This is a genomic window from Bacteroidales bacterium (assembly GCA_035353855.1).
In the GTDB taxonomy this organism is placed as follows: domain Bacteria; phylum Bacteroidota; class Bacteroidia; order Bacteroidales; family CG2-30-32-10; genus DAOQAK01.
The window spans coordinates 1-54,006 of the sequence record DAOQAK010000025.1 but is presented as its reverse complement, the minus strand read 5'-3'; the positions used below and the strand labels follow the sequence as shown (position 1 = coordinate 54,006).

At 33.0% G+C, this 54,006-nt stretch carries 41 protein-coding genes; 17 read left to right on the top strand and 24 right to left on the bottom strand.

The annotated features are described in order from the left end of the window. Positions 1-785: 785 nt before the first annotated feature. Entirely contained in the window at positions 786-1,901 is a 1,116-nt protein-coding gene (locus PKK00_07945) for a hypothetical protein (GenBank protein HNW98325.1), read from the bottom strand. A gap of 229 nt (positions 1,902-2,130) precedes the next feature. Between PKK00_07945 and PKK00_07940 the strand changes: the two genes are divergently transcribed. Continuing rightward, positions 2,131-3,123, top strand: coding sequence for a helix-turn-helix transcriptional regulator (locus PKK00_07940; protein ID HNW98324.1), 993 nt, complete (start codon positions 2,131-2,133; stop codon positions 3,121-3,123). A 72-nt stretch (positions 3,124-3,195) separates the two neighbouring features. Here PKK00_07940 and PKK00_07935 read toward each other — a convergent pair whose 3' ends face one another. The 3 genes from PKK00_07935 to PKK00_07925 form a co-directional block, all read right to left on the bottom strand. Next, complete coding sequence (locus tag PKK00_07935; GenBank protein ID HNW98323.1) at positions 3,196-5,343, bottom strand: S46 family peptidase; 2,148 nt, start codon at positions 5,341-5,343, stop codon at positions 3,196-3,198. 445 nt (positions 5,344-5,788) lie between these two features. Further along, on the bottom strand, positions 5,789-7,060 hold the full coding sequence (locus PKK00_07930) for a M28 family peptidase (GenBank protein ID HNW98322.1): 1,272 nt from the start codon (positions 7,058-7,060) through the stop codon (positions 5,789-5,791). Between the two features lie 10 nt (positions 7,061-7,070). Continuing rightward, the gene (locus PKK00_07925) at positions 7,071-7,850 is read right to left on the bottom strand and encodes a hypothetical protein (GenBank protein HNW98321.1); all 780 of its coding nucleotides are present in this window, start codon (positions 7,848-7,850) and stop codon (positions 7,071-7,073) included. An 88-nt stretch (positions 7,851-7,938) separates the two neighbouring features. Here PKK00_07925 and PKK00_07920 point away from each other — a divergent pair, with 88 nt between their 5' ends. After that, positions 7,939-8,526 (top strand): thymidine kinase, encoded by a 588-nt coding sequence (locus tag PKK00_07920; protein ID HNW98320.1) that lies wholly within the window; start codon positions 7,939-7,941, stop codon positions 8,524-8,526. Positions 8,527-8,581: 55 nt separating this feature from the next. Here PKK00_07920 and PKK00_07915 read toward each other — a convergent pair whose 3' ends face one another. Continuing rightward, positions 8,582-8,926, bottom strand: coding sequence for a hypothetical protein (locus PKK00_07915; protein ID HNW98319.1), 345 nt, complete (start codon positions 8,924-8,926; stop codon positions 8,582-8,584). A 155-nt stretch (positions 8,927-9,081) separates the two neighbouring features. Here PKK00_07915 and PKK00_07910 point away from each other — a divergent pair, with 155 nt between their 5' ends. Together PKK00_07910 and pheS are read left to right on the top strand one after the other, a co-directional pair. Then, complete coding sequence (locus tag PKK00_07910) at positions 9,082-9,708, top strand: peptidylprolyl isomerase (GenBank protein ID HNW98318.1); 627 nt, start codon at positions 9,082-9,084, stop codon at positions 9,706-9,708. 10 nt (positions 9,709-9,718) lie between these two features. Then, on the top strand, positions 9,719-10,741 hold the full coding sequence (gene pheS / locus PKK00_07905) for a phenylalanine--tRNA ligase subunit alpha (protein ID HNW98317.1): 1,023 nt from the start codon (positions 9,719-9,721) through the stop codon (positions 10,739-10,741). 5 nt (positions 10,742-10,746) lie between these two features. On the opposite strand, the gene PKK00_07900 is transcribed toward pheS, so the two are convergent. The 10 genes from PKK00_07900 to PKK00_07855 all read right to left on the bottom strand — a co-directional run bounded on the left by PKK00_07900 (position 10,747) and on the right by PKK00_07855 (position 28,460). Beyond that, the gene (locus PKK00_07900; protein HNW98316.1) at positions 10,747-11,418 is read right to left on the bottom strand and encodes a zinc ribbon domain-containing protein; all 672 of its coding nucleotides are present in this window, start codon (positions 11,416-11,418) and stop codon (positions 10,747-10,749) included. Between the two features lie 165 nt (positions 11,419-11,583). Next, positions 11,584-11,979, bottom strand: a complete 396-nt coding sequence (locus tag PKK00_07895) for an HIT family protein (protein HNW98315.1) — start codon at positions 11,977-11,979, stop codon at positions 11,584-11,586. A 1-nt stretch (position 11,980) separates the two neighbouring features. Beyond that, positions 11,981-12,454: a transcription elongation factor GreA gene (greA, locus tag PKK00_07890; GenBank protein ID HNW98314.1), complete on the bottom strand. Its 474-nt coding sequence runs from the start codon at positions 12,452-12,454 to the stop codon at positions 11,981-11,983. A 108-nt stretch (positions 12,455-12,562) separates the two neighbouring features. After that, positions 12,563-13,618, bottom strand: a complete 1,056-nt coding sequence (locus PKK00_07885; protein ID HNW98313.1) for a PorV/PorQ family protein — start codon at positions 13,616-13,618, stop codon at positions 12,563-12,565. A gap of 42 nt (positions 13,619-13,660) precedes the next feature. Continuing rightward, the gene (locus PKK00_07880; GenBank protein HNW98312.1) at positions 13,661-17,824 is read right to left on the bottom strand and encodes a hypothetical protein; all 4,164 of its coding nucleotides are present in this window, start codon (positions 17,822-17,824) and stop codon (positions 13,661-13,663) included. A 41-nt stretch (positions 17,825-17,865) separates the two neighbouring features. Further along, entirely contained in the window at positions 17,866-21,522 is a 3,657-nt protein-coding gene (locus tag PKK00_07875; GenBank protein HNW98311.1) for a TonB-dependent receptor, read from the bottom strand. A gap of 388 nt (positions 21,523-21,910) precedes the next feature. Beyond that, a complete protein-coding gene (locus PKK00_07870) occupies positions 21,911-22,666 on the bottom strand; it encodes a LytTR family DNA-binding domain-containing protein (GenBank protein ID HNW98310.1) in 756 nt (251 codons plus the stop codon). 52 nt (positions 22,667-22,718) lie between these two features. After that, the gene (locus PKK00_07865) at positions 22,719-25,889 is read right to left on the bottom strand and encodes a two-component regulator propeller domain-containing protein (protein HNW98309.1); all 3,171 of its coding nucleotides are present in this window, start codon (positions 25,887-25,889) and stop codon (positions 22,719-22,721) included. Between the two features lie 18 nt (positions 25,890-25,907). Then, positions 25,908-26,192, bottom strand: coding sequence for a hypothetical protein (locus tag PKK00_07860; GenBank protein HNW98308.1), 285 nt, complete (start codon positions 26,190-26,192; stop codon positions 25,908-25,910). 51 nt (positions 26,193-26,243) lie between these two features. Continuing rightward, complete coding sequence (locus tag PKK00_07855; protein HNW98307.1) at positions 26,244-28,460, bottom strand: hypothetical protein; 2,217 nt, start codon at positions 28,458-28,460, stop codon at positions 26,244-26,246. Between the two features lie 136 nt (positions 28,461-28,596). On the opposite strand from PKK00_07855, the gene PKK00_07850 reads away from it, so the two are divergent. Next, on the top strand, positions 28,597-29,040 hold the full coding sequence (locus tag PKK00_07850) for a hypothetical protein (protein HNW98306.1): 444 nt from the start codon (positions 28,597-28,599) through the stop codon (positions 29,038-29,040). A 5-nt stretch (positions 29,041-29,045) separates the two neighbouring features. Next, positions 29,046-30,932 (top strand): tetratricopeptide repeat protein, encoded by a 1,887-nt coding sequence (locus PKK00_07845; GenBank protein ID HNW98305.1) that lies wholly within the window; start codon positions 29,046-29,048, stop codon positions 30,930-30,932. A 195-nt stretch (positions 30,933-31,127) separates the two neighbouring features. On the opposite strand, the gene ahcY is transcribed toward PKK00_07845, so the two are convergent. Continuing rightward, positions 31,128-32,555 carry an adenosylhomocysteinase gene (ahcY, locus tag PKK00_07840; GenBank protein ID HNW98304.1) on the bottom strand — a complete coding sequence of 476 codons (1,428 nt, stop codon included), beginning with the start codon at positions 32,553-32,555 and terminating at the stop codon, positions 31,128-31,130. A 34-nt stretch (positions 32,556-32,589) separates the two neighbouring features. After that, positions 32,590-34,794, bottom strand: a complete 2,205-nt coding sequence (locus tag PKK00_07835) for a T9SS type A sorting domain-containing protein (protein HNW98303.1) — start codon at positions 34,792-34,794, stop codon at positions 32,590-32,592. A gap of 427 nt (positions 34,795-35,221) precedes the next feature. On the opposite strand from PKK00_07835, the gene PKK00_07830 reads away from it, so the two are divergent. The 4 genes from PKK00_07830 to PKK00_07815 are packed head-to-tail and all read left to right on the top strand — an operon-like array spanning position 35,222 to position 38,333. Further along, positions 35,222-35,860, top strand: coding sequence for a 4'-phosphopantetheinyl transferase superfamily protein (locus PKK00_07830; GenBank protein ID HNW98302.1), 639 nt, complete (start codon positions 35,222-35,224; stop codon positions 35,858-35,860). Positions 35,861-35,900: 40 nt separating this feature from the next. Then, positions 35,901-36,638, top strand: coding sequence for a geranylgeranylglyceryl/heptaprenylglyceryl phosphate synthase (locus PKK00_07825; GenBank protein ID HNW98301.1), 738 nt, complete (start codon positions 35,901-35,903; stop codon positions 36,636-36,638). A 26-nt stretch (positions 36,639-36,664) separates the two neighbouring features. Further along, the gene (locus PKK00_07820; protein ID HNW98300.1) at positions 36,665-37,711 is read left to right on the top strand and encodes an ATP-binding protein; all 1,047 of its coding nucleotides are present in this window, start codon (positions 36,665-36,667) and stop codon (positions 37,709-37,711) included. A 52-nt stretch (positions 37,712-37,763) separates the two neighbouring features. After that, positions 37,764-38,333 (top strand): isoprenylcysteine carboxylmethyltransferase family protein, encoded by a 570-nt coding sequence (locus PKK00_07815; GenBank protein ID HNW98299.1) that lies wholly within the window; start codon positions 37,764-37,766, stop codon positions 38,331-38,333. A gap of 5 nt (positions 38,334-38,338) precedes the next feature. On the opposite strand, the gene PKK00_07810 is transcribed toward PKK00_07815, so the two are convergent. The 4 genes from PKK00_07810 to PKK00_07795 all read right to left on the bottom strand — a co-directional run bounded on the left by PKK00_07810 (position 38,339) and on the right by PKK00_07795 (position 42,983). Then, positions 38,339-39,157 (bottom strand): universal stress protein, encoded by an 819-nt coding sequence (locus PKK00_07810; protein HNW98298.1) that lies wholly within the window; start codon positions 39,155-39,157, stop codon positions 38,339-38,341. A gap of 113 nt (positions 39,158-39,270) precedes the next feature. Beyond that, positions 39,271-40,665 carry an MFS transporter gene (locus tag PKK00_07805; protein ID HNW98297.1) on the bottom strand — a complete coding sequence of 465 codons (1,395 nt, stop codon included), beginning with the start codon at positions 40,663-40,665 and terminating at the stop codon, positions 39,271-39,273. An 18-nt stretch (positions 40,666-40,683) separates the two neighbouring features. Continuing rightward, the gene (locus PKK00_07800; GenBank protein HNW98296.1) at positions 40,684-42,000 is read right to left on the bottom strand and encodes a hypothetical protein; all 1,317 of its coding nucleotides are present in this window, start codon (positions 41,998-42,000) and stop codon (positions 40,684-40,686) included. A 5-nt stretch (positions 42,001-42,005) separates the two neighbouring features. After that, positions 42,006-42,983: a polyprenyl synthetase family protein gene (locus PKK00_07795; GenBank protein ID HNW98295.1), complete on the bottom strand. Its 978-nt coding sequence runs from the start codon at positions 42,981-42,983 to the stop codon at positions 42,006-42,008. Positions 42,984-43,353: 370 nt separating this feature from the next. On the opposite strand from PKK00_07795, the gene PKK00_07790 reads away from it, so the two are divergent. From PKK00_07790 to PKK00_07770, 5 genes are all read left to right on the top strand, one after another. Further along, positions 43,354-44,133: a radical SAM protein gene (locus PKK00_07790; GenBank protein HNW98294.1), complete on the top strand. Its 780-nt coding sequence runs from the start codon at positions 43,354-43,356 to the stop codon at positions 44,131-44,133. A 147-nt stretch (positions 44,134-44,280) separates the two neighbouring features. Beyond that, the gene (locus PKK00_07785) at positions 44,281-44,688 is read left to right on the top strand and encodes a hypothetical protein (protein HNW98293.1); all 408 of its coding nucleotides are present in this window, start codon (positions 44,281-44,283) and stop codon (positions 44,686-44,688) included. A 366-nt stretch (positions 44,689-45,054) separates the two neighbouring features. Then, positions 45,055-47,550 (top strand): SNF2-related protein, encoded by a 2,496-nt coding sequence (locus tag PKK00_07780; GenBank protein ID HNW98292.1) that lies wholly within the window; start codon positions 45,055-45,057, stop codon positions 47,548-47,550. Positions 47,551-47,633: 83 nt separating this feature from the next. Further along, complete coding sequence (locus PKK00_07775) at positions 47,634-48,239, top strand: hypothetical protein (GenBank protein HNW98291.1); 606 nt, start codon at positions 47,634-47,636, stop codon at positions 48,237-48,239. Between the two features lie 159 nt (positions 48,240-48,398). Next, on the top strand, positions 48,399-49,925 hold the full coding sequence (locus PKK00_07770; protein ID HNW98290.1) for a glycine--tRNA ligase: 1,527 nt from the start codon (positions 48,399-48,401) through the stop codon (positions 49,923-49,925). Positions 49,926-49,928: 3 nt separating this feature from the next. Here the strand turns inward: PKK00_07770 and PKK00_07765 are convergent, their stop codons facing one another. The 3 genes from PKK00_07765 to PKK00_07755 are packed head-to-tail and all read right to left on the bottom strand — an operon-like array spanning position 49,929 to position 52,105. Continuing rightward, positions 49,929-50,855: a hypothetical protein gene (locus PKK00_07765; protein ID HNW98289.1), complete on the bottom strand. Its 927-nt coding sequence runs from the start codon at positions 50,853-50,855 to the stop codon at positions 49,929-49,931. A 7-nt stretch (positions 50,856-50,862) separates the two neighbouring features. Then, complete coding sequence (locus PKK00_07760) at positions 50,863-51,786, bottom strand: hypothetical protein (GenBank protein ID HNW98288.1); 924 nt, start codon at positions 51,784-51,786, stop codon at positions 50,863-50,865. A gap of 55 nt (positions 51,787-51,841) precedes the next feature. Beyond that, on the bottom strand, positions 51,842-52,105 hold the full coding sequence (locus PKK00_07755) for a DUF1844 domain-containing protein (protein HNW98287.1): 264 nt from the start codon (positions 52,103-52,105) through the stop codon (positions 51,842-51,844). A gap of 89 nt (positions 52,106-52,194) precedes the next feature. On the opposite strand from PKK00_07755, the gene PKK00_07750 reads away from it, so the two are divergent. Both PKK00_07750 and PKK00_07745 read left to right on the top strand, forming a co-directional pair. Further along, a complete protein-coding gene (locus tag PKK00_07750) occupies positions 52,195-52,896 on the top strand; it encodes a phosphoribosyltransferase family protein (GenBank protein ID HNW98286.1) in 702 nt (233 codons plus the stop codon). Positions 52,897-53,136: 240 nt separating this feature from the next. Beyond that, positions 53,137-53,856 (top strand): carboxypeptidase-like regulatory domain-containing protein, encoded by a 720-nt coding sequence (locus PKK00_07745; protein ID HNW98285.1) that lies wholly within the window; start codon positions 53,137-53,139, stop codon positions 53,854-53,856. The last annotated feature ends 150 nt before the right edge of the window (positions 53,857-54,006 follow it).

The window sequence follows — 54,006 nt, the reverse complement described above, 5'->3', positions numbered from 1 at the left end:
TGGCTTGGTAAAATTGCTTGTTAAAACGTATAAAAAAATTAACGAACTATTGATATGAATTTGATAACAAAATCGAATAGGTAGCACTATCACAAGAATAAATGCTGAACAAATTAGTATTCGTATCAGCATATATTTTACTTTCTGTTTTAATTAAGGTTTTCTCTTCATCATTAACTTTACCTTTTAATGCAAACAAGTCAATCTGAATCATGTATATTAATAAGAGTGAAAAAATACACTTAATAAGAAAGCTGACGCCTGCAGGTAAAGTAATTATTGGGTTATTATTTTTTGTTCTCATCATATTTGAATTAAAATGTTTGACAGAAAAGTATTTTTTCTTTTTTATTATTTTCCAAAAATGATTATTCAACACAAAACCAAAATCCGGGTGTTTGTAAATGTTATACCGATACGGGAATGATTTATTCATAACTTATTTTATACCGATTGTATAGATGTAATAGTCCAATAAATTGTACTATAACATCTATGTCATCGGCATAACCATTGTAAAATTTAAAATATCCTTTGGACTATTTTAAATTAACAATTGGTATTATTTTAAAGGTATTCATGAGCTCACAAGTTCGGTTGCAATAAATTCCTATCCGCGACAAGTCGGGATAAATCGGTATAACAGAATCTAAGCACATTTTGTTTTACAAATTTGCTAAGATTCTGTATAATATACAATTCTATAATAAATTAAATTATCATAAAATTTATAATTTTTTTTATTCATGGCGAAGCCTGCAATTGCAGGCTTCGCCATGAATAATTTATTTTTTCTTTGCATTATATCCGAACGATATTCCAAAACGTAACCCATCTTTATTAGGATTAATAAAAATATTTACCGGCAGATTAAGACTTCCCGATTTGATTGTTTTTCCGAAAGCAAATACCAAACCTGATGTTACCCTGATATTTCCCCTGCTATCCATACGCCTTACCAAATCCAAATGATTTGGATTATAAGTAGAATCATTTTCCCAATTGTAAATTTTCCAATCACCATTTTCTTCATAATACCCTTTTCCCATTTTGTTGATTGTAAAGGTTGGACCAAAAGCAAACTCCCATCCGTTTTTATTATCCCTCAACCCATTTAGTACCGAGAAACTTGGAACAAACATTCCCTGCTCAAGTCCGGTTATTATAGGGATAAATTCGAATAAAGCCTGGAAATTTCCTTCGTTCAGATATTGCTGTTCCCACTGGTAACCAAACTGAAACATTACCGGGTATGAGTCAAATCCTCCTTGTGATTTTGGAGCCTTCATAATTTTGGATGCTGTTCCCGTGATAAATGCCACTCCCATTCTTGGACCACTGCAATTTAATTTTTCTGCCTGGGGATTGTTAATTGCATTATCATAATTGTATTTTTTTGAAAGAGTTGTTTTCATTGTTTCATCAACTGTTTGTCCAAACATTTCACTTACAGAAATTTTCAACATGTTTTTTATTTCTACAGGCAGGTTAAGAAATTCATTTACCTGCGTTTTTTCAACAGAACCCGTTGCAACATCAATCAATCTTAAAGTAATTGTAATTTGATCATTAATAAGTTCAACACTGCCTGAGAACATTTTATCAGCATTGATGATCTTACCAATTTCGTTCAGACATAATTTATTGTAGCAATCCGCTTCAATACTTTTTTGTTTTAAAAGGTAATCAATATCAAATTTGTCAATCACTTCAAAAGTGTCGAGTTTTTCAACTTCGCTGCGAAGTAAATTGCCCATTTGTGCATTAGTTATGCTCAATCCGCTTGAGTATATATTTAAAATACCCACTGTTGATTTTTGCGATTGTGCATTAATGTTTATACCGAATATTATTATAAGGCATAACATCATTTTTCTGATTTTTTCGATTTTTGTTTTCATGGTTTTTATATTTTTATGTTTAACTTTCTGATGTAAAATTACCATGGTTGTCAAGCCTATCAAAACGGGATACCGCACAAGATGCTAGATAATTAAGGTTTATAGCAAATTTTGATTTCATCTGACCAGTGAAAAGAACTATTTTTGCATTTTTTGCAAATGAGTATATTTTTTTGTTATAAATTGCAAATGTTTTTGTGTTGATTGGCAATAAAATCTAAAAATATTTATGGTAAAAAAACCCGATTCACTTCAGCAAAATTTTATCGATAGTATTAAACATTCTTTGTCTGCAAATCTTTCGCTGGTTGATGAATTAGCGGAACTGTTAGGCTTAAGCACCGATAGTGTTTATCGTCGAATCCGTGGCGAAACCACTTTTACATTTGATGAAATCATCAAAATATGCAATGCTTATCATATCTCTTTTGATTCATTTTGCAAACAGGAAAATGATATCGTAAGTTTCACATACTCCCATTTAACAAATGATGTATCATTCATTATCGAATACCTTCAGCGAATATTAAATGATATGAAAATCATTGATAATGCTAAAGAGAAAGAGATCATCTATACAGCTGAAGACATTCCACTTTTTCATCTTTTCAAATTTCCCGAATTAGCGTCATTTAAAATTTTCTATTGGATGAAATCGGTGATGAATGTTCCTTCTTTTGAAGGAAAGAAATATGATCCGTTATTATTGCCTAAAGAAGTTTCTGAAATAGGAAAAAAAATTATAGAAATATATAAACGCAATCCCAGTACTGAAATTTGGAATGACCGCACGATAAGCAGCATTATAAAGCAAATTGATTTTTATTATGAAGCAGGAATATTTCACGAAAATGAAATGGCTGTACATTTATGTGATGTACTGTCAGCGGCACTAAATGACATTCAGCAACAGGCCGAAAAAGCTACGAAGGCCGATGTTGCAGGTTTTGAAGGTAATTTTGCATTATATAACAGCGATATTGAATTAGGGAATAATTACATACTGGTTAATATCCCAACTTTCAGGCGTGTATATATACGCTATCATACTTTTAATAATATGATTTCTATCAATAATTCTTTTTGTAACGAAACCGAATTGTGGCTTAAGGGAATCATGAAAAAATCAACACTGATTAGCGGAGTTTCCGAAAAGCAACGGAACCTTTATTTCATGAAAGCCCAGGAACAAGTAGCCCAGCTTAAAAACAAAATAAAATAATATTATCACCTTGAATCAAAACGAAAAAAAGAAGCAGGTTAAATTAAACCTGCTTCTTTTTTTTATTCAAGATTACTCTTTTAATGAAAGTTCTTTAATAATATTACTAGCTCCTGCATATTTGTCAATGATAAATAAAACAAATCGAATATCAACACAAATTGCTCTTTGAGTTTCGGCATTGTAATCATAATCATTTGCTACCGATTCCCAGTTCCCATCAAAAAGAATACCTGTAAGCTCGCCATCACCGTTTATTATTGGGCTTCCTGAATTTCCGCCTGTACAATCATTATTGGTTATAAAACAAACTTTCATGACGCCATTATCTGCATATTTTCCATAATCTTTACTTTCGTAAAGTGATTTTAATTTGGGTGGTATTGTAAATTCAGGATTAGAAGTATCTCCTTTGGCTATCATTTCATCAAGGGTAGTATAGTAATTATATTTCTTACCTGTTGAAAGAGTAAGATCTGTTACTTTACCATAATTAAGCCTCAATGTATGATTAGCGTCAGGATAATTTTTTTTATCTTTATTCATTTCCATAATTCCTGCTACATATAATCGATTACTTTTTGCAAGTTCTGATTTGGCTTTATTGTATGAAGTCCTAATTTCCTGAGCTTTATTATTAAATGATAACATAGTGATATATCCAATATCCTTTTCTAGTTTCTTATAATCCGGGGTAATTAAAAATTCAAGGATTTTATCTTTACTTGCAAATATCGATTTATCGTACATTTCATTTACATATGCAGAAATATCGCCCTTATATTTTTTTTCAATGGTTGTAAAAACGTCAGGATAAAATTCTTTAGAAACATTATCATAATACATTTTTAACATGGCCAGGCAAATCTTTTTATCTGTACTCAAATTATATTCCCTGAAAAATTGCTTGGCAGCATAAGTAAGACTTTGTGTTCGTTTATTTATAGAATCAGTATTAGAACCATTTTTTAACTGTGTGTTAAGTTCTGTAAATGTCTTTGCATATGATAAAATTTTAATTCCATTCCGAATTCCTTCTCCAGATAATATTAGCGGGTATACATATTTCCCTATTGTATCATTTTTATCTTTAATCTCATTTAATACATTTCCATATTTTGCTTTTAAAACCGGGTTGCTGCTATACCAGGTTGTAAAAGTTTTTTCGAACGCAACTTTTTTATCGTAAACTTTTAACTTTTGAAGTTGATCCAATAGACCATTAAAAAATTTGTAATAATTGGATACAACTAAAAATTCCGAGGAATATTGAATATTAACTTCTTCGCTGGCTTTCATGTCTTCACCTATTATGGAGAGTCGTTTTTCGCGATTCTTTATAATTGCTGCACAATACCTATCTGTCAGAATTTTTATTCCATAAGATGTAATATATCTTTCTGATTCGTCAGGATACCCCAGTACCATTTCAAAATCGTCTTTTTTAACTCCTTTTAATGATATGGGCAAATAATGTTTAGGCATATAAGGGATATTTTTTTTAGAATACCCCGCAGGCTTTTTATCTGGAGACATGTAAATACGGAATAATGAAAAGTCGACTGTATGACGAGGCCACATCCAGTTATCGGTTTCTCCACCAAACAAACCTAATGATTCGGGTGGTGCACCAACAAGGCGAACATCTTTATAGGTTTCTGTAACAAATAAATAATATTCATTCCCATTATAAAATGATTCCACTTTTGCATCATATGTGGTTCCCTTTATCTTAGCATTTTCGAGAATTGCACTCAATGAATCCACAACTGCATTTCTTTTAGTTTCGGTCATTTTATCGTTAAGATAAGGTAAAATTTTACCGGTAACATCTTCAATACTGATTAAGAAAGTAGCGGTAAGCTTATCATTACGCTGTTCTTCAGCATTACTTGCTGCCCAAAAACCATCTTTAAGGTAATCCTTTTCAAGGGTACTGTGATTCTGTATATAATAAATACCGCAATGATGAGCCGTCATTAAAAGTCCTTCGGGGGAAACCATTTCTCCTGTGCAATCTCCATAGTTAACACTAACTATCGCATCTTTAATGCTTGAATGATTTACACTGTAAATTTCTTCGGCTGTTAAATGGCAACCCATTTTTTGCATATCCACATAATTCAATCGCTGAATAAACATAGGCAGCCACATGCCTTCATCAGCTTTCAGAAAATTATTACAGCTAAGCAACGCAACTATCAAAAAAAGTTTTTTCATATCATATAATTATTAATTACCAGATATAGTTTTGTTTTGGGAACAACAAATATAATAAAATTAAAAGCTTTAATCAATTTTCTTTCATTTAAAACCTATTGAATTATTGAGAAAAAATAAAAAAAAGTGGACGTCTCAAAATTAATAATACCTCGCTGAGATTTTCTTATACGGATTTCAACTCAGATACGTGGTCGAATAAAAAAGGCTGCCTTAATATGACAGCCTTTTTTTAATTATTTTTTCTTTGAACCGCAGCCGCAACCGCATTTTTTAGCCGATTTTTTTGCAACAGTTTTTTTAGCAGCAACTTTTTTTGCCGGAGCTTTCTTTTTTGTAGTAGCCATTTGAGTAAGTTTTAAAATTATATTTCAAAATTATGAATTTGATAATCTAGTTATACTGTTTTTTGAAAAGAGTTATTAAAAATTTTGTTAACCGTTTTTTATTTAATTGCTTCAACAAAATCAGTAATTAATTCAAACACTTCATTAAACTTTGTAAGCGGAAGGGTTTCGGCTTTATCATACACATTATGATATGCGCTTATACCACCTAATGTGTAAATATAAAACGATCTCACACCTTTTGCATAAAAAGGATAATGATCGCTAATGGCTGCTTCGCCACGTTTACCAACAGTTTTTAGGTATTTATTTTCATCATTTATTTGAGTAAGTATATCAAATTCTTTTTGAAAAATACTTCCGTTCACTACTTTTATTCCATCATCGCCGGTGCCTTCCAAATCAAGGTTTATCAGAAAACGTACATTTGACAAGGGAAACAAAGGATGCTGTACAAAATAAAATGAACCCTTTAATCCAAGTTCTTCGCCTGTAGTAGCTATAAACACTATTGAGTACGCAGGTTTATTTTCGGAATAATATTTTGCTAAATTCAGCATCATGGCTACGCCACTTGCATTATCGTTGGCTCCCGGAAAATATACATCCTTACCCATTTGTCCCAGGTGGTCGTAATGCGCTGTAAAAACAATAAATGAATCGGGGTTTACAATTCCTTTGATATAACCCACAACATTTTTCATTTCGTAAGCGGATTCAATAAAGCGATCTATTTTAATCGAAATTTTTTTAATCTTACTTTTTATCAAAGAATCCTGAATGCTTACTTTTGTTGGTATTGCAGAATATATTGCATCCTCAACTCCCCATACCAATTTCTCTTCAGGAACCATCATTCCTTTTGCATTAAAAGCATTATAATCGATAATTGAATCGATCATTTTTTTTCTATTCTTATCACGGAAACCGCTTTTATCAATGAAAACAAACTTTTTCGAAAAATCATTATTAAAAAATTTCTCTGAAGCATCTTTATTCTCAAGCAATAAGCTATCGAATATAAGTACGCTATATTTTCCTTTGATTGACGCACCCGCTGATGTTACCATGAAGTCAACCCCGGGCTTGAATTGTTTTTTGCCAATTTTTAATTCAACAGCACCCGGAAGTGTAGAAATGGATAAATTAAATTTCTGAAAATAATTTTCTCCAAAAAATATCAAATTACTTTTTGCAAATTCTTTTGCAATAAAATCGGCAGCTATTCCTTGTCCATTATTAACATAACCGCGCCCATGCATTTGTGGCGAACACAAGGAATCGATTATATTCCGGGCATAATTTATATCCTGTGCAAAATTGAAGAAGAAGGAAAAAAGAAAAACAAAAAGAAAAAAATATTTTTTCATCAGAACCGGGTTACAAATATTTCCTGGAAACCAAATCCGTAATCATAATATATGCTTCACTATTTTCTTTCCATGAAAATTCTTTCTTCAACCCTTCAACGAATTTCATAGCTTCCGCCTTATCAGTAAAGGAATTAAGCGAATTAATATTTTCATTATATTTTTGTAAACTGCCTTCAAAAAGTTCATTGATAAGCATAAATTTTTCATTGATACCTATTGCCGATTTCAGGTCTTTTATTTGGTTTTTCTGAAGCCTTGAAGCAAGACTTATATCTGAAGTTTTATCCGAAAGAACTTCATTTAAAGATTTTTTTTCGTCTTTAAATTTATCAGCAATAGTGTTATCGTCCGAAAAAAGATCGGGCGAAGATTTTTTTTGCTGTTTAATTTTTTTCTGTGGGAATTCTATTTCTTCTGTTTTTTCTGATTTTTTTTCTTCGGTAATTGATTCTGAAAGCATGGTGTATTGTGCCATTGAATCAATCAACATGTTCTTTTCAAATTCTGCAATTTCTTTTTCAGTAACGGGAGGTTGTTCTTCAATGACCGGTTTTACTATTTTTTCTTTTGTTACCTGAATTTGTTTTTCATTTTTTTCTATGATAATTCCAGGTTTATTTGTTTTATTTATCTCGTAAAACTTTTCGTATAAACTTCGTATATTGGAAAGAATAATATCAATCTCAATTTGAGGAATGGAATCATTATAATTTATAATAGTTTCGGTCTGTTCGGCAATGGTTTCCTGAAGTGATACAATTTCGTTCAAAATTATTTTCCTGTCCATAATATCATTTATTTGTATAAAAAACTTTATTTTTACTTACTTTTAAAAAAACGAATAAAGATAAAAAAGATTATCATTCACAGAAAAAATGTTTTTAGAAAACCCGATAGATTCTTCCAAAAAGCGTGGCTGGATTGAAGTTGTATGTGGTTCTATGTTTTCAGGAAAAACGGAAGAACTGATAAGACGATTAAAAAGAGCAAAGATTGCGAAACAGAAAGTTGAAATTTTCAAACCAGCTATCGATATAAGATATGATGAAGAACAAGTTGTGTCGCATGATAAAAATGCAATCATGTCTACACCGGTACCATCGTCTTCCAATATTCTGCTTTTAGCTAATGATGTTGATGTTATTGGAATTGACGAGGCCCAGTTCTTTGATGATGAACTTCCCAATGTATGCAATCAATTGGCAAATAGGGGAATTCGAGTTATAGTTGCCGGGCTTGATATGGATTTCATGGGCAAACCTTTTGGTCCTATTCCTGCATTACTGGCAACTGCTGAATATGTTACCAAAGTACATGCTGTTTGTATGAAATGTGGCAACCTTGCTCATATATCGCATCGCACGATTGCCAGTAATAAACTGGTTCTTCTGGGCGAAAAAGACAGCTACGAACCCCTTTGCAGAGATTGTTATAATGAAAAAATGAATATTTCCGATAAATAAAAAAATCCTTATCATAGATTGACAAGGATTCAGAAAATTTCTTTAATTATTGATATTACTTTATAAAAACTGTTTTATAAACCGTTTCACCAGGTTTTAAACGAATAACTGTTGCACCCGATAATGTATCAGGAGTTCCATTTAAAGTAGCAGCAACATCAAGAATAGCATCCAATTTGAAAGTATGCCTGAACTGTCCGGCAGCATCGCTTATCCCCTGAATGTAAACATCGTGTTTCTTTAATTCCACTAAAGCCCCCGGAACAACCGATGTGGTATCGCTTTCCAGCTTTACTGTTATTACTGCATCACATTCTGTATCTTTCTTGCAGGTAGAAAATGAGAAAACAATAAAAGATAAAATGAATATTATGAAAATGGATTTAAATATTGCTTTCATAGTTCACGAATATTTGTAATTTTGTTGTTTTAACATGCAAACATAATAAATTTATTTATACTAAGCAAATCAACTCTAATATGAAAAAGATCGTATCATTTTTTGCTGGTTTATTTATCATAACAATTTTCTATTCTTACACAGGAGCATCTTTTATGAGCACACATCAAAATCTTTCTGACGATTCGTTAAAAAAAGTTTGTATCAGTACAAGTTTTGGCGATATTAAAATTAAACTGTACAATGGCACACCACAGCACCGCGATAATTTTATTAAACTTGCTAAAGAAGGTTATTTTAATGGTACTATTTTTCACCGGGTTATTCAAAATTTTATGATACAAGGTGGCGACCCCGATTCAAAAAATGCCGATTCAACAGCAATTCTTGGAAACGGTGGTCCCGAATATACCATTCCTGCTGAAATAGATGCTTCAAAGTATTTTCATAAAAAAGGCGCATTAGCTGCCGCCAGAACCGGTGATGATGTAAACCCGCTAAAGGCTTCGTCAGGTTCGCAATTCTACATTGTTCAGGGTAAAAAATTCTCTGACGAAGAATTAAACTTCTTTGAACAGCGTGTAGGAAAACCTTACACCAAAGAACAACGCGAAGTATATAAAACTATTGGAGGAACTCCACACCTTGATGGTAATTATACGGTTTTTGGTGAGGTTTATGAAGGATTAGATGTAGTTGATAAGATTGCTGCTGTTAAAGTGGACCCAAAATTTAACAGGCCAAAACAAGATGTAAAAATGACAGTTAAAGTAATTGAATAATTTTATTTTCATGCATAGTAAAATTCAGGAAATATTAAAAGAAATTGAAAAATTCTCAGCCAAAAATATTGAAGATGCTGAACAATTCCGTATAAAATATCTTTCTAAGAAAGGCTTGGTTACAGGACTTTTCAATGATTTAAAAAATGTTGCAGCTGAAGAAAAAAAAGAAGTAGGTAAACTACTGAACGATCTGAAAAATTCCGCGCAAGAGAAATTTGATAAATTTAAAAATGATTTTGAATCAACTGTGCATTCTGATAAAAATGACAACGACCTTTCGCTTCCTACTGATTTCATTGATGTTGGAGCACGTCATCCCTTATCAATCATCAGGAATAAAATAAATGAAATATTTTCACGTATTGGTTTTACCGTTTCGGAAGGAAGGGAAATTGAAGACGACTGGCATAATTTCAGTGCATTGAATTTTCCCGAAGAGCATCCAGCACGCGATATGCAGGATACTTTCTTTATTAAAAAGAATCCGGATATTGCTTTGCGTACCCATACTTCTTCAGTGCAAATCCGTGTAATGGAAAGCGAAAAGCCACCCATTCGAAAATTATTTCCGGGAAGAGTATATCGCAATGAAGCTATTTCTTCGCGCGCTCACTGCTTCTTCCATCAAGTTGAAGGATTATATGTTGATAAAAATATTTCCTTTGCTGACCTTCGACAGGTATTATTTTATTTTGCAAAAGAAATGTTTGGCGAAGACACAAAAACAAGATTACGTCCATCCTATTTCCCTTTTACTGAGCCTTCAGCTGAAATGGATATATCCTGTTTTTTATGCGGCGGTAAAGGTTGTGCATTTTGCAAACACACCGGATGGGTTGAAATATTAGGCTGTGGTATGGTTGACCCGAACGTACTAAAAAATTGTAACATCGATCCCGAAATTTATTCAGGCTATGCTTTTGGAATGGGCATTGAACGCATCACTAATCTTAAATATAGAGTAAAAGATATTCGTATGTTCTCAGAAAATGATTTACGTTTTCTGAAACAGTTCAAATCTGCATACTAGTCCTTCTATTGCTTGGGTAATTGAATAGATGCGCCACATTGTGTGCAAAATTTTCCCTGGTAATTTTCAGGAAATTTATTTCCGCATTTTGTACAAAATTTTGGTCTTAATGGTGGTGTTGGTTTTTGCAGCTGTGGGTTATATTGTGCCTGTGAATATTGTTGTGTCGGATTTTGCTGTTGCGGATTATATTGTGGTTGCTGCTGATATGGCTGCTGAGTAAATGGTTGATTATATAAAGGTTTTTTCTCTGTTGAATTTTTAATAAAACTTATTACAGCAATAGCAATATAGGTTAGCATTGCCAGGTAAGCTCCAATTTTCATCTCCATCATTTGCATCCCGTCTTTGCTTTTAGCAAGAAAATAAGCTGCCAGAAATGCAATCAACCCTGAAAGTGAAACAATAATAAATTGAATCGGTTTATTAAAAAATAATATTGCTACACCACACAAAACTGATATTATAAAAAATATTAAAAACACACTTAGTTCTTTCGCTTTAAAAATAATATCATATCCATTAACATTATAGTTACTGTAACCTTCGCAACCAGCAACAGGAAGGAACATTAAAAACACCACAGCTAATGCTCCGCATATTTTTAATATAATATTAGTAGAAAGCCCACCCTGATTTTGCGAATTGTTTTGATTAGAGTTATTATACGTTTCCATAATTTATTATTTTCTAGTAAATATAGAAAATATTCCGTAAACAAAAAAACTGGTTTATACTCGTTCTTTTCAGGTTTACAAAAGCAAAACTGTTTAGAACGAGTTATACCGTACAGAAAACAAAAAATATTTTTACAAACCTCTTTTCTGTCGGTATAAAATAACCTAAAAAATTGAAGATGATATTTTTAAAGCTATTTCTTTTAATTCTTCTTCTTTAAGTTTAAGTTTAGGCTTACTGAAATCTATATCGAAAATACCGTTTATGGGAATAAGATGAATATGTGCATGAGGAACTTCCAAACCAACAACAGCTACTCCAACTTTTTTACATGGTATATTTTTTTTAATAGCTATTGCTATTTTCTTTGCAAGCAGACAAAGTTCGCTGTATGTGCTATCATCTAAATCAAACAAATTATCCGTTTCTTTCTTTGGAATAACAAGAGTATGCCCTTTGGCAAGCGGATTAATATCTAAGAATGCAAAGCAATTTTCTGTTTCTGCAATTTTATAACAAGGGATTTCTCCTTTTACAATTTTTGAAAAAATTGAAGCCATTTTATTGTCTTTTTATTTCTAGTATTTCAAGTGTTAATGAACCTGCCGGAATTTTTATTTCCGATTTTTCACCAACGCTTTTCCCGAGTAATCCTTGAGCTATAGGTGATGTTACCGATATTTTTCCTTCTTTTAAATTTGCTTCATTTTCAGGAACCAGCGTATAAGTCATGATCGTATTATTCTTCAGATTTTTTATTTTAACCGTTGAAAGTATCAATACTTTAGAACTATCCAATTTTGATTCATCAATAATTTTTGCATTGCTGACAAGTTCTTCCATTTTTGAAATTTTAAGCTCAAGCATTGACTGTGCATTTTTTGCTGCATCATATTCAGCATTTTCCGACAAGTCGCCTTTATCCCTGGCTTCAGCAATTTGTTGTGATATCAATGGTCGCTCAACTGTTTTAAGTCTGTTTAATTCTTCCTTAATTTTATCAAGACCTTCTTTGGTATAATACATTTGTTCCATTAATAAAATATTTTTTATTCGTTCCCTATATATATAAGATAAAGAATCCCGCAAATCCGATAATTATCGGAACGGGATTCTTTATACAAAGATAATATTATTTATTAATTACAAGCTGATACGAACACCAATACTGTGTGTTCCTTCAAAAGGATTTGTATCTCTATATGAATAATCTATACCGAATGTAGAGCCCTTTTCTTTGTTTAATGGAATATCAACTGTAAATCCACCGCAAGGTCCTGTATAAGCTGTAGTTCTTTCAGCTGCTTCGGTAATTCCTTTTTCATATGCGTAACCACCTCTTATCATTAAGTAGTTTTTAAAATTATATTCCAAGCCAAAAATATATTGGTCTTTTGTAAAAGAATTTGAAGTAAAGTTTGCTGCTGCAGTAAGTTTATTGCTTTCATTAAAATTAAAATCATAAGCAGCACCAATGTTAATCAATGAAGGTAATTCGTACTGGGCAGAACGTTGTTCAACTGTAAATTGGTTTACATTACCGGGTATATAACCCCTGAAAGATAAGCCATCACCTTTAAACATCATGCGTGGACCAACATTTTTCATGGCTATACCGAATTTAATATTTTCAGTTTCACCAGTTACATATTGGATACCTGCATCTATAGCAATACCTTGTGCTGAAACATCGGAAATCGATTCAGAAATAATTTTAAAAGCAATTCCACCGTAAATGCTATTAGAAAATGTTTTTGCATAAGAAATGGAAATGTTCATTAAGTTCGGTGAAAATGTTCCAATTCCTCCTTCAGGAAGATCAACAGTAGTGATCAACAATTCTCCAAAAGACATTGACATTATAGAAAAGCTAAGCACTCCTGTTTCGCTAAGCCTTTGAGAAAGACCAAAATTATTAATTTTAACTCCCGACCCTTGAAGCCAATTGGTACGCGAGAAAATCAATTCTGTTTTTTTAGTGAATGCTGTTCCTGCAACATTCATATAAATTGCTTCCAGTCCATGAACTGTAGCCGAGTTAGCTCCACCCCATCCTGAACTTCTTGCCCAGGGGTTGATTAATAGCTCTGAAGCTCCCGCCTGTCCTGACCTGTCTTCATTCCCAGCCTGTATTTTCACAACAGGAAATAATGTAATGATTAATATTACAATTGTTGAAATTTTATATAATCTTTTCATATTAATTATTTTATTATCGTTAACACTAATTATATTACATTATTAGAATGAGTTTAGGTCGATTGGTCTCATTGTTCCAAACCATTTAATAACTTTCTCACCTATACCTTCTGCCTTAACATGTATCAGATAAATACCTCCTGATATAGGAATTCCTGCAAAATTTTTCAAATCCCAATCTAAAGAAGTTTTTATCTCATCTTTTGTAAATTGCCTTATAAGAACTCCGTCAACAGTGTATATTGTTACAGTACAAACTTCAGGAAGGTTGGTAATTTTTATCCTATTATCAAGTTGGTTTTCTTCGTATCCACAATATCCATAATAAGGATTAGGAACAACATTGATAAGGTCAAGAGCTGTTTTTGCTGCATCTACATTTTGGGTTTCTGTAAAAATATCACCGGTAGAGAAAGTATACATAGGATAATTATTATTTACAGGTATACTTGAACCTGTTGTAGAATAATTAATAGTATAAGGTTTTGCAACTCTAAATCTAATTTTTACATCATTTGATAACCAGGATGCATTAGCTGAAGCCATTGGAACACCTGCATATAATATGTCTTTAAAAACAGCTTTTTTATTATTTGCATAAGTACCAGGATCTGTTTCCTGGAATAAGTCATAAATTCTCTGACAACCATCATATGCAGGAACATCTTTAGCATCATCTCCATTATGTCCACAAATGTATACGAAATGCTCTCCTCCCCATAAGGGAGTTCCTATTTCTGTTTCATAATTTGAAGTCGGATTAAATTGCATATCTCTGCCATGTTCCCCAACTAACCATGAATTTTCCCCAAACATTATATTCAAACGTTCACCAGTTTCAATATTTATAGCATAACCAGGGAACCATCCCATTCCTGTTGTACCTGAATTATCCGGGTTACCGCTTTTATCAACAGAAGGTGCTGCCCTAAGATCGAATTTTTTAACATTACCTTGGCATAATGCAGAATTAGCATCCTCGCATGTTTCAAGTACCACACATCTTGACCACTTATCTTTATCGGAAGTAAGAACTAAATCAACACTTGCTAAATTATACATTCTGTTTTGTGGAAAAGTATTGACATTATAGGAAACTCCATAACCTGCTTCGCCAGTACCTAAATCATTACTGATTTTTGCACATAATCTATAAGGAGCCCATGTACCACCTGTTCCAATATCGCTTATAGCAATCATTTTTTCAAAATTCTCACCATTATCCTGATTTGTATAATCACTATTATTAGGGTAATTATCATCAACAGATGTTCCTGAACGAATCCAGTTCCAAAATCCGCCACCGTCAATATCAGGTACCCCTGAAAGCCATCGCTGAGAGCTGTCAGCATATTCAATTGTTGCTTCTAAAAATCCGTTATCTGGAGCTAATGAAGCATATACATCATCTGTTTTCCCATTTGATGTAAGTGCACCTACTTTATAATAACCAGGTTTCCATACCTGGCCTATTTCAACAGAAATACCAAGGTCAAGAAACAATTGTTCATTTGCTACCTGTATAGATTTATCTGAATGAAAAACTTCTCCGGAATTATTGTCTTTTAAATTCCATACAAAAACTTGCATAGTTGCAGTATCTCCACCTGTATTAACGGTAGCACCTGATACCTGATGAACTTTAACTCCCACTAAACTGTCGAAAGATATGGTATAAGAAGAATTTCTTACATTTAACGGATCAATAACTTTTACATTAACCGGACCTTTTGTATTTTTATATTCTGGTTCAGCAAAGAATCCATTTTCAAGAATTTTATCAACAGAAGCCTGAGTTAAATCAAGTACGTTTCCACCGTTACCCTGACCTTCAATTCTTGTAATTTTCGGACCAGAACCATAACCTGAATTTAAAATAGTACCACTAGTTTCAGGAGCAGGATTATGAGGTATCGCAGTATATACTTTTATATTTTTACGACCAGCCAGGTAAGGTTTTTTCTGACCAGTTAAACCACTAATTCCAGGTATTTGAGAGTTAGGTTCCTGTGAAAATTTCATATATTCATTATATCCGTATGCAAGAGCAACATAATAATATTGTTTATGATTAACCAAACGACTATCTCCTGAAGCAAACATATCATTTACTAAGCGGAAAGAATGAACAACTCCTTTATTTTCTCCATATACTTCCTCTACAGGAGTATTTCCTCCAACAGCTTCATCATAATAATAATTTACAAGCTGTGCAACCGGATTACCATTTTTATCAAAATCCTTAACATCACACTGTGCTACAAGACGAGCTTTATCAGGATCATGTATTTCAGATACGGATACTGTTGCATCTTTCAATTGGAAAACCTGGTAGCCCTGGAAACGATATAATGAGTCATAACGCTGTGAAGATGGTAAAGAATCAGGAGAAACAATTGATGGATCCCATTCAACATATGATTCATTATAATTATTTGAAGTTTTATTATTTGTTATATAAAGAATAATTTCTTTATCAAGTTCCTGGATAGTTAAATTTGGAGCATCTGGTCCATCAACTACTTTAAAACAATTATCAAATAATCGCTGGCATTTGTCATCGGTAACTCTTAAAAGTTCTACTGAAGCCCAAGCTCCACCTGATGTTGCTCTTGCCCAGGGAATACCTACGGTAATATAATTTACTGCTCCGGCTTCCAAAGTAAAAGGACCGGCTGATTGCATAAAACGACGGTCAGCAGGAGTATTCCCTACGGTTTTTTCTGTCCAAAATGGAGTACAACTTGGAACTTGTCCGGCAGTTCCCCAATTACAAGGATCAGTATCACCGGGGAACATAAAATCACATTCCGGACCACAAACACCTGTACCGGGAGCATGTGCATTGCCGCCCCATTGCATTTTGGTTCCGTCTTTCCAAATACCTCTTAGATAGTTATAATAATCAATTGCGATAACTGGATCGCCCATTACTCCTACTGCATTAATATGATAAACAAATCTTCTCATTCCGAAACGTTCATCATCTACAATACCATTACCGAAGTTTACACCATTAATACTTACATCACAAAGCTGTGTACCTGTGGCATCAGTTTTAGGATTATCAATACCGTCAGGATCCATGTAAGGTCCCTGGAAAAAATCGGCCCCAACAGCTGGTGGTTGTTCGCCATAATCCTTAGGTTTTCCTGTTCCGTCAACATCATCACCATTGTAACAATACCCCAAACCTCTTCCAACATCACAACCAACATAGTCATCAGTAGCATCACCAAGGTCGGTATCAACCCATTGACTAAAGTATGTATCAGTTAAACGATATGTTGAACGGTTAATAATTTCATAACTATAAAAAGTCATGTTATTTATTTCATCATTGGTAGCAAATGCAAAAGCCTGTGCTCTAATTTCTAATCCAATTGGTGCGCCTAATGATTCTGTATGAAGGTTTCCTTTATCGTTAAAAACCCACCATAAAGTCTGGTCGCCTTTAAGTACCTGGTCAACTAAAATACCATTACCTTCTGCTGTATGAGCTGCTTGATTTCCTAAATTCTCAGGATTTGTAGGGCAAAGATCATTGTTTATATCATAGTATGGATAATCTCCAAAATTAGGATCATATTCACCATTTCCATCATTATCAAAGAATGGAGCTAAATAATGACTTTGTTTATTTGTATTTTGTCCTTCAGGATGAGCAGGCCATTCTGTAATAGATTTAGGAGGAACATAGTCGGGATAACTTGGTTTATCATTCCACCATGCAATAAAATCATCCACTTCAGCACGGGTAATTACAAAATGTTTATCATATAATTCACAAGTTGAAGCGTCAACAGAAGCTGTACCGTCATTAGTAAGCGGGCCAGGCCAATAGTCGTTTCCGCTCTGACGATAACGAAGTGCAGCAACTTTAAGCTGTCCGTTCACGTCAACACCACCAATCCATAAAGCAGCAGAGAAAAGAGATGTTTTTCCGGAACCTTTAGGAACTTCGTATTTGGCTGTACCTAATAAATCCCACCACATATCACCACCAGTATTTATTCTGGCTTTTACATTATTTATATTCAAATCCGTACTACCGGTAGCAGGAGAGCAAGACTCGGCATTCAGTTTATTAACACTTTGTTGCTCTTTGCCAACAGAACCATAATGGTATTTCTCAGCAAATGTAAATTCAGCAAAAATTAACGAACCGAATGTTACTAATAAAAACAAACGAATATTATTTTTCATAACCATAGATTTTTCATTTATAATTTATATACATGCCATAATTAAAAGTCAAAAACAACTCCTAAACGTATTCTTCTTGGAAGACTATAATTATATGGGCTGTTAACATAAGTCGAATACATATCGCGATATGCATAAGGATCAAGCTGTGTATTAATACTTGACTGGAATTCAGCTGCAGCAAGGTATCCGTCATCATCAGCATTACCAGTAGCAGCATAAACATTCAATATATTTTTAGTATCCAGAACATTTAACACTTGTAAGTATATATTAAGGTATGCTTCTTTTCCTTTCTTGGAATCTTTTTTTCCGAATTTTAAAGTTATATCTTTATCAATACGAGCATCCATTCTAAAAGACCAAGGTAACCTTGAACCATTCATAGAACCTTGCAGAACTGTAGCGCCACCACCTGTAAGACCTACTACTTTACTAGAACGAGAGTATGGTGTACCTGAGCCACCAGAGAATGTGAAGTTTACACCTGTATTCTGGAATATTGGTACAGATTTTACTTTATCCGTTCCTTTTATTTTTTTTGTCCATACCGGACCATTATACAATTTACCTTCTGAATAACGATAATCAATAACACAAGTAAGTGTATGACGACGGTCATTATCCAAAGGCATAGTAGTACGTAAATTAGGTTGTCCGGAACTAACCAGGTTAAAACCAGATGTAGCATCAGAACCTGTACCATCAGCAAACTGTAATGTATAGCTGGCTTTCATCCATACATTACTTGTTCTTCTTAAGTCATAACTAATGGTTAATCCTTTTACTGTACCAAAGTCTATATTATTATATGAGGTGTAAGTTCTTGGATAAGCATCTACATATTTATAAATCTGAACAAGATTTCTCATTTCACGATAATATGCAGAAAGTTTTAATGATGATGAATTATTAAGTTTTTGTTGGAAACCTAATTCATAGTCAATCGTTTTATCCGGTTTTAAATCAGGGTTTGCGATAGTATTTTTAACATTTTCAAAGAAAAGATAATCAGTTGGGTTAAAACGATTTCCATCGGTAGGACGTTTAGTTAATACATCATAGTGTGCGAAAAATAACGCTACGTCGGAAATTGGAAATGAGAATGAAATACGAGGCATGTAGCTTGTCTGCGGTACGTAATCTTTAAAAGCTGAAACTTTAAGTTCTTTACTATTAGGATTAACAAGACAAGGTGCAATACCTGAAGGTGTTTCTAAAACAGTAGGGTCAGAAATTTCTGTACCTTCGGCATTATACCATGTGCTTCCATCCCTGTAACCAACAACAGCAGTAGGGCTTTTTAAATCATTAACATATACAACATAATCAGAACCCATGTTTGAAGGATGTGTAATCTCGTTTCCACCAAGATTTTTTACCTCAGAAACCGAAAGAGTTTCATAAAGAGAATATGGATCTTTAAGTACCTTTTGATTTGCATCATAACGGTCGATACGTAAACCTACGTTAAATATCAAATCGTTGAATGAAAACTTATCCTGAATATATCCTGCCATATAAATAGGTTCAAAAGCACCTATTTCTCTTTTATAATTACCATAATCATCTTTTGAATAAAAGAAATCTTCGAATGTAGGTTTATTTTTAAGTTTTTTACCTGTATAATCGTAACCATAATAAGATGCAAAAACATTACCTTCATTTAATAATTCATCTGCGCTAAACATATCAACAGAGAATGTAGAAGGATCAAGGTTGTCTACATCAATCCAATCAAGACCATTAGGATCAAGACCAAGTTTTTTACGTAAATTATAATCAAAATATGATTGTGATGAAAGGTCAAGTAATCTGTCATACCATACAGTATCCTGAAAAACTCCCATATCATCATATACAGGATGTGGATTTTTTGTATCCAGCTGTTCGATATGCTTATTAACCAACTGGCGCATTACTGTCCAAAAACCAATCGGGGTATAAGCATAATATGCATCAACGCGTTGCTCGTATTGCAAACCAAACTGAATAGCATGATTCCCAATATCAGCAGAACCGGCAGCATTTATTCCGATTTGTTGTTCGTCCTCTACACGATATAAATCATATTTTGTTCCAGTATTTGCCCATAAACCATAAACAGGATCGGGTTGTTGTCCATTAAGCAAACCACCACCTGCTTGAACATCAACGGAATTTTGATAGAAACCTGAACTTAGTGGATACAAGCTATAATATAATTCCGTATAATTTGCAAGTCCCGGATTAACTTCAGCGCGTTCAAATTCATATAAGGTATCAGCAAAGCCATTATGAACCCATATATTATTATAATTTAATGTAGTATCTGAACCAAATTCAAAAGATTTCTTTTTATGTGTAGTGAATTTACCAACATAACCATAATCGAATAAATTATCTTTATGTTCAGCATCTTCAGTTACTGCATAGTATTTTGAAAAGTCAGCCTGTAAAGAATAATAAACATTTTTTATTAACGATTTACTGTCTTTATCCGTTGGAAAACGTTGTGTAAAACGACCATAAACACGCCATGTATTACTTGTAGTTAAAGGATTGTTCTTATTATTGAACAATGAATAACTGTAAATCCATGCATTACCACTGCTATAATCCATAGAACCGCCAAAAGTTAAATTTGTATTTGCTGTTGTTCTAACATCTATTTTTCCTGAAAGATTTGCTCCCTGTGATAAAGCATTCTGTTTAGCCTTCATTTTTACAAGGTCATCTTTAGTGATAAATTCTGAATTGAGGAATGCTCCAAAACCTGTACCTGAAGGACGAAGCGGTGTAAGTTCAAGTTCTGCTAATTTTTCATCATTCACTTTATAAGAACCAATACTCGAAGGATTCTCATCTTTTATTGATGATAATTCACCTGAAATAAAATAACCAAGTAATGAAGATTCCTTTGTTGAATCCCTTCCCATGATCAATGGACCTTGTAAATTAAATCCAACCAGATTATAACCATATGCATCTAAATACTGAGAAGTTACAAGTTCAACTCCTGCTCCGAATTCACGGGAAGGACCTTTTGTTGTAATATTAACAATACCACCGGTAGCATCACCATACTGTGCAGGTAAACCTCCGGTAACAACCGTTACTTCTTCAATAGCAGCTTGTGGCAAACTTGAAGAACCTCGTACTCTAACACCATCAATATACATAACGGTACCTTCTGAACGTTGTCCCCTGATGCTTCCCATTTCACCATCCTGAGAGAATACACCACCAACCGTAACTGCAACAGAAGTAGCAGAACGCCCGGGCATTTTCGACATTTCTTCAGAAGTCATTGTACCTCCGGTTTGTGTCTGGTCTTTGGAAATAAGTGGAACAGCATATTCCTTTACTTCAAATGTAGTAAGGGTTTGAACTGACTGTTCCATATCAATATCAAGGAATGTGATTTTATCATTATTAATAATAACATCTTTTATAAGCAATGGTTTATAACCAACATAAACTGCTTTAACATCATATTTTCCAGGAGGAATAGGTTTAATAGTATAGTTTCCGTCAATATCGGTATTGACACCGCCGTACTGTTTACCTCCAGATTCGATAACAACACTGGCAAACGGGATTGCTTCTTTTGTAGTTTTATCAATCAGTTTGCCCTTCAATGTACCTGACGACTGGGCAAGTACCATGGTATTTGCAACCAGAACCAGTGCAGTAAAAACAAGTAACTTACGTAGCATATGCATTAATTTATGTTAGAATAATAATGTGTTATAAAAGGCGGTAAAGTTAAAAATAAAAAAAAATATAATCCAAATATTTTCTTTAACGAATATAAAAAAGTTCATATATGCTTAAATATTAGACCTTTTAATTTTATAATTATCGCACGGAAGGCATTTATGCAGATTTCAATATAAATCTCCCGGAATGGAGAATATGTATTTGGAATGTTAAGCGTATAAATGTTTCATGCAATAAATATTTTATTAACAATTTATTATAAAATTGATGTAAAGTTAGTTATATGACTTATAAATAAAAAAGATTAACCAGTTAACGGTATGAATAAAAAAGTTAACGGTAAAAAAATAACAGATAAAGGCAAAATGAATTTCCTTTATAAAACTACAAGTGGTTGATGATATCCAATATTTGTTCTCTCTTTCTGCGGGAAACAGGCACATAGCTTCCATCTGTCATTACAATAGAACCGCCATCAATTTTTAGAAAACTTTTTACATATTTCAAATTTATAAGATGTGATTTATGTGGACGTATAAAATTAAATTCACTTAACAATTCTTCATTTTCTTTAAGAGTACGCGAAACCATTATGGTTTTACCATCTTTAAAAAAGAACTTTGTATAATAATCTTCCGACTCGCAGCGAATGATATTATCAATGTCAACAATATGCATACCTTCTGAAGTTGAAAGAACAATTTTCTTTGTATTTAAATTTGGTGATTTTACAGTATCAATAAGAAATTTAACATTAGTATTGTCTTTCCCTTTTGTAAGTTTTGTTTCCAGCTTTTCTATAGAATTTATAAGATCTTCCGGGTTTATGGGTTTCAGCAAATAATCAAGAGCGCTATATTTTATTGCTTTGATAGCAAACTGATCATAAGCCGTTGAAAATATCACTTCAAAATTTATTTCTCCAATGTCTTCGAGCATTTTAAATCCACTGCCATCGGGCATCTGAATATCAAGAAAAACCACATCGGGTTTAAACTTATGAATAACTTCAATACCGTTGCGGTATCCGTCAGCCTCGGCAACCACTTCAACGTTCTTACAATAACGCTTCAGTAATCCTAACAATGTTTCACGTGAGGTTTTCTCATCATCTATTATTATTGTTCTAATTTTATCCATGGTTTTAAAACTTACGATTAACAAATATATAAAATCATATTCAATTACTTTTCTACATTTCGATAAAAGGAATAAAAATTTCCACTCTTGTTCCTATTGCTTCATTATTCTCATTCATTAAATCAATAACATTTAGTAAAATTTTTCCTTTTAACTGCTTATTGATAATTTCCAGGCGTTCCCTTGTAATAATCATTCCACTTGATTTATGATGTAAGCCTGACATGCTTTTTATATTTTCTGCTTTTGCCCGCCCCACTCCATCATCTTCAATAATACAAAAGATATAATCATCTTTTAATGATAAGTTTATTGAAATTTTTCCCCGTCCTTGTTTATTTACTATTCCATGTAAAATAGCATTTTCCACATATGGCTGAATAATCATGGGCGGTATTCCTATAAAATCATCATCAACTTCTGGATCAATATTAATATTATAATCGAATTTGTTATCGAATCGAAGATTTTCAATATCCATATAATATTTCAATGACTTTAATTCATCTTTTACGGGGACATAGGATTCGCGGGAATTTGCAAGTATCAGCCTCATCAGTTGAGCAAATTTTGCAAGATATAAAGTAGCTTTATCGGAATCATTATTTATAATAAAACTTTGAATAGAATTCAATGAATTAAAAATAAAATGAGGATTCATCTGAAGTCGTAAGGATTTCTGTTCAAGTTCAAAAAGTTGTTTTTCAATTTCAATAACTTTTTTTTCTATCTCGTGCTTCTTACGAATTTGCTGAAAACGTCTTCCAAGAATGTACCAGGTAATTGCAATAACCGATATTATAAATAATATTCTGAAAGTCCATGTGGCCCACCAGGGAGGATTAACAATAATAGTAATTGAAATGCCTTTATCATTCCATACACCATCGCTGTTAGTTCCCCTAATCAATAATTTATAAGTACCCGGGTTTACCTTGGTATATTCGGCAAACCGACGATTGGCATCGCAAAATATCCATCCTTTATCAAAGTTTTCAAGTTTGTATTTATACCTGTTTTTTATAGGATTGGAATAATCAAGTGCTGAAAATTCAAAAGAAAAGAAATTATCATTATGAGAAAGGGTAATGGTATTTCCGTCCTGAATTTCGCTCTTTTGAATTTCATTAAATATTTTAAAGCTTGTAATAACTATAGGAGGTATAAATTTATTTCGTTTTATTTCGTTGGGATAAAAAGCATTAAATCCATTCATGCCTCCAAAATAAAATTCACCATCCTTTGTTTTTAGAAAAGCATTCCCGTTAAATTCACTGCTCTGCACACCATCTTTCACATCGTAATTAACAAAGGTTTCCGTTTTATTGAATTTTGAAATCCCACTATTGGTGCTAATCCAAAGGTTACTGTTATTATCTTCAAGAACGCCATATACAACATTATTAGCTAATCCATCTTTTTCTGTATAATATTTGAACGTTCCGGTAGTTTTATCAAATCGGTTCAGTCCTCCACCAAAAGTGCCTATCCACATTATTCCGTTTTTATCTTCAAAAATGCTATAAATAGTATTTGTACTTGGACTCTGTGAATTATTTGGAATATGTTTATATGCATAAAATTTGTCATTTTTCTTATAATATCTATCCAGTCCATTATATGTACAAAACCAAAGAACACCCTCGGTATCTTCATATATATAATATATAATATTGCTACTAATACTATAAGGATTATACGAATAATATTTAAATGATTTTAATTCATTATTTTTTTTATTAAACCTATATAGCCCGTTATTTGTGGCAATCCAGATATTTTTATTTTTATCCTGGTGTAAACACCATATTGTTTTATCTATTTTATAATTAAAATCTTTAAACAGATCTACTTCGCTATAATTTTCGCTTCCGTTCATCTGCAAAACTTTAACACCGGCATCACCTGTACCTATCCATATATACCCATCTTCATCTTTAATTACAGCTGATATTTTGCTTTCTGATTTTATATTTCCATTAGCGGAACTGTTTTTTAATTTTTTAATTTTTCCTGTTTTTCTATTATAAACATTCAATCCACCATCAGTACATATAAAAATATTATTATCGTCATCTTCATAAAAATCCCAAACCGAGTTATTGCTTAAACTGTTTTCAATATTTTCTATATGCTGGTAATGCCTGAATTTATTGGAATTCTTATCAATTTTATTAACACCTTTTTCTGTTGCAACCCATATAATTCCAGATCTGTCCTCCATAATATAAGAAATACTATTACTGCTAATACTATTAACATCATCTAATGAGTTTTCATATTTCCCGAATGTATTATTTACTTCATCATAAGTGATCAATCCTTTATCGGATGTACCAATCCAAAACAAGCCTTTGCTGTCCTGAAAAATTTTACTTATTTTATTACTGGTAATACTATTTGAATTTTTTGATTCCTGTTTATAGCAGGTGAATTTTTGGTTTTCATATTTGCATAACCCATTTGCTGTACCAATCCAAATATCTCCATTTTTACTTTCTATAATTGAATTAATGGTATCATTACAAATGCTGTTTTTATTTTGATTATTGTAAAAAAAATGAGTTACTTTTTTATTGGGGAAATCAAGTTTATTAAGCCCTTTTTGTGTAGCAAACCATATATACCCTGACCTATCCTGGATAATATCGGTAATTGTATTATTGCTTAAACTATTGTTATCTGTAGGATTTGAGTAAAATTGAAAAAAATTTCCTGTTTGTTTATCAAAAACATTCAGACCGTTTTGCGTACCAATCCAAAGGATTCCAAAAGAGTCTTCAAATATTACTCTTACGGTATCATTACTCAGGCTATACTTATCAATTACATTGTGCTTGTATTGAAAGAATTTTTTTGTCCTTATATCAAGCTTATTAAGTCCGCCTTCCGTGCCAATCCAAATATTCCCGTTTTTATCCTTATATAATGAACGTACTGTTTGATTGCATAGTTCGTTGTTGCCTTCCAGTTCATTTGCTTTGTAAACTGTAAATTTATATCCATCAAATTTATTTAAACCATCCCATGTTCCGAACCACATATACCCTTTGTCATCTTGTAATATACAATGTACGGTATTTACTGAAAGACCTTTTTCGATTTTAATATTTTCGGAAGTGATTTTATCGAAGCGGAAATTGCTTTGCTGTGTGTAGGACATCAATGGCAGCACAATTACCGCTAAAATTAATAAAGCAAGCCGAAGGTAAAATAATTTCATTTTGTAAATAAGCACTTATTATTTATCCTTTGAAAACCACCGTTTCAGGAAAAAGGTTTTTTTAGTACTACCCGGACCACGCTTCATTTCTTTAACGGATTGTTTCATTCTTTTTCTTGTGGGTTTATCCTGATTTTTTTGATGGGATTTTATCGCTTTCTGGTAGCTCCTCAATGCTTCTGCATCTTTTTTCGCATTTTGTTGTTCAAGCTTACGTTCTCTTTTTTTTGCATTACCTTGCGACATTGCAAAAAAAGGCAGCATACAAATAAGAAGAACCAATATTTTTTTACCAATTTTCATATTCATTTCTTTCCTATAGCTATTCAAAAGTAAAACTATTTTAAATACTTTTTATTGTTTATTTTTCTTTTTTACGATAATGCATTTCTTACCTTTTTTCAATACTGCTCCTTCTTTAATTTTTATATCTCCTCCATTACGCAGAATTATTTTATTATTTTTTGTCATCTGAAGCATGCTGCCTGCTTCTAAAATTAACCGGCTTCCATTATCAATAATTATCTCAGAACCTGCATTCATTAATAGAAATGAGTTTTCCAAACATGTAAAAACTGTTGAATCGGTAAAAATATAACGACCATTAATATCCTTTTCTATTGCCGAGATTTTGGTAGGACTATAACCCCTGTCGAGAAGAATTGTTTTATTCTTTTCTAAAATCAGTGAAGGTTTTAATGTATCGAAATCATTAGGGCTAAGCGCAATATTACCACACCATCTTACATTTTGAGAAACATTGTAGTCGTCCCAGCGAATTTTTATTTTCATTTCTCCATTACCGAAAACATTTTCATCGAGTATTTCAGCAGAAAGTCCGTTAAGCCAAATGGTGCGGTTTTCGAACGATGCAGGTTTTCCTTTTTCCAGGTAACAATTTTTTGCTTCATAATTTGTTGTTTGTGTATAAACCGTTACCGGAGCAGGATTCGATGATAATGATAATTTTATATTTCCTGTTTCTTTACAAAAAGCATCCTGCCAGTCGCCACTTGAATAAAAATAATGGATAACCGTGTCGCCAACAACTTCGCTAAGTCCGGATTGTAAGTCATCACCTGAATAAAGTTTACCATCATTATTCGAATCCACATATTCATATAAATCAGAAAAACCGGTAAAAGGATTGGGTTTACTCTTTGCTTTATCTATGGGCAAATTCCTGTTGCCCCAGTTACCGCATGTTCCGGAAGGTTCCTGTATTTTATCCCAGGCATAACTAAAATCATAACTTCCTTCAGCAGTAAGCGGGAATAAAAAACTTCCAAGACTGTTAGGCATTGGATACCCGGCATTGAATATTTCTTCGCCTCCTTGTTTTAAATCTTTTCCAACCTGGACATAAACATAAATACCGGGTGTACCGTTTGGAAATTTCCCATTATTATTATCTGCACAATCTTCGGTATAATAATTTTCATATTCAGGATTCATTCTTCTATTCTCAATCCATAGATATTGATTTTTCACATCACCTTTTTTTTCCCAGTTGATATGAGGAAGTTTAACGCGTAATGCATCACCGGTAGTCATAAAGTCGCGCAAGATAAAGGTTCCGCCATTCGGAATACTATCAATAGTTATTAGTTCAGTATTTACTTCTTCGTTGTTTTCATTTAATGCGCTTATAAGAAATTTTTTATCGGGATTTTTCCAGTTCATCATCCATCTATCCCAACCGCAGGCAGATAGCATAGTTGACGGAGCCTGACCTGTAACGCTATATGAATCTGATGTAGCAAGAAAAGTGTGTTCTCCTCTTCCATTGGCTGTATGCCAATTATTCCCGCCAAAAATTGCATGAAGGTGTTCGGCAATAGTAATGAAATATCCATGCGAACCACTTGTACCGGCATTATATGAAGAAACATTATTTACGCCTTTCATATTTTTAAATGGCTTTCCTGATGTAGAATGAACACCAAACCCTGAAATATCTTTAGTGTTCACTCCATAAAGAAAACGATTGTTTCGCCAAATGATATACAATAAATCTATTTTCCCGTCGGGTTTTTTTATTTTCGGAAGCCCTGATTTGGTAATGGTCCATTTGTCAAATGCATTTAACGGAAGACCATGAACTGTATAAATTGTAGTATCCCCTGAATTTCTTTTATTTAATGAATCAAGCACCCAATTCAATCCTTCATCACTAACAATTATTTTATTACAGGGAATTGTTAATACTTCAGGATAATAATCACCGAGAAGCACATAATTACCGAATGACGCCTGATGATAAAACTTGGTAATATATTCTTTGGGTTTTTCATAAGGAGGAATACTGAAATCGAAATAACTATCTGCATCTGCGGGAGGTAGTCTTTTACCTAAAGAGTCTTCGGGCCAGCTGCCATTAATATTATCAGGAAGATTTGACGGGCAGCCACCAGTTGAAAAATCGACCTGCACAAAAACTATTAATGCACGAACAGTGTCGCTTGCCGGAAGGCTTACTCCATTTGAAATGGAATATTGTGCAAAAATATTTTTATTCCATACTGATACTAAAATCAGAATAATTAGAATTATATATTTTTTGATTTTCATCGGTATAACAAATATAAATAAAAACTGCATCCAATCAATTAAAGCTTTACACTAATGTTTAATAAGATTTTTTATTACAATAAATAATAAACTACAATTCACGTTTATTATTTAACTTTGCAATTCATTCCATCTTATGAAATTAAGAACTTATAAACCGTTTATATTTTTTTCTTTCCTTACATTATTTATTTTACTTACACCCCGATGTAAAAAAGATAAGGATGAAATACCATATGTTTATGTAAATTTTTACGTTGATATCAACTCCACGCAATATATAGGATTGAATAGTGTTGGTGGGTATATTTATGTTACCGGAGGAGTTCGCGGTATCATTATTTATCACAAATCGGTTGATGAATTTGTTGCATTTGAAAGAGATTGCCCTTACCAGCCATCCAATTCATGCGCACTTGTTGAGGTAGACCAATCGGCAGTAATGGCTGTAGATTCATGCTGCGGTTCAAAATTTTTACTGCTTGATGGTTCTATTATTGAAGGACCTGCCACAATAATGCTTAAACAATATCAGACCTCTTTTGACGGGAACATTAACATTCTTCATGTTTTTAATTAATATTCATGGAACAGGAAATTATTCTGAAGAAATCAAAATTTAATTTTATTGAATACAAATGGTTATTTCTTATTTTGATTTTTTCAATATTCGCTTTCTTACCAACATTCAATAATAGTTTCACGAATTGGGATGATATTGACCAGGTTACCGGAAACCCTGATATAACAAGCCTTTCATTACATAATTTAAAATTTATCTTTTCTTCTTTTTATGTAGGAATGTATCAACCTTTTTCCACTTTTTGTTTTGCTGTAATAAATAGTTTATTCGGAATAAAAGCTCCGGCATTTCATTCATTCAGTTTGCTTTTGCATTTAATAAATATTGTTTTGGTTTTTTGTATGATGAAAAAGCTTACGAATATTAAAGAAATAATTTTAGGAATTACTTTTTTATTCGCATTAACACCTTTACAAACTGAAGCAGTGGCATGGGTTTCGGCAACAAGCACTTTATTGTTTTCATTGTTTTATTTTTTGTCTGCAAATATTTATCTGGATTTTATAAAAGACAAAAATCGAAAAGGGAAATATTTTTTATCGTTGACTTTCTTTGTTTTTTCACTTTTATCAAAATCAGCAGCAATGACACTTCCACTGATATTACTGCTTTTTGATTATTTTCTGAATTCTAAAATTTCAAGAAAAGATTTAGTAACTAAAATCCCGTTTTTCATTTTATCAATTATTTTCGGGGTTATTACAATTATAGCCCGGCAGAAATCAGGACATATCGTTGACATCACAAAATATTATAATTTTTTCGACAGGATAATTTTCATTCTCTATTCATTATCGTTCTATGTTATCAGTGTTTTCTTGCCTTTCAAGATGTCGGCATTTCATCCTTATCCTGTTAAAACAGGAAATATTTTACCGATATTTTTTTATATAATTCCATTTTTATTAATTGCAATAATTTATTTTTTGATAAAAATTAAAAAAAACAAAAAAGAAATTTTATTCGGATTTTTATTTTTTCTTTTAACCATCATTGTCATGATAGAGCTTATCCCCGTAGGCACTCAGGTTGTTAAAGAACGTTATGTATACATTTCCTGCATTGGAATATATTTTTCATTTTTTACTTTTATTCATCCCTTTTTCGAAAAAAATAAAAAAATATTTCTTCCCGGAATTATAGTAATTTCAATAGTTTTTGGTGCATTAACTTTTATCAGAACAGGTACATGGAAAAACAGTTTTTCGCTGTGGAATGATGTTATAAAGAAATATCCAAAATGTTCTGCAGCATATATTAATCGCGGAAATGCTTATGTGTTAAGCAACAATTACGAACAAGCCATTAATGATTTTGATAATGCCATTAAATTTGAACCTAATGCTGCTGATGCATATACGAATCGCGCTGTTGCAAAAAGCAAATCAGGAAAAATAGAAGAAGCTATAATGGATTATGATAAAGCTATAGCTATTAGCCCTTCAGATGATAAAATGTACTCCGAACGTGCTTTATTAAAGCTTGGAATTATGGATCTGACGGGAGCTTTGGAAGATTTGAATAAAGCCATTGAAAAGAGTTCAAACAATGAAAAATATTTTAATCAGCGTGGAATACTTTATGGAATGGCCGGAAAATTTGATGCAGCAGTTTCTGATTTTTCAAAAGCTATTTCATTAAATCCTGAATTTGCTGATGCATACAGCAATCGTGGTTATGCAAAAATCAACCTCAATAAAGTCTCCGAAGCAATAAATGATTTTGATTTATCTGTTTCAAAAAATCCTAACGAAGCCCGCACTTATTATCTTCGAGGAATGGCTTATGCTCAGATAGAAAAGAAAAATGAAGCTTGCGCCGATTTTCAAAAAGCCTATGATTTAGGAATGGCAGATGCTTCAGCAGCAATGGAAAAAGTTTGCAAATAAAACCTAAGACTCAAATTCAAAATTCCAAGCCCAAAGAATTTATTCGTAGATCAAAAAATGCTTGCATTATTTAGACAGGATAAACTCAGCCTGACTGTGAAACGAGTAGATTTGAAATTGTAATTCATAAATCGCTTGCCTAACCTTCGATAAACTCAGGTTGACAGCAAGGAAAGTATATTTAAAATCCTGATTTTAGTACCTGTAATGCTCAGCTTTATAAGGACCTTCGACAGGTACACCAATATAATCAGCCTGCATTTTTGAAAGTTTTGTAAGTTTCACACCAATTTTTTCAAGGTGTAAACGTGCAACTTCTTCATCGAGATATTTTGGTAAGCGATAAACTTTCTTTTCGTACTTCCCGCGGTTCTTCCATAAATCGAGTTGAGCCAGGGTTTGATTTGTAAATGAATTGCTCATTACAAATGAAGGATGACCAGTAGCACAGCCAAGGTTTACAAGGCGACCTTCAGCTAATAAAAATATTTCATGACCATCGGGGAAAATATATTTATCAACCTGTGGTTTGATAGTTACTTTTTTAATTCCCGGATATTTTTCAAGTTTGTCAACCTGAATCTCATTATCGAAATGGCCGATGTTACATACAATAGCCTGATCTTTCATTTTAGCTATATGGTCAATGGTTATAACATCTTTATTTCCTGTGGTAGTAACATAAATATTTCCTTCAGGTAATGCCTCTTCAACAGTAGTAATTTCAAAACCTTCCATAGCTGCCTGAAGTGCACAAATAGGATCAATTTCAGTAATGATAACACGAGCGCCATACGAACGCATTGATTTGGCGCAACCTTTACCAACATCGCCATAACCAAGCACCACAACCACTTTTCCGGCAATCATCACATCGGTTGCTCTTTTTATGCCGTCGGCCAATGATTCGCGACAACCGTAAAGGTTATCGAATTTTGATTTTGTAACGGAATCGTTAACATTGATAGCAGGTACAAGCAATTCACCTTTATCCATCATCTGGTATAAACGATGAACACCTGTTGTTGTTTCTTCCGAAACCCCTTGCCATTCCTCAACTGTACGATGCCATTTTTTAGGGTCTTCGGCCAAAGTTTCTTTTAACACATGGAGAATAACTGCTTCTTCGTGGCTTGAAGGTTTTACATTCAGAATGGATGAATCTTTCTCAGCCTGGTATCCTTTATGAATAAGCAATGTTGCATCACCACCATCGTCAACAATAAGCTGAGGACCTTTATTTCCGGGGAAAGTCAAAGCCATTTTTGTACACCACCAATATTCTTCCAGCGATTCGCCTTTCCATGCAAACACCGGAATGCCACGCTGTGCAATGGCTGCAGCAGCATGATCTTGTGTGGAAAAAATATTGCAACTTGCCCAGCGAACATCAGCACCAAGCTCTGTAAGGGTTTCAATCAATACAGCTGTTTGAATGGTCATGTGTAATGAACCTGAAATACGAACGCCTTTCAATGGTTTTTCTTTCCCGAATTTTTCACGTAATGACATTAAGCCCGGCATTTCTTTTTCGGCTATTTCAATTTCTTTACGTCCCCAATCAGCAAGAGCAATGTCGGCAACTTTATACTTAAGTTCTTTTTCCATAACAGCTTTTTCCATATATTAAATTTTAGGAATGCAAAGATAAATAAAATCATTTGCCAACGATAAATTTTCTTGTACAAATAATTTCATTGTTTTCATATAAATTCAAAAAATACATCCCGTTTTGAAATTCAGAAATATTAATATTTTCTGATGATGATTCAATGAATGAATGATGTAATAATACACCTGTAATAGAATATATTCTTATTTCTTTTGGGTTTTCAAGCATTTCAGAGCCAAAGGAAATATTTATTGAACTGTTGGAAGGATTGGGATAAACCATAATTTTATCCTCAATATTATTTAAAACCGGTATTGATGTATACGTGCTATCGTTAGTAAGAATAGAAGTTTGCGCAAAATACTCCACAAAAAATATTTTATCATTTTTACAAAATAAATCTCTTACACCATATTGGTCAGAAAGCTTCCGATAATCAAGTCCTCCGCGATAGAAGCCGGTTTGCACAAAAGTTTGCTTATTCAATGCATACAAACCTTTGAGCCGGTATGCAAGATACAATCCAAATGAATCGGTTGCCATATAGTTAGGTGCACCATTTGCAAGTGTTGAATAAAATTCTTCATTCAATGAATATCCAGGATTATTAAAAACAAGCTTGTAGCGCGTTAATCCTTTATTTGTAATGTAAACAAAAGTTTCATCGCTATATGCCGCTATCATTTGCGCATCCTGGTTTGAAGCCAACGCAACGCTTGCAATTTTTTCAAATTTATTTCCCGAAACATCAAAAGCAAAAATGCTGTCGCTCGTTGAAACTAAAAGTTTTCCATTTGCCAATGCCATATCATTAAACGTAATATTCACCGTTGAATCAACAAAAGGAATAGCAGGATTGCCAACATTAATAATTACAATACTATTATCGAGTTTTGAAAAAATACGATGCTGATAAACTATAAATCTTCCGTTACAAACCGCTTGCTGAATAAAACTTATTTGTTGTAGCGGGTTTCGCGTGTACACGCGAAACCCTTGATATGACGAGTTTGTAGTAAAAATATAATTCCCATCATCACTAAAATTAGAATGAAAGCAAAAACCGGGATCATTATTCACATCAGTAAGAACTGGATTATGAACATCGGAAATATCATACAGTTTGAAACCATAACCCTCATTGGATACCGCCATATAATTTCCCCACGAATCAGATGAAAGATTCCATCCGCCGGTCAACGTATTTCCTTCATCAACAGGATTCAAAATATCAGTGATATCAACGGTTTTAATACCATACCATTCCGAAGCAACATACAATTTCGGATAATGAACGGTCATGTCAAAATGCCACAAACCTGCATTGATGTAAGTGAGCAAATGTATATTGGAAGGATTGGTTGCATCGTAAACACGGATAAAACAATTGCTGGTATTGCCCGGTTTTAGTCCACCCCAGTTGGCAACATAAATCGTATCATTAATATTTTCGGCATTGTATGGAAGCGCCATCGCAATTCCAAGCGATATTCCAAGTACTGTATCGCCAAAAACTTTTTGCGGCGAAAGAGGGTTTGTTACATCGAGTGTGAAAAAATATCCGTTGGTTGAATTCGTTCCTCCCATTACATGCAAGAGGTTATTATTTTTCCCGAAGATTACATTCTCGGTATAAAATCCTCCAAGCTGATGAAATGATACGAAAGAAAAATTATTCGCATTGTAAATATAAACTCCATTCTGTCCGCCAAACTGCGAAACGGTATATGCCAATAAATTATTTTTCACAGCAACACCAGTAAGATGACCGCCAAATGGCACATTTCCAAAACTCCCGATTTTAGAATAAGAACTTCCAAAATCTTTATATGCTAAAACTTTAGCATATTGTGCTAAAAAAATTGTATCTCCTTTTATAGCAATACCCTGTGTTGACATGTTCACACTATCGACAGGTATATCAAATAGTTTAACCGGAGCCACAGGATTCGAAATGTCCCATTTACTCATTCCATCATAGTTAGCTGCAACATAAAGATAATGGTCATGAATAATCATCCGAATAATTTCAGATGTATAGCGATATTCAAAAACAGAATTATAAGGAACTGTAGCTCCACTCCCGGCATAATACGAACGCAGCGTTGAACCTGTTCCAGTAAACACATATCCGTTATAATATTTTATCGACTGGCAAGCTGCACCTGTATTAGCAGAAAGAAATTGTAAAGTATTCTGCGCTTTGCCAATAATAGTGAATAAAAGAAATATCAATAAAAGTTTTTTCATGCTTTCATTTTTTTGTAAAAATAATTAAATAAAAAATTATGTTTAACAGGTATTAATACTTGAATTATAAAAATGAATTTTATTTATTTGCTTAACAGAAATATATTTTATACTCGTTCTTATTAAGAATGCAAAAGTAAATTTAATTAGAACGAGTTATACCGATAGGAACAAAATAAGAAAAATGCAAATCTGTTCCGTATCGGTATAAATATCTCGTACCTAAAGGCACTTTATTTTCTTTAATTAATTTTTCTACCAACCTATCGTCCCTAACGGGACGAAATCATTTGTAAATGCCTCCGACTCCGTTAGGAGTCGAATATTGGTAAAAAACCAATCCCACAAAAATAGAAACCCTGTAGGGGTTTAATATTTTCTTTCTATCATTATTAATAATTGTAACTTTGTTTTATAAAAAATTTAAATGGGAATTCTTTTTACAAGAAATATTAATAACGCAACCGTTGGACTGTGGGAGATTACAGAAAGCGTAGATGTTTTATTTTCGAAAATAAAATTGAATAACGAAGAAAATGAATTATATAACAGCTTTAAAAATGATACCCGGAAACTTCATTGGCTTAGTTATCGAAACCTTTTAATGGAACTTATTACTCCCGAAGAATATTCGCATGTAATTTATGATGATAATGGAAAGCCTTATTTGGCTGACAATTCGCATCATCTTTCTGTTTCCCATTCCGGAAAATTTTCAGCGGCAGTTATTAGTAAAACAAAATCTGTGGGCATCGATATTGAAATCATTCATCCGAAAATTGAAAAGGTGATACACAAATATCTTTCCGATGAAGAAATAAAAAATATTGGAACCACATCACGCTTTGAAAAGCTTTATATTTACTGGAGCGCTAAAGAATCATTATATAAACTTTACGGGAAAAGAAATTTATTATTCCAGGAAAATATCCTGATAAAGCCATTTATATATTCTGAAAAAGGAGAAATAACAGGTAGTATAATAACTGAAAAAATGAATCAGGATTTTAAATTATTCTATGAAAAAATACATGATTATATATTGGTTTATACTTTAGCTGACTGATAATTTTTATATTTGCCTAAACCAAACACTTCAACTTGTTATGAATATTTATTCAAACATCGTTAAAAAAGGAAAGAAAACAAAAAAATTTGCTGTACTTATCGATCCCGATAAAATTAGCAGTAAAAAACTTACGGAAATTGCTGAAATCGCTTCGAAAAATTATGTTGATTTTTTCTTTGTCGGCGGTAGTCTGCTCACCAACGATAACCTTGATAATACGATAAGAACATTAAAGGACAACTGTAATGTTCCTGTAGTTATTTTTCCAGGAAGTAATATGCAAATAAATAAAAATGCCGATGCTATTCTTCTGCTTTCGCTTATTAGTAGCCGTAACCCGGAAATGCTTATCGGGAAACATGTGATAGCTGCACCTTACCTTAAAGCCAGCGGACTTGAAATTATCTCTACAGGCTATATGCTTATCGAAAGCGGGAAACCAACAGCTGTGCTTTATATGAGTAACTCCGTACCGATTCCTGCCGACAAACCCGATATTGCAACATGTACAGCCATGGCAGGAGAAATGCTCGGACTTAAAATGATTTTTATGGATGCCGGAAGCGGAGCCATATTAACGGTTTCAGAAAAAATGATTGCCAAAGTAAAGCAAAATATTTCTGTTCCGCTGATTGTTGGCGGAGGAATTCGTACACCCGCAAAAGCTCATGATTTATGCTGTGCAGGAGCTGATATTATTGTTGTTGGTAACGCTATTGAAGAAAACACCCGGTTGATTGAAAACATTGCCGATGCTATAAATCTTGCATGTTAATATCAATTATCAAAAAAAACTGATTTATGAAATTCTCAAAACCTAATTTTATTTCAGTTTTTATTTCTTCAATCATCACAATAATTTTTATCGTAATTTTTGTCATCACCAGTATTTCCGCATATAACCAAATACTATGGTGGGTTTTATTCACTTCATCAATCGGAATTTTTATTGCAACATTTTTCTTTGTGAAATATGCTGTAGAAAAATTTATTTACGAAAAAATACGCCCGATTTATAAAACCATTTACCATGAAAAATCACCGAAAGGAAAAAAAATAAAACAATCGGAAATCAATGATAATATTATTTCTTCCGTTAATCAGCAAGTGATCAAATGGGCAGAAAACAACAAGGAGGAAATTGAAAACCTCAGGAAAATGGAGGCATACAGAAGAGAATTCCTCGGGAATGTTTCGCACGAATTAAAAACTCCAATCTTTAACATCCAGGGATATATACTCACTTTGCTCGACGGAGGAATGGACGACCCCAGCATAAATAAAGAATATCTTTTACGTACCGAGAAGAGCATCAACAGGATGATAAATATTGTTCAGGATCTTGAAACGATTTCGCATCTCGAAACAGGTGAACTAAAACTTAAATTGACCCGATTTGATATAGTATCACTGGTGAAAGAAGTTTTTGAATTCCTGGAGATTATCGCAAAAAAAAGAAATATTACTTTTCATTTTGATAAAGATTATGATAAACCTGTTTTAGTATTAGCTGATAAAGAAAAAATCCGCCAGGTGTTAACCAACTTAATTGACAACTCCCTGAAATACGGTAACGACGGGGGAAAAACAAAGGTCAGCTTTTTTGATATGGATGAAAATATTCTTATCGAAGTTACCGATAACGGTATTGGGGTTGCACAAAATGACATCCCACGATTGTTTGAACGTTTTTTCCGCACCGATAAAAGTCGTTCGCGTGAACAAGGCGGAACAGGACTGGGGTTATCTATTGTTAAACATATTATAGAAGCTCACGAACAAACCGTGAATGTTCGCAGTACACTTGGCTTTGGGACTACATTTGCATTTACTTTAAAAAAGGGATAATTATTTTATATCAAATTGATGATGTAAAATTGAAAATGTAAAATTTAATTTTATGACAACAATTTCAAATTCAAATCTTGAACTAATTATTTTTATTGTACTAAGTATTTTTATAATCTTCTTTTCTAGCCATGTGATTTTAAAACCTAAAAGTCATGGATTCTTTCGTTTCCTTGGATGGGAAGGCATTGCGTGGTTGCTTGCAAACAATTATAAATACTGGTTTGTAAATCCATTTTCTTTATTACAAATCATTTCATGGATTTGCCTGTTATATGGCGCATACCTTGTTCTTGCAGGAGTAATATTGATGAAAACAAAAGGCAAATCAAATAAAGACCGCAACGACAACACACTTTACAGCTTTGAAAAAACCACACAGCTTATTGATACCGGGCTTTTTAAATATGTGAGACATCCGTTATATGGTTCATTGGTTTTTTTAACGTGGGGAATATTTTTCAAGAATTTCGATTGGCTTCTTCTGATAATTTCTGTGCTTTCAACTTTTTTCTTCTTCATTACCATGATTGTTGAAGAAAAAGAAAACATCATGTTCTTTGGTGAAGAATACCAAGCTTACACAAAACGCAGCAAAATGATTATTCCTTTTATCATTTAGCAAAATCACATAATTTTTTTCTTTGACTTTTTATTTAATGCCAATATCGGAAATGAACTTGATTTTATCACTGAAGTTGTTGCGCCCTTATCGAGTGATAGCTTATCAAACAAACCTCTTGGTTTATGCGACATCACTAGTAAGTCGGGTTTGTTCGTATTTAAATATTTCATTATTCCTTTAACCGGTTCATTATCGAATCCTGTTTTTATAAAATGCAGGCTTATTTTTTCGTAATCATTTTCCTTTTTTATCTGGGTCAGCACTTTTTCAACATTAAATGTTTCAATATCCACCACCTTGGGATATACGGGATAAACATGGAATACTTCAATGTTTGCATCGAACAATTTTGCAAACGGGATAATTTCTTTAATTCGTTTTTTCAGGTCGAATAATTCTGAAGCAAATCCAATAGTTTCAATGCCATTACCTTTATAACCGTGCGGCACGGAAAGAACCGGACAACCAACTTCATTTATCAGGTCCGAAACAAAAGTTCCGAAAAAAGTATTTCTGAATGCTTCGTGACTTGCACCCATTATCACTAAATCAATATCATTTTTTTTAATGGTTCTTTTTATCTTTTCATTGGTAAAATCACCTTTATCGGTAATGTATTCTGCCTGGAAAGAGTTCATATCGATATTCATTTCAGAAAATATTTTTCCGATAAAATCTTTCATGTATGAAGTAATTCCTGCCTTCTCGGAAATATGATAAAAAAATAATTTGGTATTGCTTTTTACTGAAAACTTTATAGCATATTTTAAAGTGTCTCTTGTGCAATCAGACAAATCGGTTGGGATAAGTATGTTTTTCATAAATATTTTTTTAAGAAGCAGGTTTTAGTATGGTAAAAATATTCAAAGTATTTTATATTAATGCAATACAAATATTAAGTTATCGTTAATTCTTTAACAAAAAAAATAAAAAATTATTTTAAAGAACTTGGTTCAACCTTCTTTCCGCGCGCTAATGAAGCAAAAACGCCAAGAAAACATAATACTGCAAACACTGCAAAAATAACTTTTAATGTGGTCATGTATTGAGGAATGGTATCCGCTTCAATTTTTTTCTCACCAACATATATATGAATAACTAATGCGGCAATAGCCATACTTACCATTTGTCCGGTCATGCGCATGGTACTGTTTATTCCCGATGCTACACCAAGAAATTTCTTTTCAACTGAGCTCATCACTGCATTGGTATTTGGTGATGAAAATAAACCAAAGCCCATTCCTAAAATTGCAAGCGAAGAAATAAGATAAATGTTTGGCGTATCTGTTTTGATAAAAGTCAATAAAATCAAGCCTATTACAATTATACTCATTCCCAGTGATGATAAGATTCTTGAATCAATTTTATCAGATAATCTTCCTGAAAAAATTGCTACAACAGCCATTAATACCGGTTGTGTTACCAATAGCAAACCTGCATCACTTGGTGAAAGTCCGCGCACATTCTGTAAATATAAACTCAGCATGAAAGTAATGGCAAATGTTGCTGCATAATTTATTAATGAAGCTAAATTCGAAAAAGCAAATGTGCGGTTGTTTCGAAATAAATTAACATTCAGAATGGGAGATGAAATTTTAAGTTCAAGGAAAATAAAAAATATTAATCCTGCAAATCCGCCAACAATAAGTATTTCCGACAACAGTCCTGAATTTTTTACAAGACCAAACATCAGCGCCGACATTGAAATTATATATATCAATGAACCTACGTAATCAAATTTTTCTCCTTTTGCTTCCTGCCATTCACTTCGAACTGAAGTTATCGTTAATATGATTACAAACAAACCAACCGTTGCATTAATATAAAATAAACTATGCCAGCCGAAAGCTTGTGTAAGCATACCGCCAAATAATGGCGCAGCCGACAATCCTATGTATACTGCAGAAACCGACATCCCTATTGCTTTACCTCTTTGATTAGGAGGAAATGCTGAAGTAATCAGCGCCATGCTAGTACCTCCAACCATTGCACCGCCAACTCCCTGAAGAAAGCGAAACGAAAGAAATATTTCTTCAGAAAATGAAAAGGCACAACCCAGTGTTGCTAAAGTGAATAAAATATTTCCGTATAGAAATAATTTCTTCCTGCCCCAAATATCACCGGCTTTTCCAAAAGGTATCAAAAAAATTGCAGAAGAAAGTAAAAATGCCATCGATACCCAGCTAAGTCCTATAGCATTCATCGAAAAATCATTTCCTATTTGTGGTAACGCAATATTAACAGCCGCTCCCATAAAAGGATTAAAAAATGAAGAAATAAGAATAACTGCTAATAGTGCATTTCTTCCTGCCGATTTTTCTTCAATCATAAATAGGAAAAATTAAACTTAATTTTTTTTCACCGGAGTTTTTGAATCTTTCTTGGAGTATTCCTTCTTTTTAACACCTTTTTTATAGGTTACCGAATAAATAAGTTCGCCTTTTTCATCCCAGTACATCCATTTGCCTTCTTTGTACCCTTCAATGTTGTAACCTATTGCTGATTTATTCCCATTGGCATAATAGGTAACCCATTTGCCATTAGGAATTCCTTTTTTAAATTCCTGTTCTTTAAATTTCACACCATAGTTATCATAAAAGATCCAGTAACCATCTTGTTGTCCTTTATAATAAGAACCCGATTCCTGTATGATTCCTGTATCGTACCAGTCTGTCCATGCACCATGCTTTTCACCTGCTTTATAATTTCCATCATACATTTGTTTTCCGTTCTCGTACCAATATTTTGCAGAGCCATCACGTGCATCATCAGCATAATTTACTTCATATTTTTTCTTGCCATCACTATACCATTCTTCCCAAAGTCCATTCATTTTTCCTTCTTTAAATGTTCCTTTGGTTTTTTCCTGTCCATCGATAAACCAACTGGTCCACACTCCGGTTTCTTTACCGTTAAGGAAATTTCCTTCATGATCCTTGTTCCCATTCTCGTAATATGTTGTCCATAATCCCTCTCTTTTTCCATTAACAAATTTTCCTTCTTTCCATTTTTCACCGGTTTCATACCAATAAGTCCATTGTCCGTCCTGTTTGCCTTTTATAAATTTTCCGCTACTGCCTTTCGCTCCATTTTTATAATAAAATATCCAGGTACTGTCCTGCAAGCCATTAATGGATTTCCCTTCCATTTCTTTTTTACCTGTTTTATACCACCACGTAGCATAACCGCTAAGCGAATCTAATAAATAAGTTCCTTTAAATTCCAGGGTATCATTATCAAAATATTCTATGCTTTTCCCGTTCTTCTTTCCATTTTGATAAAAAGTGATTTCTTTGAGTTTGCCATTATCATGAAAATAGGTCCAGGTACTATCCATAAATCCATTCTTGATTTTTCCTGTTTTCTCTAACTGACCATTCTCATACCAGCTGCTGTCAATACCATTTTCATAAAATATTTTACTCCATCGTTTTCCGTTGTTGTGCCAGAATTCCCACATTCCAATTCTTTGACCTGCTTTAAATTCTCCTTCGCTCGATTTTTTTCCATTATCGTACCAATAGGTCCACTTCCCTACCTGCAAGCTATCCTGGTAATTTCCCTCACTTTTTTTATTTTTATTACTCCAGTATTCTGTTTTTTTCTGGGCTGTTGATGAAAGCCAGAAAATTGTAAGCATTACAAAAGAAATAATTCGTATCATTTTTTTTATTTTTTTCTTTCTACAATATATTTAACAAGTCTTTCCAGTGATTTACGTATTTCCGAATCGGGAAATTCAAGCAGCATATTTGCCGCCTCCTGCTGATATTCCAACATTTTCTGACGAGTATATGCAATACCTCCGCTTTCATTTACCCGCTTAATGACTTCCGCAACTTTAACGGTATCATCACTATGATTTTTAATAATATTAATAACTCTTTTCCTTTCGGAATATTTCATATTACGCAACATATATATAAGAGGCAATGTCATCTTATGCTCTTTAATATCGATGCCATGCGGTTTTCCTGTATCCGAATTTTTTTCATAATCGAACAAATCATCTTTCAGCTGAAATGCAATTCCTGTAAGTTCACCAAAGTGATACATTTTATCAATCATGCTTTGTTCAACACCTGCAGATGCAGCACCACAAGCACAACAAGAAGCAATAAGTGTTGCCGTTTTTTTTCGGATAATATCGAAATATATATTTTCTTCAATATTTAAATCGCGGGCTTTCTGTATTTGTAATAGTTCCCCTTCGCTCATTTCGCGTACAGAGTTGGAAACAATTTGTAACAGTTGAATCGCATTATTATCAATAGCATGAAGCATTCCCCGCGATAAAAGAAAATCGCCAACCAATACAGCAATTTTATTTTTCCATAAAGCATTCACAGAAAAAAATCCACGACGTTCATTTGAATCGTCAACAATATCATCATGTACTAATGTTGCTGTATGTAATAATTCAATTAGTGTTGCAGCTGTATATGTTGTTTCAGTAACACCACCACAAAGTTCGGCAGTTAGAAAAACAAACATGGGGCGAACCTGTTTTCCTTTGCGTTTGTAAATATACCGGGTAATAATATCAATTAAAGGCACAGAACTTTTCATTGATTCCTTAAATCTTTTTTCAAATTCGGAAAGATATTTATCAATTGGAGCTTTTATGATATCCATTTCGTCGGTCATAATAAAAAATTCATCTCTCAAAAATAAATAAATATTACTTACCTGAGGATTTTATAAAAGGAAATGTTTATTGAAAAAGTTGACAAGTTAATAAGTCGACAAGGATGTTTGATTGCTAAATTGTTTAACCGTTTTATTTTTTAAATTAATTATTCAAACGCTTCGCTGTCATTTTTTTTTAATTCTTAATTCTCACTTCTAAATTCAGCATTCTTAATTCTGAATCCCCCTGTAAACTTATGCCTCCGCATCGGATCGGCTTATATACTTTTTCTGTAAACATAACTTATGTATCTTAATAAATAAAGCAGGCAAGAAGTACTCATCTTTTATTTTTCTTTAATTTTGCACATATTTAAAAATTTGTAAAATGGCAGGTTTTTTATTCGATAGTGTAGTATTCGGACCGGTTCACAGCCGAAGGCTGGGAATTTCGCTGGGAGTAAATCTATTACCAACAGGATATAAATACTGTACTTATAACTGTATTTACTGCGAATGCGGATGGACGGAAATCAAAAATATAAATAAAATTGAATTCCCTCCTTCAATGCTGGTTAAGCAATATCTTGAAAAAAAATTGCTCGAAATGCAGGAAAACAAAACATTGCCGGATGCAATATCATTTGCCGGTAACGGTGAACCTACCATTCATCCTGAATTTCCAGAAATAATCGATCATACTATAGCTTTAAGAAATAAATATTCGCCTAACAGCAAAATTGCCGTGCTGTCCAATTCAACTATGCTACATTCTCCTGAAGTTGTTGAAGCACTAAAAAAAATTGATTTAAATATTCTTAAACTGGATGCCGGTACCGAAGAAACTTTTCATCTGGTTAACGAACCTCGATTGAATATCCATCTGGAAGAAATTATTCAGAACCTGAAACTATTCCAATCGAATCTTATTATTCAAACACTTTTTGTCCGTGGAAATTATAAAGGAAAATGTATTGATAATACTACCGAAACAGAAGTAAATGCATGGCTGCAACATTTGAAAGAATTAAAACCCGAACGCGTAATGATATATCCTATTGCCAGGGGAACACCGGTAAGAGGTCTTGAAAAAATCAGCTTAGAAGAACTGGAAGCAATTGCAGGAAAAGTAAGGAATATCGGGCTAAAAGCAGAAGTGTATTATTAAAGATATTTATTGATACTGGGATATTCATTGAAATTTTAAATGGTTAATGTTTAATGATAAATGAGATTGGTGAATTTCTTTTTAAAAATATATTTTGCAATTTAAGTTAATCACTAATAACTATCTTTGGAATAGAAATTTTTCAGAATGACCAATTATCCTATAAAAGTTTTAGTAGCATTTGCCGAAGCAATAGAAGGTAAAGACAATTTCTATCAATGGTTGTTCAAAAACGGATACCCCGAACTGTCAGCCCTAACCAGCGCTATTAAAGGAAATGAAGAAGCTTTCGACTGGCTTATGAAACGAAATTTTCCACAATTGGCTGCATTCAGTAATGCTCTTGATAATGATGAAAAAGCATGGATATGGCTGAAAAAAAATAAATTTGATTTTCTTATCACGTTAGCTGAAGCAAGCTTGGGAAAACCAGAAGCAATAGAATGGTTATTAAAAAAAGATTTAACGGTTTTTACTGTAATTGCTAAACGCATAAAAGAAGTGAAAGACGGGCTGGACAGGGATTATGAAGATTATCATAAAATACATTTTTGATTTTGCCGTTATAAAAAACAGTTGATATTTTATAAATACACACAAGTTATAGCTCTAAACAAAGTATTCTAAAAAATGGAGTCTTACCATAATACCTATTAATTTTATAAATTTCTTTTATCAATAGAAAAAAATTTTGAGTATTCAAAAAGCGTAAATGAGCAATATATACTTTGGCTTTTCGGGTTTGCATATTTCAACTACGGCTCCGTATTAATATCTAAGAATACTTGCTTTCATAAACTTGCAAAGATTCAGTATAAAAACTTTGCATTGCTGCGAAAAAAAAATTACTAATATTTTAATATAAAATTCTATATGCTTCTGTAAAAAATAAATACTTTAGCATACCAATAATATTTTTTTATGAAATCAAAATTAGCAACAAAGAAAAAAACAGCTAAAAAAAAACCTCAGCAACCAAAAGTTCCTTATTCTTACAAACCCGATAACATGACTCTTGAGGAATGGCAGATAGCTTTAAGAAAACAATTTGCTGTTGAACAAAATTTTGAAGTTGAAAATATCGGTAATCATCCTGTGTTTTCCGATTTTAATGTATGTAATCCCCAAACAGGCAAAACTTATAAAGTTGCAATACGCGATGAAAAAAACGGATTGAATTTTTGCTCATGTCCCGATTTTAAAGTAAGCATACTTGGAACATGCAAGCACATCGAATATATGCTTCATCTTTTAAGAAAGAAAAATGCAAATAAAAAATATTTTAAAGAAGGATACTTACCTGAATATTCGTCCATAAGCCTACGCTATGGTAATGAACGAAAAATATTTCTCAGAATAGGTACAAAAAATTCAGCAGAAATAAAAAAGTTGTCAAAAAATTATTTCACCAATGAATATTTTCTTAATGATTATGGTTTTGAAAATTTTGAAATATTTTTAACAAATGCGACTGAAATGGATTCTGAATTTCGCTGTTATCAGGACGCCTTAGATTATATTATCAATATAAGAAGCGCCGAGAAAAGAAAGGATATTATTGATAAAAAATTCAATATAAAAAATTCAGAAAAACTTTTTAATAATTTGCTGAACACAAAATTATTTCCTTACCAGAAAGAAGGAATTGTATTTGCCGCAAAAGCCGGTCGCTGCCTGATTGCCGATGAAATGGGACTGGGAAAAACCATACAGGCAATCGGCGCTGCCGAACTGATGGCAAAAGAATTCGGTGTTGAAAAAGTTTTGATAATTTGCCCTACATCGCTTAAATATCAATGGAAATCGGAAATAAAAAAATTCACGGGAAAAGATGCGCTTGTAATTGAAGGAATATATCACAAAAGACATGAACAATATTTTAAAAATGATTTTTATAAAATTGCAAGTTATAATGTTATTAAAAACGATATTGAACAAATAAATAAATTCGCTCCCGATCTTATCATTCTTGACGAAGCACAACGCATAAAAAACTGGAAAACAAAAACAGCGCAAAATGTAAAATTACTTTCTTCCGAATATGCCTTTGTTTTAACCGGTACTCCGCTTGAAAACAAACTCGAAGAACTTCATTCCATAATTCAGTTTATTGATATTTTTCGGCTTGGTCCTTTGTTCCGCTTCCTGAATCAACACCAGGAAACTGATGATAGCGGCAAAGTAATTGGCTACACCAACCTCCATAAAATCAGCAAGACATTGCAATCCGTTTTAATCAGGCGAAATAAAAAAGAAATTATTAATCAATTACCCGAAAGAATTGATAAAAATTATTTTGTCCCTGTAACAAAAGAGCAGATGAATGCCCATGATGATTATTTTGAAGTCGTTTCAAGATTAGTTAATAAATGGAAAAGGTTTAAATTTTTATCGGAACAGGACAGGCAACGCTTGCTTATTGCACTTAACTGTATGCGTATGGTGAGCGACAGCACATACATACTCGATCAGAAAACAAGATTCGATACAAAGATTGGTGAATTGATGATTATCCTCGAAGAAATTTTTGAAAATGCAGAAGAAAAAGTTGTTGTTTTCAGTCAGTGGGAAAGAATGACAAGGCTTGTCGCAAAAGAGTTAGACACGCTCGGAGTAAAATATGAATACCTGCACGGCGGCATTCCAGGCAATAAAAGAAAAGATTTGCTCGATAATTTTCATAACGATCCCGAAAGTCGGGTTTTTCTTTCCACTGATGCGGGGGGTGTAGGATTAAACCTGCAATGTGCCGGAACGGTTATAAATCTCGACATTCCATGGAATCCGGCAGTGCTTGAACAACGTATCGCACGCGTTCACAGGCTCGGACAAAAAAATCATGTAAGAGTGATGAATTTTGTTTCTTCCGGAACTATTGAAGAACGAATATTAAGTTTAATAGGTTTTAAACAATCGGTGTTTAAAGGCGTTTTTGACATGGGCGACAACAATGTATTCATGGGCGAAGACAGGTTTAAACAGTTTATGAAAACAGTTGAAACTATTACTGAAACCCCGGTAGAAAAACTTGAACCTATACTTACAACTGAAGAAAATATTAACGAAGATGAAGTTAACAAAAAAGCCGGTATCCCCGAAGAGCTTATAGTTGAAAGTGAAATAAAAGAAACGCTGGCAAAACCCATAGATACTCAAATACCTGTTTATATAAAAGAACCACAAACAGCACTCAGCAATACTTTGAGCGATTTATTTGTAACCGGTATTGATTTTTTGCAAAAACTCGGCAACTCTATTAACGATGTAAAATCAGGAAAAAATTCAGCTTCATCGTTCATAGAAAAAGATACTGCCACAGGAAAACCATATTTTAAAATTCCCATCCCTGACGAAAAAGTTGTGGAACAGGCTATGAATGCACTTAGCAAGTTGTTGCAATTATTTAAAAAAGAATGATGAAAAATTTTATTTTTAAAAAACCATATAAATTTTATCTTTGTTGCGACAAACACAATCTAAAAAATAAATTTAAAAGCTATATGAAAAAACTTTTAGTTACCGCTCTTATTTTTTTATCGGTTAGCGCCTATTCTCAAAATTTTGGAGTTGGTTTCCGTTTCGGCGATCCAAGCGGAATAACATTAAAAAAATACCTGGGTGATAAAGCCTTAGAAATAAGTTTTGGACGTACTGGTATTTTTTATGGTAATAATTGGTATTATAATAACTTCGATCATTGGTACAAACATAAACATTACAATTACGAAGATTTGCAATATCTTAATTTTTATCATTTATCTCCTCCTTTAGGTTTACAAGTTCATTACTTGTATCAAAAGGGAATTAAAGGTACTGATAGCGATGTAGGTGTTCTCGACTGGTACATAGGTTTTGGCGGGCAACTTAGTTTTCAAAATTATAGTTACGATTACCGATACAAAATTGCTGGAGACCCAGACTGGTATTACGTAACAAAAGAGCGTGTTACCGACATTGGAATTGGAGCTGATGGCGTAATTGGACTGGAATACAAATTTATTGCACCTTTTGCCATTTTCCTCGATTTTACATTAGACATGGAAATTTATGACGACCCTTTCCTTTTTTGGGGACAAGGCGGCATAGGAGCACGTTATAACTTCTAGTTTTTTATTTTACAAAAACTTTAAAAGTCTTAATTGGCTTGTGTTTTGTGGCTTTTGAAGTTTATAGAAATTACCTGCTATATTCTAATTTTATTCCGCATAAATTTTAAACGAAATTTCTTTTCTTGTTAAGTCAGCGGACTTTTATATTTTTGCAGCATGGCAAATATGGAAGATGTTTTCAAAAAAGTAATTTCCCATGCAAAAGAGTATGGGTTTGTATTTCCTTCGAGTGAAATATACGACGGACTTAGTGCTGTATATGATTACGGTCAGTATGGTTCGGAACTGAAAAAAAACATTCGCGATTACTGGTGGAAAAGTATGGTGCAATATAACGAAAATATTGTTGGCATTGATGCTGCAATATTCATGCATCCTACCGTGTGGAAAGCATCAGGACATGTGGATGCATTCAACGACCCTTTGATTGATAATAAAGATTCAAAAAAACGTTATCGTGCCGATGTACTTGTAGAAGATTATATTGCCAAGATTGAAGATAAAATAAATAAAGAAGTTGAAAAAGCAGCAAAACGTTTTGGTGATGCATTCAACCAGGAACAATATATTACTACCAATCCGCGAGTACTTGAATACAAAGCCAAGATAGAATCTATCAATAAAAAACTTTATGGCTCGCTCGAAAAAAATGATTTGGCAGCAGTAAAACAACTGATAGAAGAACTTGAAATAGCTTGTCCTATTTCGGGTACACGCAACTGGACAGAAGTCCGCCAGTTCAATTTAATGTTTGCTACACAAATGGGTTCAACAGCCGAAGGCGCCGACACGATATACCTGCGTCCTGAAACCGCGCAGGGAATTTTTGTAAACTTCCTGAACGTAATGAAAACAGGAAGAATGAAAATTCCATTCGGTATTGCACAAACAGGAAAAGCCTTCCGTAATGAAATTGTTGCCCGACAATTTATTTTCCGCATGCGTGAATTTGAACAAATGGAAATGCAGTTTTTTGTAAAGCCCGGCGAAGAAATGGAATGGTACAAATACTGGAAAGAGCAACGTATGAAATGGCATCTTTCGCTTGGTATTCCAGCAAAGAAATATCGTTTTCATGATCATGAAAAATTAGCGCATTATGCTAATGCCGCTGCTGATATTGAATTTGAGTTTCCTTTTGGCTTTAAAGAATTAGAAGGAATACATTCACGTACTGATTTTGATTTGGGTGCTCATCAGAAATATTCAGGAAAAAAACTTCAGTATTTTGATAATGATACCAACGAAAGTTATGTCCCCTATGTTGTTGAAACTTCTATAGGATTGGACAGAACGTTCCTTGCAATTCTGAGTCATGCCTATAATGAAGAAAAATTGGATGATGGCTCTGAGCGTGTTGTTCTAAGAATTCCACCAATACTTGCGCCTATTAAAATTGCAGTAATGCCTTTAGTAAAAAAGGATGGTCTTTCCGAAAAATCACGCGAGATAATAAATAAGCTGAAACAGGATTATATGTGCCAGTATGACGAAAAAGATGCTATTGGTCGTCGCTACCGCAGGCAGGATGCTATCGGTACTCCTTACTGCATAACTGTTGACTATGACACAATGAATGACAACACCGTAACTATTCGTGAACGCGACAGCATGAAACAGGAACGAATTCCCGTTGAAAATATTTCAATGATAGTTAATGAGAAACTAAAGCCATTAGTTTAGCTATTATTCAAAAGAAAAAGAAGCGGTGCCAAGTAAGGCGTCATCGCAAAATACATCGATATAATAGATACCGCTTTTAAAAATCTTTGTTTTTTCCCAGTTTATACAAACATCCTGGTTGGTATTGTCGTAATAGATTTCTTTCTTTGCTGAATATACAATCTTCTTTCCCTTAAAAGTAAATGTATCACTATTTGATAGTGAAAGAATATTACCATCCGGTTCTGCAATACGTATATAAATAACTTTATAACCCTTTAAAGCAAGTTCGTTTTCATAAATGGTAAAACAGGTTTTGATACGCTGAGCTTTTTTGGCAATTTTTGTAGTAACCTCCTGTTTGTTTGCATTAAAACGGATACCCTCGGCAATTAAGTCAGCTGCTTTAACTATTGCTTCTGTTTTAATTTTATCTGCAAGAGATTGATTTTTTGATGACAACTCAATATTAATATTCATTGCCGAATCAAGAGTATTTTTTATAGTAATGTTTTCTGAGGTAAGTTTTTCGTTCTTCGATTTCATTTCATCGATTTTTGAAAGATAATCTTTAAGTCGTGTTTCCAGCTCTGCTACTTTATCCTGATAATTAGATGCAGAACCGCTCAAACTTTTTATTTCGTCCATCAAAGATTTGATCTTCGATTTTTCTTTTGTAAAAACACTATCCAAACCTTCATACTCTTCACTTAATTCATCATACTCCAGTTCTAGGTTTTTTAATTTATGCAACAAGTTTTCCTTTTGAGTAATAGCTTCTGTTTTTGCAGTATTCTCGCGTTTTGCTAGATCGCGATATTCTATTAACTGCCAAGTTAGAATCACACAGGCAATCGTTAGGAATATGGTAAGAATTATAAATAAAGATAATAAGTTCCTTGATTTAGCTTTGTTATTATCTGGATCAAAAAAATTACCGGAACTTTCCATGCATGAATTATTTTAATATAAATTGTGATTCTCCAATTAAATAACCATCGGTAAATACAGATACTACATAAGTTCCTACTGAAAATTCTTCGGTTTTATCCCAATAAACTACTATATCAGTAGCCTGGTTCTGATAATCAATATCACTTTTTATTGAATATTGAATTTTCTCGCCATTATAAGTAAAAGAATGTTCATCATCATCTGCAATAGTTAAAATCTTTTCATCAGGACGAGCAATACGTACATAAATAGTTTTGGTTCCGCTTGAAGCAATAAGGTTTTCGCCAAGTGTAAATGATACTTTTATACGATCTGTTTTCTTAGCTTTATCAATAATATCTTCTTTTTTACCATCGGAACGAATTTGAACAGGGATTCCCCTAATGTTGTATGCCTTAAGCGTTGAGCCTTTGGTTACTTTTTGTGAAAGATTTTCTTTATCTTTTGAAAGTTCAGAAGTTTTAGCTTGTTCACTTTCAAATTTTGTTTTTATATCTTTATTCTCTTCTTTTAAAATTTTATTGACTGTATAAAGTGAGTCGATCTGTGCAACATACCCCTGGGTTATTCCACGTAAATAATCCAGTTTCTTTTTGATCTTATTATAATCAGCCTGCGAATTGATCAGGTTTTTTATTTCTTCAGCTTTGGCTGCGATCATGCTGTCTTTTTCAACAAGTTTACCTGAAACTATACTATTTTCGTTTTTAACTTTTTCGTGTTCGGTTAACAACGAATCTAACTCATGTTGTAATGATGAAGTTTGATTTTCTTTTTCAATAGTAATTGTATTGACTCTTGTCTTCGTTACTATAAGTTGCCATACTAAAACTGCAATAAGCAAACCCATTACTATCAGCAAAATGCTATAAAATTTTTTATTCGATTTTTTTTCAGGTGTTTCCGGTTTATTTTCTATTGTTTCCATTGAAAATATGTTTAATTAAAATAATTATTTAATTTAAAAATTATTATAAAATATATTAATTCTTATTTTTATTTGTTTCTTCTACGAAATTCAAACGCATTTCCGAAAGAAAAGTTTCTAAAGCACGTAATAATTCTTCCGAAAGGTTTCCGTTAGTTTTTTCTTTTAGCATTTCAAGCATTTCAATAGCATGACGTGCCTGATCCATGTTTTTCTCGGTATTTCCCGTAATCGGATTCTTGATTTTGCCCATGGCCTGCATAGCTGATGCATGAAATATATACAGCAATTCAAGAAACATTTGGTCTTTTTTTTCCATCATTTATAGTAGAGTAAGATGCAAATTTAATTTTTTTTTGTAAAAAACGTTATATTTGAGTTAGTTTTCAATAATTTAATTATTGACAAATGAAAATCATTATTTCGTTTTTAAACGATTTTCTTTCATTAATATATCCCCGCTTATGCATGGCATGCGGGAAAAGCCTGCTTAATCACGAACATAATATTTGTACTTTTTGCCAATATCATCTGCCACGCACTAATTTTCATCATGAAAAAGAAAATCCCATATCGAAATTATTCTGGGGAAAAATCATGATTGAAACAGCAGCATCGTATTTTTATTTTCAGAAAAAGGGTAAAGTTCAGCGCCTTATGCATCAGCTAAAATATAAAGGACAAAAAGAAGTAGGTATTTATATAGGTCAGTTATATGGCAAGGAATTGAATACTTCAAAATTATATAATACGGTCGAATACATTATCCCTGTTCCTCTTCATCCTAATAAAGAGAAAAAAAGAGGCTATAATCAAAGTGAGATGTTTGCGCATGGACTTGCTGAATCAATGAATATTACTGTAGACACAAGTACTTTAATAAGAATAACTGCTACTGAAACTCAAACAAAAAAATCGCGATTCAACCGATGGGAAAATGTAAAAGAAGTTTTTAAAATAAATAACTCTGAACATTTAAAAAACAAACACGTGCTGCTGGTTGATGATGTAATTACTACCGGTTCAACCATCGAAAGCTGCGTTTTAAAACTTCAGCAGATTGAAGGAATCAGGATAAGTGTAGTATCTATAGCATTTGCTTATAATTAAATATTTGACTTTCATTTTTTAATGATAATATAAAAAGTTATAAAGGGTATATAGAAATAGGTTTTCTTTTCCCCTATTCCCCTATACCCCTATACCTTTATACCCAATAATCCATTCCGTTTACTTTTTGTTTCTTTCCGTATACTGGTTCATTTTTACCGTTAACCGGCTATATCTTTCTTTAAAGCATATTACGGGTTAACTTTGAGTAAACCATTTCTAACTTAAATCATAAACATTATGAAAAATTTTCTAACCTTCATTTCCGCGCTCTGCCTGCCGATACTGATGATAGCGCAAAATCCCGGTGAAATAAAAGGGAAAATCATTGATGCTCAAACTAAGGAAATCCTTCCTGGTACTACAGTTTATGTTGAAATATTAGGACAAAAAGTAATTGCTGTTTCCGACACAAATGGCATGTTTACTTTAAAACCATTAAGTCCCGGTAGTTATAATGTATATTTTACTTTTACAGGTTATAATTCTTTTGAATTATCTTCAGTAACTGTATATCCTGATAAAATAACTTTTGTTGACGACATAAACTTAAACTATGGTAAAGGGATAGATTTAGGAGTTTTTGAAAAAAAAGAATATAAAGAAAAACTCATTGATCCCGAAATGCCATCAAAAAAAGATATTTCTCTAACACAAATTAAAGATATAAGTGACGGCAAATCTCTTGCTGGTATTGTGAGAAGCTACTTTACTGATATTTATGTAAGTGATAATGGCGAAGAACTTTACTTTCGTGGTTCTCGAAATGATGATGCCGTATATTTTGTAGATGGAGTTAAACTTCGCGATAACCAGTTACATGTTCCCGGGAATGCCATAGGTAGCATGACTGTATATTCTGGCGGAGTTCCTTCTAAATACGGCGATTTCACAGGAGGTGTAGTTGTTGTTGAAACACAAAGTTATTTCAGTTGGCTGAATGATAAAAAATCTAAATAAAAATTTCATTCTCTAATTTCTGCTCTAAATACTGTTCATTTAATTATTGTTCAACCTTCAGGCAGCCCGGCTTTTTCACCTTTACCGGGTTGCCTGTTTATACCGACAGAAAAGAGTTTTGCAAAAATATTTTTTGTTTTCTGTACGGTA

Coding starts and splice junctions, on each gene's coding strand:
- PKK00_07945 (HNW98325.1), bottom strand. CDS start 1,901: ATGAAAACAAAAATCGAAAAAATCAGAAAAATGATGTTATGCCTTATA.
- PKK00_07940 (HNW98324.1), top strand. CDS start 2,131: ATGGTAAAAAAACCCGATTCACTTCAGCAAAATTTTATCGATAGTATT.
- PKK00_07935 (HNW98323.1), bottom strand. CDS start 5,343: ATGAAAAAACTTTTTTTGATAGTTGCGTTGCTTAGCTGTAATAATTTT.
- PKK00_07930 (HNW98322.1), bottom strand. CDS start 7,060: ATGAAAAAATATTTTTTTCTTTTTGTTTTTCTTTTTTCCTTCTTCTTC.
- PKK00_07925 (HNW98321.1), bottom strand. CDS start 7,850: ATGGACAGGAAAATAATTTTGAACGAAATTGTATCACTTCAGGAAACC.
- PKK00_07920 (HNW98320.1), top strand. CDS start 7,939: ATGTTTTTAGAAAACCCGATAGATTCTTCCAAAAAGCGTGGCTGGATT.
- PKK00_07915 (HNW98319.1), bottom strand. CDS start 8,926: ATGAAAGCAATATTTAAATCCATTTTCATAATATTCATTTTATCTTTT.
- PKK00_07910 (HNW98318.1), top strand. CDS start 9,082: ATGAGCACACATCAAAATCTTTCTGACGATTCGTTAAAAAAAGTTTGT.
- pheS (HNW98317.1), top strand. CDS start 9,719: ATGCATAGTAAAATTCAGGAAATATTAAAAGAAATTGAAAAATTCTCA.
- PKK00_07900 (HNW98316.1), bottom strand. CDS start 11,418: ATGGAAACGTATAATAACTCTAATCAAAACAATTCGCAAAATCAGGGT.
- PKK00_07895 (HNW98315.1), bottom strand. CDS start 11,979: ATGGCTTCAATTTTTTCAAAAATTGTAAAAGGAGAAATCCCTTGTTAT.
- greA (HNW98314.1), bottom strand. CDS start 12,454: ATGGAACAAATGTATTATACCAAAGAAGGTCTTGATAAAATTAAGGAA.
- PKK00_07885 (HNW98313.1), bottom strand. CDS start 13,618: ATGAAAAGATTATATAAAATTTCAACAATTGTAATATTAATCATTACA.
- PKK00_07880 (HNW98312.1), bottom strand. CDS start 17,824: ATGAAAAATAATATTCGTTTGTTTTTATTAGTAACATTCGGTTCGTTA.
- PKK00_07875 (HNW98311.1), bottom strand. CDS start 21,522: ATGCTACGTAAGTTACTTGTTTTTACTGCACTGGTTCTGGTTGCAAAT.
- PKK00_07870 (HNW98310.1), bottom strand. CDS start 22,666: ATGGATAAAATTAGAACAATAATAATAGATGATGAGAAAACCTCACGT.
- PKK00_07865 (HNW98309.1), bottom strand. CDS start 25,889: ATGAAATTATTTTACCTTCGGCTTGCTTTATTAATTTTAGCGGTAATT.
- PKK00_07860 (HNW98308.1), bottom strand. CDS start 26,192: ATGAAAATTGGTAAAAAAATATTGGTTCTTCTTATTTGTATGCTGCCT.
- PKK00_07855 (HNW98307.1), bottom strand. CDS start 28,460: ATGAAAATCAAAAAATATATAATTCTAATTATTCTGATTTTAGTATCA.
- PKK00_07850 (HNW98306.1), top strand. CDS start 28,597: ATGAAATTAAGAACTTATAAACCGTTTATATTTTTTTCTTTCCTTACA.
- PKK00_07845 (HNW98305.1), top strand. CDS start 29,046: ATGGAACAGGAAATTATTCTGAAGAAATCAAAATTTAATTTTATTGAA.
- ahcY (HNW98304.1), bottom strand. CDS start 32,555: ATGGAAAAAGCTGTTATGGAAAAAGAACTTAAGTATAAAGTTGCCGAC.
- PKK00_07835 (HNW98303.1), bottom strand. CDS start 34,794: ATGAAAAAACTTTTATTGATATTTCTTTTATTCACTATTATTGGCAAA.
- PKK00_07830 (HNW98302.1), top strand. CDS start 35,222: ATGGGAATTCTTTTTACAAGAAATATTAATAACGCAACCGTTGGACTG.
- PKK00_07825 (HNW98301.1), top strand. CDS start 35,901: ATGAATATTTATTCAAACATCGTTAAAAAAGGAAAGAAAACAAAAAAA.
- PKK00_07820 (HNW98300.1), top strand. CDS start 36,665: ATGAAATTCTCAAAACCTAATTTTATTTCAGTTTTTATTTCTTCAATC.
- PKK00_07815 (HNW98299.1), top strand. CDS start 37,764: ATGACAACAATTTCAAATTCAAATCTTGAACTAATTATTTTTATTGTA.
- PKK00_07810 (HNW98298.1), bottom strand. CDS start 39,157: ATGAAAAACATACTTATCCCAACCGATTTGTCTGATTGCACAAGAGAC.
- PKK00_07805 (HNW98297.1), bottom strand. CDS start 40,665: ATGATTGAAGAAAAATCGGCAGGAAGAAATGCACTATTAGCAGTTATT.
- PKK00_07800 (HNW98296.1), bottom strand. CDS start 42,000: ATGATACGAATTATTTCTTTTGTAATGCTTACAATTTTCTGGCTTTCA.
- PKK00_07795 (HNW98295.1), bottom strand. CDS start 42,983: ATGACCGACGAAATGGATATCATAAAAGCTCCAATTGATAAATATCTT.
- PKK00_07790 (HNW98294.1), top strand. CDS start 43,354: ATGGCAGGTTTTTTATTCGATAGTGTAGTATTCGGACCGGTTCACAGC.
- PKK00_07785 (HNW98293.1), top strand. CDS start 44,281: ATGACCAATTATCCTATAAAAGTTTTAGTAGCATTTGCCGAAGCAATA.
- PKK00_07780 (HNW98292.1), top strand. CDS start 45,055: ATGAAATCAAAATTAGCAACAAAGAAAAAAACAGCTAAAAAAAAACCT.
- PKK00_07775 (HNW98291.1), top strand. CDS start 47,634: ATGAAAAAACTTTTAGTTACCGCTCTTATTTTTTTATCGGTTAGCGCC.
- PKK00_07770 (HNW98290.1), top strand. CDS start 48,399: ATGGCAAATATGGAAGATGTTTTCAAAAAAGTAATTTCCCATGCAAAA.
- PKK00_07765 (HNW98289.1), bottom strand. CDS start 50,855: ATGGAAAGTTCCGGTAATTTTTTTGATCCAGATAATAACAAAGCTAAA.
- PKK00_07760 (HNW98288.1), bottom strand. CDS start 51,786: ATGGAAACAATAGAAAATAAACCGGAAACACCTGAAAAAAAATCGAAT.
- PKK00_07755 (HNW98287.1), bottom strand. CDS start 52,105: ATGGAAAAAAAAGACCAAATGTTTCTTGAATTGCTGTATATATTTCAT.
- PKK00_07750 (HNW98286.1), top strand. CDS start 52,195: ATGAAAATCATTATTTCGTTTTTAAACGATTTTCTTTCATTAATATAT.
- PKK00_07745 (HNW98285.1), top strand. CDS start 53,137: ATGAAAAATTTTCTAACCTTCATTTCCGCGCTCTGCCTGCCGATACTG.